The organism is Acidovorax sp. CCYZU-2555 (assembly GCF_018413525.1).
In the GTDB taxonomy this organism is placed as follows: Bacteria; Pseudomonadota; Gammaproteobacteria; order Burkholderiales; family Burkholderiaceae_C; genus Comamonas.
Genome location: NZ_JAHCDD010000028.1, coordinates 1 through 56,099 on the forward strand (window position 1 = coordinate 1; position 56,099 = coordinate 56,099).

The window sequence follows — 56,099 nt, forward strand, 5'->3', positions numbered from 1 at the left end:
GCCAGGGCCATGTCGCGCTGCAAGGCCGCTACGCGACCGCAACCCAGACCGTCGAAGGCCGCGCGGACGTCGCGCGCCTGAACCCCGCCGACCTCTACAGCACGCTGGACGCCGCGCCGCTGCAGGGCCGCGTCGAAGCGACGACACGCGAAGACCAGAGCGTGGCCTTCACCGCCGCGCTGCAGGCCGACAGCCAGCGCGCGCGCCGCACCGCGGGCAAGCGTGCGCCGCTGGCGCTCGAACGACTCAATGTGCAAGGCGAATGGCAGGCCCCGTGGCTGCGCCTGACCGATCTGCGCCTCGATGCGCTGCAGGCGCGCGTGCGCAGCAGCCGCGTCGAAGTCGAGACCCAGACCATGCAGGTCACGGCCCGCGCCCAGGCCGAAGTGCCGGGCGCCAAGCTCGACATCGACGGCCAGCTGGGCCGCGAAACCGGCAAGGGCCAGGCCGATCTGGCCATCGCTTCGGCACCCGCGCTGCTGCAATGGGTGCGCGGCCTGCCCGGCGTGGGCGATCCTCTGGCCGGCGCCAACCTCGAAGGCCAGGGCCAGCTCGCGCTGCAATGGCAAGGCGGCTGGGGCAAGCTGCTGCAGCGCCTGCAGGCGAGCGCGGGCCAGCTGCCGACCACCCCCACGGGCTTGCAATTGCAGGCCAACCTCGACGTTCCCAGCCTGCGCTATCTCAGCGCCGGGGCCGACCCACTGGCCGTGCAGGGACTCAAGCTCACCCTCAAGGGCACGCCCGAGCAGGCACAGCTCGATCTGCAGGGCAAGGCCCAGATGGGCGAACGCAAGCTGCAGTTGAACACCGCGCTGGCCGGCGGGCTTTCAAGCCTGCGCAGCGGCGCCGCCAACGACTGGCAGGCACGCATAGAACGCCTGCAAGCCAGCGCTGAACTCGGCAAGGAGTTTCCCGGAACCTGGGCCGTGCAGCTGCAATCGCCGCTGACGCTGCGCCAGACCAGCCCCGGCCAGACCGTGCGCAGCACCCAGTTCGATGCCGGCGCGAGCGCGCTGATCGTGACCCCGCCGTCGCTGTTCGAAGGCCAGTCGCGCATCGAATGGCAGGAAATCACCGCCCGCTCCCAACCCAAGGGCAGCTGGGCGATCAAGACCCAGGGCAAGCTGCTGGGCGTGCCCATGGCCTGGATCGACGCGCTGGGCGTGCAGGGCCAGGAAGGCCCGCTCACGCGCGCCGGCATCAGCGGCGATCTGAAGCTCAATGGCGACTGGAACATAGACACCACAGGTCCGCAGCTGCAGGCCAGCGCAACGCTGGAACGCGCCGCCGGCGATATCCGCATTGCGATCGATGAAGGCAACACCTCGACCATCGTGCGCAGCAGCGGCCCTTCGGCCAGCAGCAACAGCGGCGACACCAAATCCACGGCGCGCGCCGTGACCGTGCAGGGCGCGCGCATGCGGGCGCGCATCCAGCAGGCGCGATTGAACGTCAAGGCGCAGGGCGATGACGTCGTCGCGCAGCTCGACTGGGCCAGCGAACGCGCGGGCAACGTCAAGGCCCAACTCGGCACGCGCCTGGCACGCAGCGAAGACGGCTGGGCCTGGCCCGAAGACGCACCGCTGTCGGGCAAGGTCTCGGCGCAGATGCCCGATGTCGGTATCTGGTCGCTGTTCGCACCACCGGGCTGGCGCGCTTCGGGAACGTTCAGCGCCGACGCCACGCTTTCGGGCAGCCGGCTCGATCCGCGCTGGCAGGGCACGCTGCAGGCCAGCCGATTGGGCATCGCTTCGCTGCTCGACGGCGTCGACCTGAAGAACGGCAGCCTCAACGGCAGCTTCGCGGGCAACCAGCTCAACATCACCCAGTTGCGCTTCGAAGGCGGTCAAGGCAGCAGCGCGCGCATTCTGGGCTACAGCGGCAACCTGACGGCGGCGCCGGCCAGCGGCGGCGAGATCGTCGGCCAGGGCAGCATACGCTGGGACAAACAGGGCGAAGGCGACGGTTCGGGCCTGCGCATGCAGTTCAATGCCGAAGCGCGCAAGCTGCAGGTGCTGGTGCGCGCCGACCGCCAGCTGAGCGTCTCTGGCAACCTGCAGGCCCAGCTCGACCAGGGCCTGTGGACGCTGCGCGGCAAGCTCACGGCCGACCGCGCCGCCATCCTGCTGCCCGAAGACTCGGCGCCGTCGCTCGACTCCGACGTGGTCGTGCGTTCCGCGGCGTCGCGCAAGGCCCAGCATGAAGCCCAGGCGCGCCAGACCAGCGCCAAGGCCGAAACCGCGAAACCACCCGATATCGCCGTGACGCTGGACCTGGGCAATGACTTCGCGCTGCAAGGCTTCGGCATCACCACGCGCCTGATCGGCCAGCTCGATGTGCTGGGCCCGGTGCAAGCCGGCGGGCCGCCGCGCATCACCGGCGAAGTGCGCACCGAACAGGGCCGCTACCGCGCCTGGGGACAGTCGCTCGATGTGGAAACCGGCATCGTGCGCTTCAACGGCAGCTACGACAACCCGTCGCTGGACATCCTGGCGATACGCCCGAACATCACCGTGCGCGCCGGCGTGCAGGTCACGGGCTCGGCCACCGACCCGCGCGTGCGCCTGTACTCCGACCCGGAAATGCCCGATGCCGAAAAGCTGTCCTGGGTGGTGATGGGCCGCGACCCCTCCGAAGGCGGCGCCGAAGCCGCGCTGCTGCAACAGGCGGCGCTTGCGCTGCTCAGCGGCGGCGGCTCGGGCGAGAACTTCGCGGGCCGCGTGGGCCTGGACGAAATCGGCTTCAAGGGCCCGGGCAGCGGCGACTCGTCGGACGGTGCGGCGCTGACGCTGGGCAAGCGCCTGTCGACCAACCTGTACATCACTTACGAGCAAAGCCTGTCGGGCGCGATGGGCACGCTCTACGTGTTCTACGACCTCTCGCGCCGCCTCACGCTGCGCGGCCAGACCGGCGAGAAAAGCGCTGTCGACTTGATCTACACGGTGCGCAAGGATTGAAGCGCTGCGCCCTGTTGCCGGCTTGTGCCGGTTTCGGGGCGCTGCACACGCTTACAATAACGCCGCGTCTCCTCATAGTTCAATGGATAGAACGAGTGCCTCCTAAGCGCTAGATGCAGGTTCGATTCCTGCTGAGGGGACCATATTCAAGGCCGCAAGCGTTCACAAGCTTCCGGCCTTTTTCTTTGCCCCTGCGCACTGCGGGCGCGCAAGACAATGGATTTCCAGGAGCGAGCGATGAAGAAATTGACAGCGGCCATGGCCCTCGTGTTTCTGGGTGGTTGTGCCACCAGCTCCACGGGAGTCGCGCCTTTGGGCGATGGCCAATACATGCTCCACGGCACCGACTTGACGGGCTGGGGTGCATCCGCGGATGTCAGAGCGGCGCTGCTGAAGGAAGCGGGCCAACACTGCGCCAAGCAAGGCAAGGAATTGACCGGCGTTCAAATTGCCGGCGCCGAAGCCGGCTGGGTGAGCTTTGCCTCTGCTGAAGTGCGATTTCGCTGCAAGTAGCGTGCCGCGGTTGCATTCAGGCGATCTCTTTTGAACCCGGCAGCCAGCGGCCCGGCTGACGCATATCTCGGGAAAAATAGTCCGCCGACGGCTGCGCTCAGTACCTCCCACATTCGTACCGCACCTCTGACACAAAGTTACGTTACGATGGTTTTCCAGACGATTACTTTTCGTTGATCAACAAGGGGTAGGGAAAATGACGTTTCAGGAATCCATTCGGGTGTGCTTTTCCAAGTATGCGGATTTCAGCGGGCGCGCCACCCGCTCTGAATACTGGTGGTTCGTACTGTTCATCATTCTTGCCAGCCTGGGCATCTCGATGATCAGCGACGTTCTCGGCGCCATCTTTGGCTTGGCGACCTTGCTGCCCTCCATCGCTGCGGCGACGCGCAGACTGCATGACACCAATCGCAGTGGCTGGTGGCAGCTGATCTGCCTGGTGCCACTCATCGGATGGATTGTGCTGATCGTGTTTCTCGCCCAGGACAGCACAAGCGAAAACGCCTACGCTCAAGCCTGAGCATTGCATGCGGCGGACCCATCGCGGTCCGCGCATCGCCGCATCGAAACCTCAGGAGGCAGGCAGATCCGCCGCCAGCGCCGGCCGGCCATAAAACCAGCCCTGCCCTTTCGCCTGCGGATGCAGTTCTTTCAGAAAATGCTCCTGGGCTTCGGTTTCTATTCCTTCGACGATCAGCATCACTTTCAGTGCGCTGGCAATCGACATGATTCCTGGAATGACTTCACTCGCCAGCGACTCCGTGCCTATCGCATTCGTGAAGGCGCGGTCCATCTTGATCGCATCCAGGGGCAGCGCGGCGAGATAAGCGAAGTTCGAATAGCCCGTGCCGAAGTCATCGATCATCACCATATGGCCGGCGTCGCGCAGCGCCTGGAATGCCATGGCCAGATCCACATAATCAGCGGTCGAGCGTTCCGTGACTTCGAGCGCGACCCGGCTCGCGGGAATGCGGTGTTCGCGGCACAGTGTTTCCAGATAATTTCTGAAATGCCGGTTGGTGATTTCCTCCGAGGCCACGTTCACGCTGACGTAGAAAGGCGGGTCGGAACGCAGTCGGTCGCCGAGGTCGCGGAAGGTGCTTCTGAGCACTGAACCGGTCAGCGCATCGAGCCAGCCCATCTGTTCCGCCAGCGGAATGAACTGGTCCGGGGGAATATTCTTTCCGCTCGCATCCGACCAGCGTGCCAGGGCCTCGACGCCGACCAGGCGCCGGTCTTGCAGCGTGCGTATGGGCTGGTACATGACGCGAATGGCGTCCCTGTCGATCGCTCTTTTGAGCTGGGCCGCCATGGCGTTGCGTTTGGCGAAATAGCCGCTGACCGTAAGCCCTATGCCGGCGCCGGCGAAAATGCCCAGAAATACCAGCGCTGCCAACAGCCCCCACGACTCGACCCACAGCGGAGAATGCGGGCTCGATTGCACCACGCAAATGGATCGGACCGCGTGGCAATGCGCAATGGCGTATTTATTCAGCTCGCCCAATGCGCGTTCGCGAAAGGCTTTCAGCAATCGGGTGCCGTCCCCGAAACTCCTGAATACGTAGGAGCCGTCGCGCGAGAGCACCAAGGTCTTGATCGACGGGTCGGCAAAACCCACGCCATCGAAAGCGCCCGGCGCAGTCACCACGGCCATTGCGCCATGGGCCGTCATATCCGAGCGCACCTCGCCTATCGGTGTGGAAGTGATGTCGCGCCAGAAGCGAAATGGCGCAATCGCGTGGTGCGGCGCGGGCAGCGCAAAGGGCGTGGCCAGACTGCCCCATGCGGCGCTGCAGGCAATTGCGCCTTTTTCGAGCCTGGCGACATCGCGCACAAAGGGCGAATGAAAACTCAGCAGCCGCAGCTGATCGAGGTCCTCGGCGCTGCAGGGAACGGTATCGAGGCTGCGCGCCTTTTGCAAAATGAGATCGGTCTGGTCCGCGATATCGACGGCCCGCACCAGAATGCGCGTCGCGTGCTCATGAAGCGTGGCGATTTTTCCGCGGTCTATGAGTTTTTGCGCGACTACCAGCGTGGTCGCCAGCGTCACGACCATGGAAGCGATGAGGATGACCTGGGTGTGGCGTCCCGAGGAACCGAGAACTTTTCCGAAAATGGATAGCGGCATGGGCGATTTCTACGGGACCTTCTCCAGACATCATCGGCACAAAGTGCGTGAGATTCAGGTGGTGTTTGCGATTTTTGTCAGGTTCGTGAGGCAAAAACCGGATTCGCCCTGTTTATTGGCAAATGGCGGTGGTGCAAGCGGTGCTCTACTGGGGTGTCAACAAATGCGGGCCCGTCGGCCCGCTCACTACCCAAATGTCTTTCTCATCAAAAATCACGCTCAAAAGCAAACTGAGCGCGCTGATCATCTTCTTCATCGCCACGCTGGTATTGGTGGGCACGCTGGCAATGCAGCAGTTGTGGAGCATAAGCCACCAGCAACGCGCAATGTTCACCGATACCGTTGTTCCGGTACGTGTCGTGGTGGATGCGGCGCGCCAAGGAGCGACCCATTTCCGCCGCATGTATGTATACATCTGGAAAGAGGACCGCCAGGCGCGCGACGCGGAACTGCGGCTCAATGAGGAATCGGAAAAATCGGTACTCGCCGCCATGCAGTTGCTGCAGACGCAGTCGACGGACGCCGGCCTGAAAGCGCTGGGCGCGAAACTGCAGGAAACCTGGGCCAACTACAAGCAGGCGCTGGGCAAGGTGCAGGAGATGGCCGACCGCGCCGACCCTGGCGCGATGGAAGCGCTGCACCAGGCGCCGGCCCAGCTGCACGTCGCCGTGCGCACGATATTGCTGGACGCAAGCAAACGCCAGGAGGAATTGGCGCGACTGGATACCGAAAATGCGGCGCGCGAAGTCGAGAACACTTTCTGGCTGCTGACGTCATTGATCGTGGCCTGTGCCGCGATCAGCAGCATCCTGGGATTCTGGCTGGTGCGCGCCATCATGCGCCAGCTGGGTGGTGAACCCGCCTATGCCGCGGAAATAGCGCAGGAAGTCGCCAAAGGCAATCTGGCCATCCATGTGGCGCTCAACGCCGCGGACCGCACCAGCGTGCTGGCGAACATGGAGACCATGCGCGCGAACCTCGCCCAACTGGTGCAGCAGGTGCGCCACTCCAGCGAATCCATTGCCACCGGCTCCAGCCAGATTGCGATGGGCAATTCAGACCTGAGCCAGCGCACGGAAGAACAGGCCTCGAATCTCGCGGAAACGGCAGCATCGATGGAGCAGATGAATGCCACCGTGAAGCAGAACCTGGCCTCGGTGCAGACAGCGTCCACGCTCGCCATTTCCGCGCGCGATACCGCCACACGCGGCGGCGCGGTGATGGGCAGTGTCGTCAGCACCATGGAAGCCATCACGGTGAGTTCGCGCAAGGTGGGTGACATCGTCGGCGTGATCGACTCCATCGCTTTCCAGACCAATATCCTGGCCTTGAATGCGGCGGTCGAGGCGGCCCGCGCGGGCGAACAAGGACGCGGCTTTGCCGTCGTGGCCAGCGAAGTGCGCGCGCTGGCGCAGCGCAGCGCCGAGGCCGCCAAGGAAATCAAGCAACTGATAGCGGCCAGCGTGGGCGAAGTCGGCGCGGGCGCGCAACTGGTCAGCGAAGCCGGCACGACCATGGAACAGATCGTCGACCAGGTGCGCCAGGTGGCGGTGCTGATCGAGGAAATCGGCTCGGCCGCGCAGGAGCAGGTCCAGGGGATATCGCAGGTCAGCGATGCGGTGAACCAGCTCGATCAGGTCACCCAGCAAAACGCGGCGCTGGTGGAAGAATCGGCCGCCGCCGCCAACAGCCTCAATACGCAGGCCGCGAAACTGGTGGAACTGGTGGGCGTGTTCCGGTTGTCGCGGGGCTGAGCGGATACGCCCGCGTCAGACCCCTACCCCCAGCGCCAGCAACGCCAGCCCCGCGGGCAGCGCCTGTATCAGCAGGATCTTGCGGCTGGCCGTGAAGCCGCCGTAGAGGCCGGCGATCAGCACGCAGGCCAGGAAAAACAGCTGGAATTCCAGCCCTTGTGCGCCGCGCGCCAGGCCGTAGAACAGGCCTGCGGCCAGGAAGCCGTTGTACAGGCCCTGGTTCGCGGCCAGCGTGCGGGTCTGGGCCGCGAACTCCGGCGTCAGGCCGAAGGCGCGCCGGCCCGCCGGTTTTTCCCAGAGGAACATTTCCAGCACGACGATGTAGCAGTGGATGGCCACGACAAGGCCTATGAGAATGCTGGCGATCATGGAACTCCTTGCGGTTTCAAACAGGAATCAACGGCGCGGCGCGCGTCGCAGGTTTCAGGGGCGCAGCAGCACCTTGCCTTTGCGCCCGGGCTGCAGGCTGGCAGCCGCGGCCTGGGACACATCGGCCAGATCGTAAACGGCTTCGACCGGAAGTTTCAGCGTGCCGCTCGCGGCCAGGCCCAGCAGTTCGCCGATCAGGCGACGCTTGTCGTCGACGGAAAGCGCCGCGCTGACCTTGCTGCCCCAGAAGCCCTTGACCGTGGCCTGCTTGAAGATCAGGTCGCCCGAAGCGATCTGCATGGGCTCGCCGGCCATGGTGCCGAACGACACCAGCAGGCCGCCTTCGCCCAGCAGCGCCAGCAGTTCGCCGCTGGCCTTGCCCCCTATCGAATCGACCGCGGCGCGCAGCGGTGCGTCGCCCGCGATGGCGCGCACCTTGTCTTTCCAGCCGGGCTGGGCGGTGGACACCACGTTGGCAATGCCCAGCGCGGCGAGTTCGTCGACGCCGGCGTCGCGGCGCACCAGGTTGATGGTGTGCACGCCGCGCGCCGCGGCAAGCATCGCCAGCGTCTTGCCGACGGCGCCGTTGGCGGTGTTCTGCACGATCCAGTCGCCGCTTTGCACGCCCAGGAATTCGAGCAGCATCAGCGCGCTCAGCGGCATGGCGATCAGCTGCGCCGCGGCTTCGTCGGCGATCGCCGCGGGCAGCGGCACCAGCAGCGGCGCGGGCGCGATGAAGTATTCGGCCCAGCTGCCGTGCACGCCGGCCACAGTGATGCGCTGGCCCAGCGCCACGCCCTGCACGCCTTCGCCCAGCGCGTCGACCGTGCCCACTGCTTCGCTGCCGCCTATCGCGGGCAGCGTGGGCTTGTAGCCGTACTGGCCGCGCACGGTCCACAGGTCGTGGTTGTGGATGGGCGACAGCAGGGTCTTGATGCGGACTTCACCCGGGCCGGGCTGGGGCACGGGGCTTTCGCCAAGGGCGAGAACGTCGGCGGGTTCGCCGAACGTGGTGTGGATGGCACTGCGCATGGAGGCTCCTTGTGTATTCAATGGGACGGCTCAGGCCAGCTGTTGCAGCAGCGCCTTGGCGCATGCGGCGGAACTGCCGGGGTTCTGGCCGGTGACCAGACGGCCGTCGGTGACGACAAACGACTGCCAGTCGGGGCCTTTTTCGTAATGGCCGCCCAGGCGCTGGAATTCATCTTCGATCAGGAACGGCACCACCTTGGTCAGGCCCACGGCTTCTTCCTCGCTGTTGGAAAAGCCCGTGACGCGGCGCCCGGCGATCCAGGGCTTGCCGTCGGCGCCGCGCACCTTGATCAAGGCGCCGGGCGCATGGCACACCAGGGCCGCGGGCTTGTCAGCGCGCGCAAACGATTCGAGCAAGGCGATCGACTGGGCGTCGTTCGCCAGATCCCACAGCGGGCCGTGGCCGCCGGGATAGAACACCGCGTCGAAATCGGCGGCATTCACCTGGGCCAGCGGCACCGTGTTGGCCAGCAGTTGCTGCGCCGCCGGGTCCTGGCGAAAGCGTTCGGTCTCGGCGGTCTGGGCATCGGGCTCATCGCTTTTCGGATCGAGCGGCGGCTGGCCGCCCTTGGGCGACGCCAGCGTGATGTTCGCGCCCGCGTCCTTGAACACGTAATACGGCGCGGCGAACTCCTCGAGCCAGAAGCCGGTTTTCTTGCCGGTGTCACCGAGTTGGTCGTGCGAAGTCAGTACCAGAAGAATGTTCATTTTCAAGTCCTTTCAGGGAGAGGGAGACGCCGCGGCGGACGCGGAGTGGTTACAGGCCAGCAGATGCTGGGTGGCCGCGAGGGCCTGGTGCAGTGGCGCCTTGTCACGCCCGAGTTTCGTCAGCAGCGCTGCACCCAGCCACATCTGGTAGAGCACCTGGGCCAGCGCATGCGGATCGGCACCGGGCGGCAAGGAGCCGTCTTCGCGGCCTTCGCGCACCGCGGCGCCGATGCGCGCCACGAGCGCAGCCACGCCGTCGTTGAGGATGCGGCGCATGTCTTCGGACAGGTCGGCGACTTCGGCCGCCAGCTTCACGACCAGGCAGTCTTCGGCCCAGCCCCGGCTGTCGGCCGTGCCCAGCCAGGCCTGCCAGTAGCTCATCACGCGCTCACGGCCGTTGCTTTTCTCCGCCAGCAAGGCCTGCAGGCGTTGGCCGTAGTCGGCAACGTACTGCTCCAGCAGCGCGCAGCCAAACGCTTCCTTCGACGCGAAGTAATGATAGAACGAGCCCTTGGGCACGTTGCAGGCCGTGAGCAGCTCCTGCAGCCCCACGCCCACAAACCCCTTGCGCAACACCAGCGCATGGCCGGAATCGAGCAACTGCTGGCGCGTGGCTTCGGCTTTCTTGGTCAATTTCATGGCTTCATTCTACACAGAATAGACCAGTCGTCTAGTTACCAGGTATCACACCGGCGACAGCAGGGCCGCAGGGTAGAGCGCGCCCGCATGACCCCACCGCAGGCGAAAAAGGCGCGCCAAGGGCACAATCGCCCTCCCCATTACTGCTTCATGGTTTCCACATGCCCGCCACCGAAATCACCGTCACCTCCGCTGGCAAAGTCGCGGGCCAGGAGCTGCTGGTCCCCACGGGCCAGGAAGGCGAGCACTTCGCGCATATCCAGGACTGGCTCACGGCCCAGCTCAAGGCCAAGAAGTCGGTGCGCGATGTGAGCCAGAAAGTGCTGGTCAAGGGCATCAAGCAGTGGGCCGTCTACGAAGGCAAATCGGGCGGCAAGCCCGTGCGCTGGGTGTTCAAGATCACCTGAAGTCAGCGCGCGACCGCCGGCATGGCCGGCGCGAAATGCCTGGCGCCGACGACGCACAGAATGACCGCCAGCGTCACGCCGACCATGCCCAGGCTCACGGCTTCATGCAGCAGGCCCGCGGCCAGCGTCAGGCCGAAGAACGGCTGCAGCAACTGCAACTGGCCGACCGCGGCAATGCCGCCCTGCGCCAGCCCGCGGTACCAAAACACAAAGCCGATCAACATGCTGAACACCGAGACATAGGCCAGGCCCAGCCAGGCGCCGGCGCCGACTTCGGTGAGCTGCGCGGGCCAGCGCAGGCCGGCGAGCAGCAGCATGGCGGGCAGCGACAGCACCAGCGCCCAGGAAATCACCTGCCAGCCGCCCAGGGCGCGCGACAGCTTCGCGCCTTCGGCGTAGCCCAGGCCGCAGACCGCGATCGCCACCAGCATCAGCAGATCGCCGCGCCACGATGCACCCAGGCCTTGCGACAGCGCGAAGGCGATCACCAGCGCGCTGCCCAGCAGCGAGAAGAACCAGAACGAGGGCTGCGGGCGCTCGCCGCCGCGCAGCACGCCGAAGATCGCGGTCGACAGCGGCAGCAGGCCCATGAACACCATCGAGTGCGCCGATGTCACCTGCTGCAGCGCCAGCGCCGTGAGCAGCGGAAAGCCCAGCACCACGCCCAGCGCGACCAGCACCAACGAGCGCCACTGCGCCGCGTTCGGGCGCCGCTGGCGAAACAGCGCCAGCGCGGCCAGCGCCAGCAGGCCCGCGATGCTGGCGCGCGCGCCCGTAAGGAACAGCGGTTCGAATTCCATGACGGCCAGGCGTGTGGCGGGCAGCGAGCCGCTGAAGATCAGCATGCCGATGAAGCCATTGCCCCAGCCGCTGTGTGTTTTGCCCATGGTGTGCTTTCTTGTAAGGCGTTGCGAGAGCGTTGATCGTAGGCAGCTGCATCAATACAATCAAATAATTGTCATGGATACAGTGCTCTATGCCCCAAGCCCGCTACAAGCCTCTTGTTGACCGTCTCGCCGACGACATCCGCTCGGGGCGCCTGCCTCCGGGAACGCGGCTGCCGCCGCACCGCCAGCTCGCGGCGCGCGAAGGCCTGGCGCTGGTGACGGCCACGCGCGTCTATGCAGAGCTCGAGGCCATGGGCCTGGTCAGCGGCGAGCAGGGCCGGGGCACCTTCGTCAAGGAGGCCGCGCTGTACGCCGGCCAGGGCATAGACCTGCACAGCGCGGCGGCCGACATGGTCGACCTGAGCTTCAACTACCCTTCCCTGCCCAGCCAGACCGAATTGCTGCGCGGCGCGCTGCGCCAGCTCGCAACGTCAGGCGATCTCGAAGCCCTGCTGCGCTACCAGCCGCATGCGGGCCGCATGCACGACCGCGCCATGGTCGCGCAGCATTTACTGCGCCGCGGCCTGAGCGTGGCCGCCGAACAGGTGCTGCTGGTCGACGGCGCCCAGCACGGCCTGGCGACCACGCTGATGGCGCTGCTGCAGCCCGGCGATGTGGTGGCCGTCGACGCGCTGACCTATCCGGGCTTCCGGCTGGTCGCGCAGACGCTGCATCTGGAACTTGCGCCGATTCCCGCCGCGGGCGCGGGCACCGATCTCGACGCCTTCGAAAAGCTCTGCCGGCAGCGCAATGTGCGCGCCATCTACGCCATGCCCACGATCAACAATCCGCTGGGCTGGGTGATGGATCTGCCGCGCCGCCAGGCCCTCGTGGCGATCGCGCGCCAGCACGGCGTGCTCATCATCGAAGACGGCGCCTACGCCTTTCTCGCCGAGAACCCGCCGCCGCCGCTGGCCATGCTCGCGCCCGAGTGCACCGTCTACATCTCGGGCTTCTCGAAGAACGTGGCCGCGGGCCTGCGCGTGGGTTGCATCGCCGCGCCCCAGCCCTGGGTCGTCAAGATGGAACGCGTGATACGCGCCACCATCTGGAACACGCCCGGCGTGATGACCGCCCTGGTCAGCAACTGGATAGACGACGGCACGGTCGCGCGCCTGGAAGGCGAGAAGCGCCAGGATGCTCGCGCGCGCCAGCGGCTCGCGGCCGAAGTGCTGGGGCCGCTGGCGCGCGTGGGAGACCCCGGGTCGTATTTCGTCTGGCTGCCGCTGGCCGACGAATTGCGCGCCGACCGCGTGGCGATGGCGCTGGAGCGCGAACAGGTCTCGGTCTCCACGGCCGAGCCGTTCGCGACTTCGGCCCATGTGCCGCATGCGATACGGCTAGCGCTGGGCTCGGTCGCGCCCGATGCGCTGCGCCAGGCGCTGACCAAGGTGCGCCAGGCGATCGAGCTGCATACCGACTGCTGAGCGCACACAGGGCCATTGCGGGCGCGGCGCGCGCGCCGCAAGGTACAGACAGCACAATGCATGTTGTCGCTTGCAGCGCCCTGCCGTCTTTTTCCTTGCTCATCCATGCGCCTGTTTGCTTCTCTTCCGAACTTTTTCCGCGACAACTACCCGTCGGCCGAACGCCTGGGCGTGCCCGTGGCGCGCTGGCGCGAAAGCATTTATCACACGGTGTTCGAGACGAACACGCAGATGGGAAAGTCGTTCGAGCGCTATCTGACGCTGGCCATCGTGCTGAGCCTGGGCGTGGTGATCGCGCACAGCATTCCCGAGATCTCCAAGGGCTGGCGCGAGACCGCGCTGCGCGCGCTTGAATGGCTGTTCACGCTGGCGTTCACCGTGGAGTACGGGCTGCGGCTGATCTCGGTGCGCAAGCCCTGGCGCTATGCGCTGAGCTTCTACGGCATCGTCGATCTGCTGGCCATCATTCCGGCCTATCTCGCGATCTTCTTTCCCGATGCGCAATTCCTCGCCGTGGTGCGCGCGCTGCGGCTGGTGCGCACGTTCCACATCTTTCCCGTGCTGCGCGGCTTTCTCGACGAATACCTGATGCTGGGCCGGGCGCTGCAGGCCAGTGCGCGCAAGATCTTCGTGTTCCTGAGCGTCGTCGCGGTGCTGGTGTTCATCACGGGCACCTTGATGTTCGTGATCGAAGGCCCCGAGCATGGCTTCACCAGCGTGCCCATGGGCATCTATTGGGCGATCTCCACCGTCACCACCGTGGGCTATGGCGACGTCACGCCTGCCACGTCACTGGGACGCTTCTTCGCTTCGGTGATGATGTTGCTGGGCTGGGGCATCCTGGCCGTGCCCACGGGCATTGTCGGCGCGGAAATTTCGCGCGGCGCGCGCGACACCGGCACCCGGGCGCGCATGAAAGGCGTCGAGTGCCAGGCCTGCGGTGAAAACCGCCATGAGGAAGACGCGCGCTTTTGCCGCCGCTGCGGCACGCGGCTGCAGCCCGCGATGGCGCCTGCGCGGCCGGCGCCGACAGACTCGCCGGCGGCCAGCCAGCACGCGCCGACCGCCGAAGTCGACTAGCCGGCGCGCTCAGCGCACCTCTTCGGGCGGCGGCAGCACCGCTTGCAGGCCCAGGCCCTGCAGCGCGAGTTCGCGACACCAGCCCTTGCTGTGGAACAGGTGGTAGTCCTCGTCGCGCTCCACGCGCGCGTGCGCCTGCTGGAGCAGCCGCGCCTGCTCGCCGCTGGCGACCGCGGCCACCTTGCCCAGCAGCTCCCAGTTCGCGTGGTCCTTGGTTTCGGCATGCACCACGCATTCGCAGGCGATCAGCTCGGCGGCCTGCGGCGTGCCGTTGGTGCGCGCCAGCTCTATCGACTGGACCAGCGCATTGCCGATGTGCTTGACCACCTCCCGCGCCGCGGTGCGCGCGTCGGGTTCTATGCCCAGATCCTCGCACAGGGTCTGCAGCACGTTGCGGTGGCTCTGGGTCTGCGCAAGGTATTCCTGCCATTCCTTCTTCAGGTCGGGATTGCGCACCACGCCCAGCGCTTTTTGATAGACCTGTTCGCCGACGATCTCGGTTTCGAGCATCTGCAGCAACAGGTCCTTGAGTTGCGTTGCATCGTAGGAGGAGTGGGCCATGTTGTTTCCTTTTCACGACGGAAGTCAAAGAGTCCATTCATGGTGAATCCGGCGGGATGACCAGGGCTGTAGGCCCGGCGCTTGACGCCAAGCCGGCAGTCGGCGAGCAAGGCCGCATCGCAGGCCCGCGCCCGTTGACAAGGGCCAAGGGCGGCCCACTACAATCGCCTCACCGTGCGTATCCGCGCGTGCCACAATTTCATCAATGCAGAGGGAGTTTTGACATGTCCAGCAATTCCGACGATGACAGCCAGCAGCGCTTTGCGCTCGGCCTTGTATTTGCCCTGATCGCCCTGATCGTTTCGACCGTGGTCGGCACCGTGGTGTACCAGCGCGTTCTCAAGGCGCCCACCGCCGCGACCGGCGCTGTCGTTCCTGCCGTGCTGATCGTCGAAGAAGCGCTGGTGCGCGTCGAAAACGGCGTGGTCAAGTTCTACTTCGCAACGGGCAAGGCCGATGTCGCCATCGGTGGCAATGTGGCGCTGGCTGATGTGGTGCGTGGCGTGGCAAACGGCAAGCGCGCGCGCATTTCAGGCTTCCATGATGCGACCGGCGATGCCGCCGTGAACGCCGAGCTGGCCAAGCAGCGCGCCCTGGCTGTGCAGGCCACACTGCTGACGCTGGGCGTGGACCAGAACATGGTCGAGTTGAGCAAGCCCGAGCAGACCCTGGCCGGTGGCAGCAATGCCGAAGCGCGCCGCGTCGAAGTGATCTTGATCGACTGATCAGCGCGCCATCGACGCACACACCGGCAGCCCGCAAGGCCTGCCGGTTTTTTTTGCGCCTGCCACTTGGCCTGGCAATGCCGATGATGGAACTGCGCTCGGCTTGCGGTTACCCATACAAGCCAACGTTGGAACTCACACCGCGCAGCGTCTATCAGCAACCCAGGAGCAAGATTCATGAGCAGTGTTTCCGGTGGGCCGCCTCCCACTTTCGCCAGCGCATCCGGAACATCCGGAACATCCGGGACATCTTTCAATCCTTTTAAAGCACTGGCCAAAGTCGCAGAAAAGATCGCTGACGGCGTCAGCAGTATTTTCAAGCGCATGGGCTCGCAGCCGGCATCGCTCGGCACGCAGTACAGCGCCCACCTTTCCGACGTTACCGGTCCCGGCCCCGGCCCCGGCCCGGCCCCGGCCCCCAGCAGCAAGGACGTGGCGCCGGCGGCACCGTTCGGCCCGCAGTACGGTGTGCGCTTTCAAGCCAAGGCTGAGCAAGGCACTGTGCTCAACGGCTATCGAGTGCTCGGCGACAAGACCAAGGGCGTAGAGCCGGGATTCACCGCGCTCAAGGACTGGCACACCGAAGATGATGCGAACCTCAGGCAGCCGGGAAACACGCTCCATGGCGCGGCCAAGCAGTGGATCACGCAGCAGATGCTGACCGGCATCGGCCCCCATCGTCCGGCTCTGGAACAAACGGTCAAGGCAGCCGTCGACATGCTAGCGCTGCAGGGCGGTGGCGATACCGCCAGGGCCGACCTGCTCAAGGGCATGCAGGACCCGCAAAAAGGCATGCTCAATTTCAACATGTGCACCGACAAGCAGTTGGTGGACGACATCGCCGAACAGGCGCTCGCACTCCTCGTGGAGAACGAGAGCCCCGTCGAAACGGCGCATGTGCATGAGGCACTCAAGCAGCACCTGATGGAGACGCAGCCGAAGTTCACCGAAAAGCATTACATCAAGCTGGACTACTACGAGGCCAATAAATCGATTTCCGGCAACTACACCATCCCCTATGCCAAGACCAAGGCACTGGGCGGCATTCCCGTTCTGGGCAATCTACTGCACAAGCTGGGGAAATCCACTTCCCCGCGTGAGATCAATCAAGGCGCGGTCAACGAAAAGCTCGCGAACGACCTGATGGGTGTTCTGGGAATGAAAACCCAGACGCTGGACCTGGTGAAGAGCACTTACGCCGACGGCACGCCCAAGGTAATGCTCGACAGCACGCACATCCAGGGCTTCAACGACTTCGACGGAGAAAAAAACGCCGCCAAGGGCAGCGTCTACATCAAAGACGGCGTCCTGGTGAAGAACAGCCGCCTGCCCACCGACGCGCCGGGCGAGTTCAATGGGCCGCCGCAATTGCACACCGGCATAGACGACCTGGGCGGCAAGAAAGTAATGATGCTGCTGCTTGCCGACCGCGACGCCCTGGGCAGCAAGGGCGGCAACAAGGGGTTTGTGGAAAATCAGTTCTTCGCCATCGACCCCGGTCACGCGCTCGATGAAAAGCGGCTGAGCAAGCGCGGAGATGTGAAAAGCGATCTGTCCTTCGACCCGGCCTCTTCGCTGGCATCGCAGGATTACAAGAATTTCAGCATCTTCGACCAATCGACGTTCGCCGAGAAGATGGAAGGCGTGCGCCAGCTGCAGCAGCTTCAGGGGCGGGACAGTGCGTTGTTCGACGAGTACGCCAAGGAATACGGTCCCGAGCAAGGCAACGACGCGCTGAACTTCCGCAACCAGTTGCTCGACACCCAGGCGCAATACATAGGCCGCAGGGACGACATCCTGAAGACCTTTTCGAGTCGCCTGGCCGTCGACAACTACCAGTTTGGCGCGGAGGTCGACAGCGACCCGGCGCTCAAGCGCAACTACCGCGATCAGACCCTCAACCTGCTCGATGGCCTGGAAAAACTCACCTCCACCACGGTGGGCACGGCCAAAGGCAAGAAAGACGGCATACGCCTGAACATCCCGCATGTGCAGAAACCCGAGGATCGCAAGGCCTGGGATGTGCATCAGAACGGCGACAACGTCGTATTCACGTTCAACGGCAAGCCCGCCGAGGCCAGGAAAATGCTCGAGACGCTCAATGACTTCAGAGGCAAGACCACCGGTCAGTCATTGCCGGCCTTCACGACGGACGGCGCCGGCGCGATCACGCTGAGCGTGCCCACAAGCCAAATACTGCAGGCGCAGTCGGCACTGAGCTACAGCCAGATCATGCAGTACAAGCACGGCTGATCGCCGCCCTTCACTCTTTCACTGGAAGCCCTCATGAACGCCATCGCCCCGTCTCAACCCTACTCGCCTCAGGAGGTGCTGGCCCAGGCCTTCGGCCTGGACCAGGCGCTGCTTTTCGATGAAGCCGGCCAGGGCCGGATACAGCTCGACGGCGCATTGCTGCATCTGCAGCTCTACCAGGAAGATGCAAACGTGCTGCTGCTGATGGCCGACCTGGGGCAGCTGCCAGTCAATGACCGGCACGCCCTCCATCAGCAAATGCTGGTCGCCAACAGCGGCTGGAGCGCGCTGGCGGGCGGCGCGCTGTGCACCAACGAGAGCGGCGAGCGCGCTCTGCTGCGGCTACGGCTGGATCTCAATGCGCTGAACAGCGAAATTCTGACCCACTGGCTCACGGCTTTTGTGACTGCGGCGGAGCATTGGGCCGCCCTGCTGGCAGCCCCGGCGCAAGCCGCTCCGCCATCCGCGGACGAGCTCAAGGCACAGACACAGAATACGTCCTTCCTCCATCCAACCCATATGGCCTGAGCCGCGCAAAAACATGTCCACTCTCGACTTTGCCGGATTGGTACACAGCTACTGCCAGTCCGCCCGATTGCCTTCACCCCGGCTAGACAGCGGCATCACTTGCGTGATCGAGCCCGACGGCAGCCCCGCCGTGGTCCTGGCCTGGGACGAAGAACGCGACGACGTCGTGATCATCGTCCCCCTGGATACCGAGGCGGCAGAAATGGACCGGCAGGAAGCCCATGATGTTCTTTGTGCGGCTTTCGTCGGCCAGAACCTGCGCGGCGCGGCCGTGGGCATAGATCCGACCACGGGTGTGCTGTCGCTGTGGCGCCGGCTGGCCAGCGAAGCAGCGAGCCTGTCGCGCCTCACGCGCGACATCCGCAACACCATCGAAGTCGCGCAGGAACTGCAACGCTGAAATCCGGCGTTCTCAGAGCTGGAAGCCGACGGTACGCACCATGCCTTCGAAAATATCGCGCGGCCAGGACGGGCGACGCGGGACATAGGGGTCGGCGCCGGCCAGCAACGCCTCGTGCCACTCCTGCAGCCACTGCACTTCGGCCTGGCCGTAGAACGCGGTCATGGCTTCGTAGTTCAGGAACAGGCTGCGCGCGTCCAGGTTCAAGGAGCCGCTGAGTGCCCATTCGCCATCGATCAACACGCACTTGGCGTGCAGCATGCCCGGCAGCAGGTGGATTTCGGCGCCGGCCTGGGCCAGCTGGCGCAGCGCGCGCTCGCGCGCCCAGTCGGCCAGGCGGTGGTTGGAGCGCCGCGGCAGCAGCAGACGCAAACGCACGCCGCGCCTGCAGGCCAGGGTCCAGGCCGCGAGCAGCGCATCGTCGGGAACGAAATACGGCGTCACCGCAACAATGCTTTCGCGCGCCTGGAACGCGGCCGACAGCAGCAGTGCGTGCAGCGTGTCGTCGGCGTGATCCGGACCGCTGGGAATCCACTGCGTCCAGGTCTGGCCCGGCGCGGGCGGCAGCGCCGCAGGCCGCACGACGGCGGGCGCGCGGTGCTTCTTGCGGTGAATCCGGCCCGGCGCGGCGCGCCAGTCGGTGTCGAACTGCGCCAGCGCCTGCGCCGCCAGCGGGCCTTCGACGACAAAGCCCAGGTCGACCCAGGGCGGCGCGCCGTTCTTGCCGACGAAGTACTCATCGGCCAGATTGCGCCCGCCGCTCCACAGCAAATGGCCGTCGGCGACCACGAGTTTGCGGTGGTTGCGCAGATTGAGCCGGCCGTACAGCGGGTTGTGCAGCAGCGGCATGAAACGCCGCACCACGATGCCCATGCCGCGCCAGTCACGCAGCAGCGTGCGCGGTGTCTGCAGGCTGCCGATGGCGTCGATCAGCACGCGCACGCGCACGCCGCGCGCCACGCAGCGCTGCAGGGCCTGGGCCACCTGCTCGCCCGTGGCGTCGGCGGCCAGCACATAGGTGCTGAGCACCAGTTGATCGTGCGCACTGTCTATCGTCTTGAGCAGCGCCGTGAGCGCCTCTTCACCGCTCGACTGGAATTCGACCCGCGTGTTGCGCATGGCTTCGGGCAGATCGAGCGCGCGCAGCAGGCGCGCCACCCATTCGGGCGGCGCTGCGCCCGCGCCTTCGCTGCCGTCGCCGGGATAGCCCTGGTCGCCCCAGGCCTGCGGCGCCGGCAGCGCGGCGGGATGGCGCTGCACCGGTCGCAGGAACTTGCGGCTGCCGATCAGCAGGAACAGCGGCAACGCGCCATAGGGAAACGCGATCATGGCCACGACCCAGGCGAGCGCGGCAGACGGGTGGCGACGCTGCTGGCCTATGCGCGTGGCCACCATGTAGACAAGAAGACTGGCGATGACCACGATGCTGTGGCCCAGGCCCGAGAGCAGCGCCAGCGTGGTCATATGAAAGGTCAGCAGGTCCATGCCCCCAGCATAGCGGCTGTCGCTTTGCGCACGCCGGTCCCTGTCCCTACAGCACCCCGACCGCGGCGTGCGCCAGCGCGAACGGGCCCAGCCAGGGCCGCCGGGCATCGATGGTGGTGGCCGGCTGCGCGGCGCCGGCGATCAGCCACCAGCGGGTCTCGTTGTGCGGGCCCTGCTCTATGCCGTCCTGAAGCACCGCAAGCCCGTGCAGCGTGGCCGCGAGCGCCGGGCCCAGGCAGGCCAGCGCCTGATCGTCTGCCGCCGCGACGGCCTGGGCCGCGGCGCCGGCCGAGGTGCTCGGCTGCAATGCCAGTTGAGGCAAATGCTCGCGCAACCAGGGTCCGGCCTCCTGCAGCGCCACGGGGTGGGCACAGACCGCCTGCAACTGGGCCAGCGTGATGCCGCGCCTGGCCATCAGGCTGTAGCCCAACTGCAGCCGGCATTCGCCCACGACCTGCAGCACCTGGGCGCTGTCCGGACGCCAGGCGTTTTCCAGCGTCGCCAGCACTTGCGGCATATAAGGCGTGGCGCCGACGAGGCGCGTGCTCACGGGCAGGCAGACCGCATCGACCCGGCCCTGCACCAGCGCCTGCAAAGCTTCGTCCGCGGCCATGGCCAGCAGTTCGGGGCCGGGCCGCAGCTGTGCGGCGTCGCGCCACTGCAGGCAGGCCTGGTGGGTCCAGGTGCCGGGCGGGCCGAGATACGCCAGGCGCTGGCCGGCCGCGCGCAGCGCATCGGGCCAGCGCGAATAGACGCCGGGCGCGGTACCGGCGGTCATTCCGGCAGCAGCGCCAGCACTTTCTCGGGCGGGCGGCACAGCGCCGCGCCACGCGGCGTGACCACGATGGGCCGATTGAGCAGCACAGGATGGGCCGCGACGGCGGCGATCAGCTGGGCGTCGGTGACCGCGGGCGCATCGAGCTGCAGTTCGGCGTAGACCGCTTCCTTGCTGCGCAGCAGATCGCGCACCGGCAGCTGCAGTTTTTCGATCAGCGCCGTGAGCGCCGCGGCATCGAGCGGCTGCGCGATGTAATCGACGATGGTCGGCTCTATGCCGCGCTCGCGTATCAGCGCCAGCGCGCCGCGCGAATTGCTGCAGCGGCTGTTGTGATAGATCGTGACCGGGAAATCGCTGGTGGGGGAAGAAGGGTTCTGGCTCATGGCTCCAGTTTACCCAGCGCCCGTCACTTCGAGCGCAGCGTACGGCTGAGCATGATCACCGGCACCAGGCCCACGGCGACCAGGGCCAGCGAAGGCAAGGCGGCTTCGCCCAGGCGCTCGTCACGCGCCAATTGATAGGCGACCACGGCCAGCGTGTCGCTGTTGAACGGCCGCAGCACCATGGTTGCGGGCAGCTCCTTCATCACGTCGACGAACACCAGCAGCGCGGCCGCGGCCGTGGAGCGCTTGAGCAACGGCCAGTGCACGCGCGCCATCAGCCCCCAGCTGCCCGTGCCCAGCATGCGCGCCGAATCATCGAAGCTCACGGGAATGCGCGCGTAGCCGCTTTGCATGGACTGCAGCGCGACCGCGCAAAAGCGCACCAGATACGCCCAGACAATGCCCGTGGCCGTGGCCGTGATCACCGAGGCCAGGCCCCAGTCGGGCGCGGCCGCCTGCAGCCAGCCCACGGGCAGCAGCAGGCCGACGACGATCACTGCGCCGGGCACGGCATAGCCCAGGCTGGCGAGCTGCACCACGCCGCGCGTGAGCGCGTCGGGGCGGCGGCGCACGGCGAAGGCCAGCGCCAGCGCGATCGCCACCGCCAGCACGGCAGTGATGCCACCCAGGCGCACGCTGTTCCAGGCCCATTCGAGAAAGCGCGACCAGGGCAGGACCGACCAGTCGGCCGCGAGTGGGCGCAGCATGAACACCACGGGAGCGACAAAACCCATCAGCACCGGCAGCAGGCAGATCAGCCAGGCCGCGCCGGCATGCCAGCCGCGCAGACGCAGCGGCTGGGCTTCGGCCGAGCCCGCGCGACCCACGCCGCTGGTGACGAAACGCATGCGGCGCTGGGCGCGCACTTCGACCTGCAGCAGCACCACGACCAGCACCAGCAAAAAGGTCGCGAGCTGGGCCGCGGCAATGCGGTTGTCCATCGACAGCCAGGCCTTGTAGATGCCCGTGGTGAACGTCTGTATGCCGAAATAGCTGGCGACACCGAAGTCGGCCAGCGTTTCCATCAGCACCAGCGCCACGCCCGCGGCCACGGCCGGGCGGGCCAGCGGCAGCGCCACCGTGAGAATGCGCCGGCGCAGCGGCGCGCCCAGCAGGCGCGCGGCTTCCATCAGGTGCGCGGCGCGCTCGCCCAGCGCCGTGCGCGCGAGCAGGTAGACATAGGGATAGAGCGAGAAGATGAACACCCAGACCGCGCCGCCCAGGCTGCGCACTTCGGGCAGCAGCCGGCCTTCGAGGCCATAGGCCTCGCGCAGCCAGACCTGCAGCGGGCCGCTGAATTGCAGGAAGTCGGTATAGGCATAGGCCGTGACATAGGCCGGCATGGCCAGCGGCAGCAGCAGCAGCCATTCGAGCGTGCGTCGGCCCGCGAAGTCGAACAGAGTGACCGTGGCCGCGGCCACCGTGCCGACCACGGCCGCGCCCAGCGCCACCATCAGGCCCAGCCAGACCGTGGTCCAGACATAACCGGGCAGCACCGTAGAGGCCATCTCGCGCAATATGGGCCCGGCCTGGGCATCGGCGCCGCCCCAGGGCAGCCAGGCCGCGAACACCGCCAGCACCGGCAAGGTGAGCAGCAGCGCCAGCAGGATCAGGGGCAGGGAACGATAGGCAAGAGTGATGCGGCGCAAGATAAAGCTCGGCTGGGGGAGTGAGGCACAGGAGGTGCGGCGGCGGCCAGGGCCTTTCGCGCAAATGCGAATTCTAAGCATTTGCACCGACCTACAATCGAGGAATGTTTCTCAAGGTCTCCCAACTCGGGGTGCGCTATGCCGGCCGCCCGCAGGCCGCCGTCCAGGGCGTTTCATTGAATCTGAACGCCGGTGACATCGGCGTGCTGATCGGCCCCTCGGGCTGCGGCAAGACCACCTTGCTGCGCGCCGTGGCCGGGCTCGAGCCCGTGAGCAGCGGCGAAATCCGTTTGCAGGACCAGATCGTCAGCAGCGCCACGGTCTCGCTGCCGCCCGAGCAGCGGCGCATAGGCATGGTGTTCCAGGACTACGCGCTGTTCCCGCATCTGAGCGTGGGCGCGAACGTCGCGTTCGGCATTCACACGCTGCGCAAGAGCGAACAGGCGGCGCGCGTCGCCGAAGTGCTGACCCTGGTGGGCCTCGAAGGCAGCGCCGCGCGCTTTCCGCACGAGCTGTCGGGCGGCCAGCAGCAGCGCGTCGCGCTGGCGCGCGCGCTCGCGCCGCGCCCGCAGCTGATGCTGCTCGACGAACCGTTCTCCAACCTCGACGTCGACCTGCGCGAGCGCCTGGCGCACGAAGTGCGCTCCATTCTCAAGGCCGCGGGCGCCACCGCGCTGTTCGTGACCCACGACCAGCTCGAAGCGTTCGCCATCGGCGACGTGATCGGCGTGATGAACCACGGCGAGCTGCACCAATGGGACGACGCCTACACGCTCTACCACCGGCCCGCGACACGCTTTGTCGCCGACTTCATAGGCCACGGCGTCTTCCTGCCCGCGCGCCTGGTGATGCGCGAAAACGGCGTGGTCGCGCAGACTCCGCTGGGCGAACTCAGCGACCTGGCCGAATGCCCGCTGCCCGCGAGCTACCCCGACGGCGAATGCGACGTACTGCTGCGCGCCGACGACGTGGTGCATGTCGACGATTCGCCGGTCAAGGCGCAGATCGTGCGCAAGTCATTTCGCGGTTCGGAGTTCCTCTACACCATGCGCCTGACCAGCGGCCAGACCGTGATGGCCCATGTGCCCAGCCACCACAACCATGAGATTGGGGAGTGGGTGGGGATGGCGCTGGCGATGGAGCATGTGGTGGCGTTTCCTAGGGAAAAGTAGCGCCTGTCTGAGGGCAGGCCGTTCATGGTTCGACAAGCTCACCACGAACGGGGGACTATCCCGTTCGCCCTGAGCTTGTCGAAGGGCAAAACGGAGAACCCCATGGGCTTCTGGGTCTACATGCTGCGCTGCCATGACGGCAGTTATTACACCGGGCATACCGATGCGCTCGAGCAGCGGATCACGCAGCATCTGTCTGGCGCTTTTCCTAGTTGCTATACGTTTCTTCGGCGACCTGTCGAGCTGGTGTTTGCGCAGGAAGTTGCCACGCGGGAAGAAGCGCTTGCGGCTGAGCGGCGCATCAAAGGCTGGAGTCGCGCGAAAAAAGAAGCAATGATTCGCGGGGACTGGGACGAAGTCTCGAGGTTGGGACGTTCATCCTTCGATCCTTCGGCAGGCTCAGGACTCAGGACGAACGGGGACGGTTGAGCCCGCTCGCTTGACCTCGACCTCGCCACCCCGTTCGCCCTGAGCTTGTCGAAGGGCGTTTCAGGGCGCAGCCTGCGACTGGCAAACCCTAAACAAGACCTACTTCCGCCCCAGCAACTTATCCAAAAACTGCCGAGCCCGCTCACTCTGCGGATTGGAAAAGAACGCATCCGGCGCCGCCTGCTCGATGATCTGCCCCTGGTCCATGAACACCACGCGATCGGCAACCGAGCGCGCGAACTCCATTTCGTGGGTCACGCAGACCATGGTGATGCCCTGGCCCGCGAGCTCGACCATCACGTCGAGCACTTCGTGCACCATTTCCGGGTCCAGCGCCGATGTGGGCTCGTCGAACAGCAGGATCTGCGGCGACAGGCACAGCGCGCGCGCGATCGCCACGCGCTGCTGCTGGCCGCCCGAAAGCTGCTGCGGAAACTTGTGCGCCTGCTCGCCAATATGCACGCGCTCGAGCTGGGCCAGCGCCTGGGCTTCGGCCTCGGCGCGCGGCACCTTGCCGACGTTGCGCGGCGCGAGCGTCAAATTGTCGAGCACGCTCAGGTGCGGAAACAGATTGAACTGCTGGAACACCATGCCCACGCTGCGGCGCACCTGCTGCACCGCGCGCAGGTCTTCGCGGCCTTCGACGGCCAGCGCGATGCCGCCCACGGACAGCCCGCCTTCCTGGAAAGGTTCGAGCGCATTGATGCAGCGAATCAGCGTCGACTTGCCCGAGCCCGACGGGCCGCAGACCACGAGGCGTTCACCGCGCGCGATGTCAAGATCGATGTCGCGCAGCACATGGAAGTCGCGGCCGAACCATTTGTTCAGGCGCTCGAAGCGGACCATGGGAGTGTCTGGCATGCAGCTCTTCTTTCAACGGGCCAGGCCGCGCGCATGCCGCTGCTCGACCCAGAGGCTGTAGCGTGACATGGCCGCGCAGACCACAAAATAGATGGCGGTGATGAACAGATAGCCCTCCACCATGAACGGGCGCCACTCGGGATCGCCGCTGAGTGCCAGGCCCAGCGATCCGGTGAGCTCGTAGAGGCTCACGATGGTGATCAGCGAGCTGTCCTTGAAGATCGAGATGAAGCTGTTCATCAGCCCCGGCACCACGGCGCCCAGCGCCTGGGGCAGCACCACCAGGCGCTGCGTCTGCCACCACGAAAGACCTATGCTGTTCGCGGCTTCGAGCTGGCCCTGGGGAACCGACTGCAGGCCCGCGCGCACGGTCTCGGCCAGATACGCGGCGGCAAACAGCGAGATGCCCAGCAGCACGCGAATCAGCACGTCGGGCGTCGCGCCCACGGGCAGGAACAGCGGAAACAGAAAGCTCGCCATGAACAGCACCGAGATCAGCGGCACGCCGCGCACCAGCTCGATGAACAGCGCGCACAGGCCGCGTATCGCGGGCATGCGCGAGCGCCGGCCCAGCGCCAGTGCCACCGCGAGCGGGCAGGCCAGCACGATCGACAGCGTGGTCAGCATCAGCGTCAGCGGCAGCCCGCCCCAGCGCTCGGTGGGCACTTCGGCCAGGCCGGCAACGCCGCCCAGCATCAGCGCGAAGAACACGGCCCAGACCAGCACCCAGGCGAGCACCAGCCAGCGCGTCCAGAACTGGCGCACGCCGCTGGCGATCACCAGCACCAGCAGCAGCGCCGTGGCCAGCACCGGGCGCCATTGCTCTTCGAGCGGGTAGCGGCCCAGCAGGATCAGCCGGTGTTTTTCGGTGATCACGCCCCAGCAGGCGCCCACGCCGCGCGCGGCCTGGCAGGCGTCGGCGTCGGCCTGCCAGACGGCGCGCCACAACAACCAGTCGAGCGCACCGGGCAGCGCCCACAGCGCCCAGGCGAGCAGCGCCAGCGTGGTCAGCGTGCTGACCCAGCTGCCGAACAGTTCGCGCCGCACCCAGGCGCGCAGTCCGCCAACGCGCGGCGGCGCGGTGCGCGCCGCAATCATTTCTGAGGGCTGCATGCTCATGGCTCCTGCCGCGCGAGATCGCGCTGGTCGAGCCGGCTCATCAGCAGCGCCGTCGCCAGCGACAGCGTGAGATAGACCGCCATCACGATGGCGATGCACTCGAGCGCGCGGCCGGTCTGGTTGAGGCTGGTGTTGGCGATGGACACCAGATCGGGGTAGCCCACGGCCACGGCCAGCGAGGAATTCTTGGTCAGGTTCAGGTACTGATTGGTCAGCGGCGGCGCCATCACGCGCAGCGCCTGCGGCCCGGTGACCAGGCGCAGCGTCTGCCAGCGGCTCAGCGCAATGCTTTGCGCGGCTTCGATCTGGCCGCGCGGCACGGCGGCGATGCCGGCGCGCACGACTTCGGCGATAAAGGCCGCGGTGTAGAACGTCAGGCCCGCGAGCACCGCGAGAAATTCGGGCGACAGCGCGGCGCCGCCGTCGATGGCAAAGCCGTCGATGGCCGGAACGCTCCAGTGCCAGCCTTCGGTGCCATGCTGCGGAAACGGCAGCACCAGCCCCGACTTGCTGAGAAACACCGATTGCCCCCAGGTCCAGGCTTCGGTGGTGTCGGGCAGGTATTCGACCAGCAGCAGATACCAGACCAGCAGTTGCACCAGCAGCGGCACATTGCGGAACACTTCGACATAGCCGCGGCACAGCGCGCGCACCGGCAGGTTGCGCGAGAAGCGCCCCACTCCGACCAGCGCGCCCAGCAATGTGCTGAGCACGATGCCGGCCAAGGCCACGCGCAGCGTGTTGAGCAGGCCGACGAGAAACGCGCGCCAGTAGGTGTCGGTGGACTCGAACGCGATCGGCTGTTCGCCGATGTCGAAGCCCGCGGTCTGGCCCAGAAAGTCCCAGCCGCTGCGTATGCCGCGCGCGGCCATGTTGGCCTGGGTGTTGTAGACCAGCCAGCCCAGCAAAGCCACCACGCCCAGCAGCGCCAGCAACTGCCAGACGCGCGCGCGCGTCGCGGGGTGGTGCCACGACCAGCCCGCGCGCGGGCGCGCCGGCGCAGGCCGCGCGGGAATCAACGCTGCCGCACGCTTTTCGCTCATCGCACCGGCAGGGCGTACATCAGGCCGCCGTCGGTCCAGAGCTTGTTCTTGCCCCGGGCCAGGCCGACCGGCGTCTTTTCGCCGACGTTGCGCTCGTAGATTTCGCCGTAGTTGCCCACGGCCTTGATCGCGCGCACCAGCCATTCCTTGTCCAGGCCCAGCAGCTTGCCTGTGTCTTCGGTCTTGCCCAGCAGGCGGCCTATGGTCGGGTCGGTGGTCTCGGTCTTGAGCTTGTCGACGTTCGCCTGGGTGATGCCGTTCTCTTCGGCTTCGACCAGACCGTGCACGACCCAGCGCACCACGGCCAGCCATTCGTCATCGCCACGGCGCACCAACGGGCCCAGCGGCTCCTTGGAAATCAGGTCCGTGAGAATGACGTGTTCCTTCGAATCCTTGGCTTCCTTGGCGCGCACCGAGGCCAGGCCCGACGCGTCGGTCGTGTAGGCCTGGCAGCGGCCCGCGAAGTAGGCGGCGTTGGCGGCGTCGAACTTGTCGAACACCACGGGCTTGAGGTTGAGCTTGTGGATGCGCGAGAAGTCGGTCATGTTCTTCTCGGAGGTCGTTCCGGCCTGCACGCAGACGGTCGCGCCCTTGAGCTGCTTGGCGCTTGTGACCTTGGTCTTGGCCGGCACCATGAAGCCCTGGCCGTCATAGAACACCACGGCGGTGAACGCCAGGCCCATGGACGCATCGCGCGTCAGCGTGACCGAGGTATTGCGCGACAGCACATCGACTTCGCCCGACTGCAGCGCGGTGAAGCGCTGTTGCGAAACCAGCGGCACCCACTTCACTTTGTTGGCATCGCCCAGCAGCGCCGCGGCGATCGCCTTGCCCACGTCCACATCCAGACCGCTCCACTGGCCCTTGCTGTCGGCGGCCGAGAAACCGGGCACGCCGCTGCTGATGCCTATGCTGATCTGGTCGCGTTGCTTGATGGTGTCTAGCGTCTTGCCCGCATGGGCCGTAGTCACCGCGGCCAGCGCCAGGGCCAGCAGGGATAAACGGGAAATTTTCATGGATGCACCTGTAGCTGTGATGTGAAAAAGACCAGCGCGCAGGGTAACGCAAGTGCTGCGCGCTGCGCCGGGTCTTCAAGCCTCTAGGTTATCGCGGTTTTCCGCGACCCCTATGCGCGAAAAACGACTAAGCGCGCCGCAGACGGTCGACTTCGGCTTGCAAGTCGCGTGCCCAGGTGCGGCGGTCGCGGCCGTCTGCCGTCTGCGCCTGGCCGTAGCCCACCCGCGCAATGATCGCCGGCGCGCTGAGCGTGCGCCACAGCGAAACCCATAGCGGCGTATCGCCCGCGTAGATCGGGGCTTCGCTGTCTTCGCCCGTCGCCGGGTCGATGAAGCGCAGGCCCAGCGGCTGCACGGGCGCGCCCGACTGCAGCGCGGCTTCGATCAGGTTGGCGCGAAACGGCAGCAATTCGCGGCCTTCGCCGGTCGTGCCTTCGGGGAACACGGCCAGCACATCGCGCTGTTCCAGCGCCTGGACCATGACGTTCACCATGCGCAGCGTGTCGCGGCGCGAGTTGCGATCGATGTAGAGCGTGCCCGCGGCGCGTGCCAGCGTGCCCAGCACGGGCCAGGACGCGACATCGGCCTTGGAGATGAAGCGGCAGTGGCGCGCCGCATGCAGCACCGGAATGTCGAGCCACGACAGATGATTGGCGACCAGCAGCACCGGGCCGTTGGCCGGCGGCGTGCCGTGCACCTGTAATTCGACGCCCACGCGCGGCAGCAGGCCGCGCGCCCAGGCCTGGACATGGGCGTTGCGCTGCTCCACCGACAGGCGCGCAAAGCGCGTGGAGATGATCCACAGCCCATGCAGCAGATGGCCTGCGAGGCGCAGCAGGCGTGCGCCGGCGCGGCCGCGCCGCACCCAGCCAGACTCAGCCACGCTCGAACGCAATGCGCCCGGCGACCAGCGTGCAGCGCACACGGGCCGGCAGCTCGTAGCCGCCGAACGGCGTGCACTTGCCCTGGCTCACCAGCGCGGCGGGCGAGACTTCCCAATGGGTTTCGGGATCGACGATGCACAGGTCGGCGGCGCCGCCCACCTGCAGCTGGCCGATCTGCGACTGCAACTCGCCCAGCGCCGTGCCCAGCACGCGCGCGGGCGCGGCCGTGACGACTTCGATGGCGCGCGCCAGCGGCACTTCCTGCGCCTGCGACCATTTGACGGCCAGCGACAGCAGCAGCTCGACGCCGGTCGCGCCGGGTTCGGCTTCGGCGAACGGCAGCACCTTGGCGTCGTCATCGACGGGCGTGTGATCGGACACCAGCGCATCGATCGTGCCGTCGGCCAGCGCAGCCGACAGCGCATCGCGGTCGCGCTGCTGGCGCAGCGGCGGGTTCAGCCGCGCGCTGCTGTCGAAGTAGCCGATGTCGGTGTCGGTCAGGTGCAGCGAATTGATGCTCACGTCGGCCGTGACGCTCAGGCCTTCGGCCTTGGCGCGGCGCACCAGCTCGACACCGGCGGCGCTCGACAGGCGGCACAGGTGAACGCGCGCGGCCGTGCCGCGAATCAGCTCGAAGATCGTGTGCAGCGCAATCGTCTCGGCCGACACGGGCACGCCCGACAGACCCATGCGCGTGGCCAGCGGGCCGCTTGCGGCAACGCCCTTGCCCAGGTGCATTTCCTGCGGGCGCAGCCAGACCGTGTAGCCGTAGGTCGCGGCGTATTGCAGCGCGCGCTGCAGCGTCTGCGTGCTGGCCAGCGGCACATCGGCCTGGCCGAAGCCCACGCAGCCCGACTCGGTCAGCTCGTTCATTTCGGTCAGCACTTCGCCGGCCAGGCCGCGCGTGAGCGCGCCCAGCGGGAACAAACGCGACTGGTGCAGCTTCTCGGCGCGGAACTTGAGCATCTCGACCAGGCCTTGCTCGTCGAGCACGGGGTCGGTGTCGGGCGGGCAGACCAGGCTGGTCACGCCGCCGGCGACGCTGGCCGCCATTTCGCTCTCCAGCATGCCTTCATGCTCGTGGCCGGGCTCGCGCAGGCGCACGGCCAGGTCGACCAGACCGGGCAGCACCCAGCTGCCCTTGGCGTCGATCACGCGATCGGGCGTGAAGCCTTCGGGCGAGGTGCCGATGGCGGCGATGCTGCCGGCGTCGATGGCGATGTCGCAGACCTGGTCAAAACCGCGGGCCGGGTCGATGACGCGGCCGTTCTGGATCAAGAGTTTCATGGTGTCTTCAGGCTTCATTGCCGGCAACGATGGACATGACGGCCATGCGCACGGCGATGCCGAACGAGACCTGCGACAGGATCACGGCCTGCGGGCCATCGACCACTTCGGAATCGATCTCGACGCCGCGGTTGATGGGCCCGGGGTGCATCACGATGGCGTCGGGCTTGGCCAGGCGCAGCTTCTCGGCGGTGAGACCGAAGGCCTTGAAATATTCCTGGCTCGACGGCAGCAGCGCGCCGGTCATGCGTTCGTTCTGCAGGCGCAGCATGATGATCACGTCGGCGTCGCGAATGCCTTCTTCGAGCGTGTGGAACACACGCACGCCCATCTGCGCCAGTTCGGCCGGCACCAGCGTGCGCGGGCCGACGACGCGCACTTCGGCCGCGCCCAGCGTGGTCAGGGCGTGGATGTCGGAGCGCGCCACACGCGAGTGCAGCACATCGCCGACGATGGCCACGCGCAGGTTGGAGAAGTCCTTCTTGTAGTGGCGTATCGTGTACATGTCCAGCAGCCCCTGCGTGGGGTGGGCATGGCGGCCGTCACCGGCGTTGACCACATGCACGTGCGGCGCGACATGCTGGGCCACGAGGTAAGGCGCACCCGACTCGCTGTGGCGCACGACGAAGATGTCGGCGGCCATGGCCGACAGGTTGGCGATGGTGTCGAGCAGCGACTCACCCTTGCTCGCCGAGCTGCGCGCGATGTCGAGATTGAACACGTCGGCCGACAGCCGCTTGGCGGCGATCTCGAACGTGGTGCGCGTGCGCGTGCTGTTCTCGAAGAACAGGTTGAACACGCTCTTGCCGCGCAGCAACGGCACCTTCTTGACTTCGCGGTCGTTGACGCTCACAAAGTTGGCGGCGGTGTCGAGAATGTGCGTCAGGATGTCCTTGGACAGGCCTTCGGTCGACAGCAGGTGAATCAACTCACCGTTCTTGTTGAGCTGGGGATTGCGCTTGTACAACACGGTCAGGCCTCTTGGATGCGGAAATGGAAGCGTCCCTGGTCGTCGCGCGCCAGCGCCAATGCCTGGGCGGCCGGCAGCGCGATGCGCGCCGCGGCGAAGTCGGCCTGGATGGGCAGCTCGCGGCCGCCGCGATCGACCAGCACGGCCAGGCGCACGCAGTCGGGCCGGCCGTAGTCGTAGAGTTCGTTGAGCACGGCGCGGATGGTGCGGCCCGTGTAGAGCACGTCGTCGAGCACCAGGATGTCGGCGCCGTTGACGTCGAAGTCGATCTGCGTCTGGGCGCTGGTGGCCATGCCGCGCTGCGCGAAGTCGTCGCGGTGCAGCGCCGAAGACAGCACGCTGGGCGTGCCGGGAAGATTCAGGTCCTTGTGCAGGCGTTCGACCAGCCAGGCGCCGCCCGAAGTGATGCCCGCCAGGCGCGTCGACGCTCCCATGAGGCTGCGCACGCCGCGCAGCAGTTCACGGTACAGCGCCTCGGCGTCTAGCACCAGGCTGCCGCTGCCGGCGCCGCCGGCGATGGGATCGTTCATGGAAGACTCCTCAGAAACTGTTCAAGAATGATGCAGGCCGACGCGGCATCGGCGTCGCGCGCGCCGCCCGACAAGGCTTCGGTCGTGCTGTAGCGCTCGTCGACTTCGAACACCTGCAGGCCGAAGCGCCCGCGCAGCTGGCGGCCGAACTTGAGCGCGCGCGCGGTGTTCTCGTGGGCCGCGCCGTCGGGGTGGTAAGGCACACCGATCACCAGCGCATCGGGCTGGAATTCCTTGATGCGCGCCGCCACCTGCAGCATGCGCGCATCGGCGCCTTCGGCCTTGATCGTCGCCTGCGGAGTCGTCAGACCCATCATGCGGCTGCCCGTGGCCACGCCCGTGCGCTTGGTGCCGAAGTCGAAGGCCAGGAAACTCTGGAAATGCGCGGGCACGACCACGGCGGCGCGCAGCGGCGCATCCGTGGAGGCGCGCGCGGGCGACGGTGCCGCTGGCACCGTATCGGGAGAATCGCTCATGCGTGCCCCACTTCCGGGGACAGCGACCAGGCCTGCAGGCCCAGCAGCGCCAGCGCGCGGTCATAGCGCTCGGCCACAGGGGCTTCGAAAATCAGCCCCACGTCGGCGCCCACCGTGAGCCAGGTGTTTTCGGACAGCTCGGATTCGAGCTGGCCTTCGCCCCACGAGGCATAGCCCAGCGAGACAAACACGCGGCGCGGGCCGGCGCCATTGGACAGCGCCTCGAGCACATCCTTGGAGGTCGTCATTTCGAGGCCTCCGGGGATGGTCATGGTCGAGGCATAAATGGATTCTTCGGCGACGATGCCTTCGGCAAGGAAAGCGTCGTGCAGCACGAAGCCCCGGTCGGTCTGCACCGGGCCTCCCCGGTACACCATGTCGGTGCGCAGGTCTTCACGTCCGAGGGAAAGGTCGATCTTGTCGAGCAGGCCTTCAAGGCTCAATGGCATGGGCTTGTTGATGATCAAGCCCAGAGCGCCACGCTCACTGTGCTCGCACAGGTACACCACGCTGCGCGAAAAAGACTCATCTTCGACGCCGGGCATGGCGATCAGAAAATGGTGCGTCAAGTTGATAGGCGCAGAATCAGCGGGCATTCTTTGATTTTAACGGTGAACCATGGCACTTTCGGGACCTGTGGGCTTGGTCTGGTTGCGACGCGACCTGCGCACGCGCGACCACGCCGCCCTTTTTCATGCCTTGCGCGGCTGCGCGCAGGTGCATTGCGTCTTTCTTTTCGACGACGCCATCCTTTCGCCGCTGCCGCGCGCCGACCGGCGCGTCGAGTTCATCCAGGGCAGTCTGGAGTCGGTCGATGCACAGTTGCGCGCGCTGTGCGGCCATGAAGACGCCGGCCTGATCGTGCGCCAGGGCCTGGCCGAAGAGGAGATTCCGCGGCTGGCCCAGCAACTGGGCGCGACGGCAGTCTTCGCCAACCACGATGACGAGCCCCAGTCGCTGGCGCGCGATGCGCGCGTGCGCGGCCTGCTGCAGGCGCAGGGCGCGGCGCTGCACACCTACAAGGACCATGTGATCTTCGAGCGCGACGAAGTGCTGACGCTCGCCGGTGCGCCGTTCAGCGTGTTCACGCCCTACAAGAATGCCTGGCTGCGCAAGCTCAATGCGTTCTATCTGTCGTCTTACCCCGTCGAGCGCTACGCGGCCCACCTCGCGCCCCGGCCCACGGGCGAGCGCCTGCCCACGCTCGCCGAAATCGGCTTCGAGCCGACCAATCTGCCGCAGCTGGCACTGCCCACGGGCAGCGAAGGCGCGGCCCAGCTGCTCGCCGACTTCCTGCCGCGGCTGGCGCAATACGGCGACACGCGCGACTTTCCCGCCATCAAGGGCCCCAGCTATCTGGGCGTGCACCTGCGCTTCGGCACGGTCTCGATACGCGAACTCGCGCGCCTGGCCTGGACCGAATCGTCACAGAACCAGAGTCCTGGCGCGGCCGTGTGGCTCAGCGAGCTGGTGTGGCGCGATTTCTACCACCAGATCCTGGCCCACCACCCGCGCGTGGTGACCCAGGCCTTCAAGCCCGCCTACGACGCCATCGTCTGGGAAAGCGGTGCCGAGGCAAAGCGCCTGTTCGCCGCCTGGTGCGAAGGCCGCACGGGCTATCCGCTGGTCGACGCGGCCATGGCGCAGATCAACCAGACCGGCTACATGCACAACCGGCTGCGCATGGTGGTGGCGAGCTTTCTGGTGAAAGACCTGGGCCTCGACTGGCGCTGGGGCGAGCAGTATTTCGCCGAACACCTCAACGATTTCGATCTGGCCGCGAACAACGGCGGCTGGCAATGGGCAGCGTCCACAGGCTGCGATGCCCAGCCCTACTTCCGCATCTTCAACCCCATCAGCCAGAGCGAAAAGTTCGATGGCGTGGGCCGCTTTATCCGCCGCTATGTGCCGCAGCTGGCCGCCCTGCCCGACAAGCTGATCCACGCGCCGTGGAAGGCCGGGCCGCTGGAACTGGCGGCGGCGGGTGTGTCGCTGGTCGATGCGGGCCAAGCCCTGGGCGCTTCAAGCTACCCGCGCCCGCTGGTGGACCATGCCGAGGCAAGGGACAGGACGTTGCGACGCTTCAGCGTGGTCAAAGGGGCCGTGGACTCTCAATAAACAGCAGAGAATCCGAGCCCCGCTCGTCCTGAGCGGGGTAAGCGAGTCGAGGTCTCGCAAGGCATCAAAAAGAAACAGCGGGCCTCGACCCCCGTTCGTCCTGAGCCCGTCGAAGGATGAACGGCCTGCGCTCAAGGCAGAGGACGGGCCGTTCATGGTTCGACAGGCTCACCACGAACGGTTCTCCGTTCGTGGTGAGCAGGCCGCGTCGAATGATGAACGGTCCGCCCTCAAGCCGCAGGCACCGCCATCGCCAACGCCGCGTAATGCTGCACCAGGCTCAGCAATTCCTCATCGGAATACGGCTTGCCCAGATAGTGGTTCACGCCGATCTGCTGCGCATGCTCACGGTGCTTTTGCGCGATGCGTGAGGTGATCATGATGATGGGCAGATCGTGCAGCCGTGCGTCGGCGCGGATGTTGCGCGCGAGATCGAAGCCGTCCATGCGCGGCATCTCGATGTCGGACAGCACCACGGCCGGGCGCGCGCCCTGCAGCTTCTCCAGCGCCTGCAGACCGTCGGACGCGACTTCGACACGGTAGCCTTCGCGCTGCAGCAGGCGCTGGGTCACGCGGCGCACGGTGATGGAGTCATCGACCACCAGCACCAGCGGCACTTCGCCCGCGCCCGCGGCCTGGGGCTGTACGGTGGCGACGCCGTCGCCGCCGGCCAGTTGCTGCGGCGTCACCGCAGGCTGGCGCCGCAGCTGCTCGCGCACCTGCTCGCCATACACCGTGGCCAGCGCCACCGGGTTGTAGATCAGCACCACCGCGCCCGAGGCCAGCACCGACATGCCGGTCAGGCCCGGCAGGCGCGCGAGCTGCGGGCCCAGCGGCTTGACGACCAGTTCCTGGTTGCCCAGCACTTCGTCGACATGCAATGCGAGACGCTGGGCCGCGCTGCGGAAAATCACCACGGCGCGGGTCTTGCCCACGCCTTCGAGGCTTTGCGGCGACGACTGCCACAGCGCACCGCCCCAGAAGAACGGCAGGCTTTCGTCGCCGCCCGCATCCGCGAGCTGGCCGCTGGCATAGGCCTGCTCCAGATTCGCCAGCGGCACGCGGCGCACGATTTCCACCAGATTGGCGGGAACGCCCACGGCGAACTGGCCCACGCGCAACATCACCACCTGCGTCACCGCCGTGGTCAGCGGCAGCACCAGGCCGAACGACGAGCCTGTGCCCGGCGTGCTGTGGGTTTCGATGCGGCCGCCAAGTGCGTTGACTTCGGAGCGCACCACGTCCATGCCGATGCCGCGCCCTGACACGCCCGTGACTTCGGTGGCCGTCGTGAAGCCCGGCTGGAAAATCAGCTGCCCGGCTTGTTCGGCCGTGATGGCCGCGTCTTCGGCCACGAGGCCGCGCGCCACGGCCACGGCCTGGATGCGCTTCAAGTCCAGGCCCGCGCCGTCATCGTCGAAACGCACGCGCACGTCGTTGCCTTCGTGCTGCAGCGTCACGGCGATGGTGCCGGTTGCATCCTTGCCCTGGACTTCGCGCTGCGCGGGCAGTTCGATGCCATGCGCCACGCAATTGCGCAGCAGATGTTCGAACGCCGGCACCATGCGGTCGAGCACGCCGCGGTCCATTTCAATGGTACCGCCGACGATGTTCAGCCGCACCTGCTTGCCCATCTCCTTGGAGGTCTGGCGCACCACGGCGTACAGGCGCTCGGAAATGGCGTCGAATTCGACCATGCGCGTGCGCAGCAGATCGCGCTGCAGATCGCGCGCCTGGCGGCCCTGGGCGACCAGATCGTCTTCGGCCGCGGCAAGATCGCGCTGCAGATTGCGCTGCACCGTGGCCACGTCGTTGACCGACTCGGCCATCATGCGCGTGAGTTCCTGCACGCGCGTGAAGCGGTCGAACTCCAGCGGATCGAAGCCCGCGGCGGAATCCTTGGAAAGCGCCAGCCGCGACTGCATCTGCGTCTCGGCCTGGACTTCGATGTCGCGCAGCTGCTGGCGCAGGCGCTCGAGGTTGCCGTTGAGGTCGTAGAGCGAAGCGCGCGCCTGCACCAGGCGCGCATCGATGCGCGAACGCGCAATCAGCACTTCGCCCGACTGGTTGATCAGCCGGTCGAGCAGTTGGCCGCGCACGCGCACCGACTGCTGCGAGGCCGAGCGTCCGCCCGTGAGCGGAGCAATCGGCGTGAACGTGGGCGCGCGCCGGCCCTCGATGCGTTCGCGCACCGGCTCGGCCGCCTGCGGCGCGGACGCAGCGGCAGGTGCCGTGGCGAGGTCGTCGCCCAGCGCGCGCAATGCCGTGAAATGGTCATTCAGAATGTCGAAACTGCCCAGCAGCGGTTCGATCTGCGCGGCCTGGGCTTCGTGCGCGTCTATGTGCTCGATCGCCGATTCAAGCCGGTGGGTGATTTCGCCCAGGCGCATCGCGCCGGCCAAACGGGCACTGCCCTTGAGCGTGTGCAGCGCGCGCAGGCTGGCATTGCGCGCGTCCAGCCGTTGTGGATGCCCTGCCCAGTCGCGCAGCGCCGTGCCCAGCACCGGCAGCAGCTCGGCCGCTTCTTCCTCGAAAATCGGGAACAGGTCGGGATCGAGCGCATCGAGCACTTCGATGTCGTCATCGATGGCGCTGTCCATGCCCGCGGCGATCGCGTCGTGCCGCGGCGCCAGCACTTCCGGCTCGAACGCCGCGATCGCGGGCGCAGGTTCGGGTTCGGCCTCGAGCACCGCCTCAAGTTCAGATGCGGGCTCGATCACCGGCTCGGGCTCAGCCTCGATCACCGGCTCGGGTTCGGGCTCGATCACCAGTTCGGGCTCAGGCGCAGATTCGGGCGCCTCAGCCTCTGGCGCCGCCACCTCGGCGACCGGTTCATTTGCATCGGCGCCCAGCTCCTGGGCCCAGATTGCATCCTCGGCATCGAGGCCCAGCGCAGCGCTGCTCTCGCCCGCGAGGCTGTCGACTTCGCTGTCGAGCACCTGCTGCAACGCCTCTTCCACGGACGCCAGCGGCGTCTTGAGAAAGCCCGCGGCGAACTGGTGCAGCAGGCGGCGGATCTCATTGGCCGCGGCCTGGAACACGACCAGCTGCTGCGCATCGCCCGCGCCCTGGGGCCGGACATGCATCAGCGCGTGCTCCAGCGCGCGCGACAGGCGCGACAAGTCCTTGAAGCCCACGGTCGCGGAACTGCCGGCGAGCGAATGCGCCCAGCCCACGGCTTCCTCGGGCTGCGGACGGTGGGCTTCGAGCGCCCACTCCTGCAGCGCCACTTCGAGGCGACGCGACCATTCGTCGGCTTCGTTCAAATAGACGTTGTAAAGCGGCAGATGGATGCGCAGGCCATCGATCACCTTGACGTTGTCGTCAACGGCTTCAGTTGCCAATTCGGACTCTGCAGCGGTTGCCGTCTCTGGCTCCACGACCGCTGCGACCTCGGGCTCGGGCTCCGCTTGCGGCCAGGATTCAGGCGCGGGCTCCTCGACACCCACGGCTTCGGCAACCGGCGCGGCCGGCTCCCATTTCCAGTTCTCGTCGAGCGGCTCGGCCACAGGCGCGGGCGCGGGCGGCAATTCAGGCTGCGGCTCGGGCTGCGCCACGTCGTCCTCGATCTGGGTATCGTCCCAGCCGGGCGTATCGTCCAGCCACTCGTTGCCTGTTTCGACGGGCGCGGGCACCACGGGCTCGGTTTCCTGCGCGGGCACTTCGGTCACGTCCTGCGGAGCATCCTGCGGCTCGGTCGCGGCAGAGGCCTCGGGCAGTTGTTCGCTGGCTTGCAGCGCGGATTCAAAGGCGGCGAAGTCGATTTCCTCGACCACACCCGGCAAATCGGGCAGCGGCGTGGTGTCGACAGCGGCCTCGGTGTCCTCCACCCCCGCCAGGCTGGCTGCGGGCAAGGCTTCTTCGGCGGCCGGCGTTTCCACGCGCTGGCCGCGGCGCAGCGACGGCTGCAGCGCCACGGGCGCGCGCTGGCCGTCGAGGCGCATGGCATCTGCGGCCGCGCGAAATGGCGTGGCCGACCAGTCCTGGTCCCGGCCGTCGGCGATGGCCTGGGCCCAGACGGCAAACGCCTGCAAGGCCTCACGCGCCAGCGCCTGCCAGGCGGCGGGCATGGGCTTTTGTTCACCCAGCCAGGCGTTGAGCATCTGCTCCATGGCCCAGCCGGCTTCGCCGAACTCGTCGAGTCCGACCATGCGCGCGCTGCCCTTGAGCGTGTGAAACACGCGGCGCAAGCTGGTCTGCGCATTCCATTGCGCAGCATCGCTCTTGAGCGCGTCGAGGTCTTCAAGGCCTTGGCGCACGACATCGCGCGCTTCCTCGAGGAAAATTCCGCGCAGTTCTTCGTCGGTGTCTTCCTCGGCCAAACTGAGCGGCGCGGGCGCGGGCGCGGCAACGGCGGCCGGCTCGGGCTCGACCACCACCGGTGCTTCGACGGGCGGTGGCTGCACAGCCACCGGCGCCGGCGGCGCGGCGACCGGAATGACCGGCGGCAAGGGTTGGGGCGCGCGCGCTTCGACACGCTGGCTGCGCTCTTCGGGCGCGTCGTTGGCACGCACGCGGTTGCGACCCATGATGATGCGCAACTCGCCCGACGCTTCGTCATAGACGAACAGCTTGCGCGCCAGATTGCGCTGGTAGCTGAGCATGTCGATCAGAAAGCCCAGCGCGCCGAGGTTGTTGCCCAGGCGCGCAAAGACCTGCGGCTGCTCGGCAGCGGGAATCTCGTCGCGCATCAGCTGCTCGACGGTATCGCGCATGCGCACCACGGCCAGGCAGGCCTGCTCCAGGCCCAGCACCGACAGCACGCCGCGCATCTGCGCCAGATGCTGGGCCGCCTTGGCCAGCACCTCGACCTGGGCCGGCTGGCGGAAGAATTGGTCGAGCAGGTGCTCGGCCTCGGCCAGGGTCGTGCGCAGTTCGCCGACCACGCTGCCCATGGTCTGGCCGTCGCTCACATGCCGGTAGAGGTCTTCCATCCAGGGCTCTAGCGGCTGCGACTCCATGCCTTGGCGCACTTCGTCCAGGCGCTGGGCAAGCCGGCCGGAATGCGCGGCCATGGACTCGTCGGCGAGTTCGGGAGAGGTGAGCGCTGCCTGCAAATAGAGGATGGCGGTCGCGACTTCGAGCGCCAGCGCGGGCGCCGGCGGCTCGCCGCTGCGCGCCATCCATTCGATCACGCGCTGCAGCGCGCGTGCCAGCCCGGTGCTGTCGGGGTAGAGTTTGTTGAGCGAGTCGCAGACCTGGCTGAACTGTTCGACCACGGGCTTGATCTTGCTGCGGTCGCCGCCGGCGAGTGCCGACCAGCATTCGGTCGCCGCGGCCACGCGCTTGCGCGCCTGCGCCAGCAGCGCGGGATCGAAACGGCCAAAGCGCGCGCGCTCGTAATCGACCAGCGGATGGCGCGCCAGGCCGAAGGATTCGCGCACCGCGCGCAGCACCGGCGCCTGGGCGCTGGCGTCGGCCGGCTCGACGGCCTGGGCGCAGAAGAACAGCAGGTCCTGGGTCAGGCGCTCGGGCAGGCGGTTGTCGCCCTTGGCCATGGCCGCGTACTGCATCAGCACGCGCGAGGCCGCGCGCTTGGCGTAGAGATCGGGCTTGACCAAGCCCTGCGCGAAGGCATCGAAGAAGCCGGCGGCAATCTTCCAGAACGTGCGTGCGCCGGAGTCGGTCTGTGCGGCGACAAAGCCCAGGCAGGTCGCGCGCAGCTGGGCCGCGGCCGCGACATTGCCGGTCTTGACCAGCGTCAGCACGCCCGCGTCGAGCAGCGCGCGCGCCTGCGGGCCATAGGCCAGCGCCGGCGTGCTTTCGGGCAGCGCGGGTTCGCGCATGCGGCGTTCGGCGGGCCACAGATCGGCCGGATGCACCTTGTCGTTGCCGGCCAGCGCCTGCACCGCGCGGTATTGGGGAAACAGCGCGACCGCGGGCACGGACCTGCCGGCCAGCAGCGTATCGAGATATTCGAGCAGGGCGAAACTGGCGTTTTCCAGTGTGCTTGCGGCTTCAGGAGTGCAGCGCTGGGGATCTTGCTCCAGGCGCAGCACCGCAGCTTCCATCGCATGCACGAGGCGCGCAGCGGCGCGCAGGTCGACCATTTCGAGCGCGCCACCGACCTGGTGCAGCGCCTGCTGCACGGCCACGGTATCGAGCACGGCCTGGCCACCGTCCGGCGTCAGTTCCGCCTCGCGCGCGAAACGCGCCAGCGACTTGGCCGCGCCTTCGAGCGATTTGCGCAGTTCATCGATGACCCATGCCAGGGGCCCGAGGTCCTGCTCGCCCTGCGCCGCGTCGGCCGATGCAGAGGGAAAAAAGGCGTCAGTGGAAGACATTCGGAACTCCCCGGCGCTCAGGCGCCGGTCTAGGAAAGGGGGAAGAAGCCTCAGGCAATCTTGAAGCGGGCGACCGACTGGCGCAGCTCCTCGGCCATGTGCGACAGCTCGCGCACCTGCTGTGCCGTGCTGCGCGTGCCTTCACCGGTCTGCTCGGTCACGGCAAAAATATGCTGGATATTGTCCGCCACGCCGTTGGCCAGATCGGCTTCGCGCGAGGTGGACTGCGAAATCTGCTCAATCAGTTCGGCCAGGCGGCGCGAAACGCTGTCAATCTCGGTCAGCGCCGTACCCGCGGTATCGGACAGCTGCGCGCCCTGCACCACGCCCTGGGTCGAACGCTCCATGGCCGCGACCGCATCCTGGGTGTCGGTCTGAATCGCTTTCACCAGCACCGAAATCTGCCGCGTCGCGTCGGCCGAGCGTTCGGCCAGCCGCTGCACTTCCTCGGCCACGACCGAGAAGCCCCGGCCCGCTTCACCGGCCGATGCGGCCTGGATGGCGGCGTTCAGCGCCAGCACGTTGGTCTGTTCGGTAATGTCGGAAATCAGTTCGGTGATTTCACCAATCTCCTGCGACGACTCGCCCAGGCGCTTGATGCGCTTGGAGGTGTCCTGGATCTGGTCACGAATCGAGTTCATGCCGCCGATGGTGTTCTGCACCGCCTTCAGACCTTCGTCCGCGGCCTGCAGCGACTGGCGCGCCACCGCGGCGGATTCCTGGGCCTGGGCCGAGACCTGGTTGATTCGGGTCGCCATGTCGAGCACCGAGCGGCCGGTTTCGCGAATCTCGCGCAGCTGTTCTGTCGATGCTGCAAGCAGCTCGGTCGAAGTGCTGTCGACCTGGGCCGTGGTCTGCGCCACGCGCGTCGCGGTGTTCTGCACGCTGCCCACCAGCAGGCGCAGCTCTTCCACCGTGTAGTTCACCGAGTCGGCGATCGCGCCCGTGATGTCTTCGGTCACCGTGGCTTCCTGCGTCAAGTCGCCTTCGGCGACCGATTGCAGTTCGTTCATCAGCCGCAAAATGGCCGCCTGGTTGGCGTCGTTGACGCGCTTGGCTTCGTGCTCCTGGACGCGCGCATCGCGCTGCTGCAGCTCGGCCGCGCCCTGGCGGCTGCGGCTGTCGAGCAGCTGAACGCGCGAAATGCCCACGCCGCACAGCAGCACGAACAGACCCACCAGACCCAGCAGCGCGAACTGACCCGCGCCCAGACCGGCCGTCGAGCGCAGCTGCACTTGCAGTGTTTCGAGGCCGCGGCGCAGTGCTTCGCTGTCGTTGTTGATCGACGTCTGGCCTTCGCGTGCGGACACCAGGCCCTGCAGGTTGCCCAGAATGGCGCTGGCGCCGGTACGCGTCTGTTCGTAGAGCACGATCAGCGCCTGCAGCTGTTCACGCGTCTGCGCATCGCGCGTCGCGGGCAGGCGCAGTTCGCTGCTGCCGTTGAGCAGGCTCTCGGCGATTTCGCGGAACGAGGCCAAGTCCTTGCCGAGCAGGAACACCGCTTCGGGGCTCACGCCTTCGGTGGTCTGGAATTCGTTGGCCGACTTGCCGATGCGCTGGGTCAGCATCACCAGCTGGCCCGCGGCTGAAATTTCGGCGGGCGAAGCGCCCTGCTGCAGCTTGAGCGACGCAATGGTTTCAGCGATTTCGAGCAGTTCGGACGACTGGCGGTTCACCGCGCGCAGCGCATCACCGACCTGCATCAGCACCTGGCGCTGGGCCATCACCTGCTGGGCGCTGTTTTCCGCACGCTCCATCAGCGGCACGATGTCCTTGAGCGAATCGGCGTATTCGGAGCCCAGCGGCTGCACGCCCAGCGCGTCGTCGCCACTGGCCAGCGCCCGTACGCTGCGCGCCAGCACGTCGGCGCTTTCCTGCAGCGCGTCGAACGCCTGGCTGTTGCCGGTCATCGCCTGCGAGGCCGATTTGGCCAGGCGTTGCGACTGCATCAGCGCCTGGCCGTTGGCGGCCAGCTGCTGCGCCGAACGCTCGGCCTGCTGCAGCACCCAGCCGGCCATCAGCGCCAGCACGGTCACACCGACCGCGAGCATGATCAGCAGACGGCGCTGCTGCTGCGCCGCGGGCGCGCGGCCCAGCAGCGGCAGCGGCACCAGCTCCTCATTGAGCGGCTGCTCCTCGTCGCTGAACGACGACAGGCTGCTGTCAGCGTAGAGGCTCGCCGGTGCGTCGCGCACGGGTTCCTGCGGCGGCAGGGCTGCGTCAGGCAGATCGCTCAGCCCTTCGCCGCTGCCGGCGGAACGGCGCTGAAACATTTTTCCAATTTTCTGGGCAAAAGACATGACACAGCCTCACAGGGGACAACTCAGGCACGGATATGGAGAAATTCAGGGTCTTGCGCGAGGCTCTGCAAATCGATTTCCTGCCAGGAATCGCCTGCCTCGTCGAAGTAGGTCGCACCCCAGTAGCCTGGAGCGTCGAGCGGGGCATCCTGCATGCCCGTGAAATTCTGCGCGCCGCGCAAGCCCAGCAGACGGTCCACCAGCAGCGCCGCATGCACCTCGAGCGCGGGATTGAACGCCAGCAGACTTGCGTCGGCCAGCGTCATGTCGTTGCGCGCCACGGTTTTACCCTGCAGGCCGGGGAAATCGACCACTGCCACCAACGTGCCGCGCAGGTTGGCCACGCCCATCAGCCAGGGCTGGGTGTAGGGCACGCGCAGCACGCCCGACCAGGGAAAGATCTCGCCCGCATGCGCGAGCGGCATCAGATAGCGGCTGCCGCCGGCCTCGACGGCCAGCCAACTGGCCGCGGCCACGCCTTCGCTGCGAGCGGCTTGTAGTCGCGCGGCCAGCCGCGCATGCAATTGTCTCAGTGCTTCACGATTGGCCATGGATCAGCGCCGCTCAGCCCAGCGCGTCGATCTTGGCCTGCAGCTCCGCCGGATCCACGGGTTTCGTGATGTAGGCGCGCGCACCCTGGCGCAGGCCCCAGACGCGGTCGGTTTCCTGGCTCTTGCTGGTGCACATGATGATGGGCACGTCGGCATACTGGGGATCGCGCGTGATCGCCCGCGTGAGCTGGAAGCCGTTCTGGCCGGGCATGACCACATCCATGAGGATCAGGTCGGGCTTCTCTTCCGCGAGGCTGCGAAAAGCCTCTTCGGCGTTTTCCGCGCAGCGCACCTGCATGCCTTTTTTCTGCAGCAAATCCGTCAGAAACATCAGCTCGGTCTTCGAGTCATCAACGACCAGCACCTTCTGAACAGCCATCACATCGCTCCTTGGGGAATCTTGCCAAATTGCCGCACGGCTTGCAGCAACTGGTCTTTGGTAAAAGGTTTGGTCAGGTATTCCTGACAGCCGACCATGCGGCCCCGGGCCTTGTCGAACACCCCGTCCTTGGACGAAAGCATGACCACGGGCGTATCGGCATAGCGCGCATTGCGCTTGATGATCGCGCAGGTCTGGTAACCGTCGAGCTTGGGCATCAGGATGTCGCAGAAGATCAGCTGCGGCTGGTGGTCGTTGACCTTGGCCAACGCGTCATAGCCGTCGTCGGCGAGCAGCACTTCATAGCCGCCCTGACGCAAAAAGATTTCGGCACTGCGCCGTATGGTGTTGCTGTCGTCCACCACCAGCACCTTCAAAGGTGCGTCCGCTGTCGTTGTCACTTGAGATCCTCCCAGTCAAACCACGGCACAGGTGCACCCTGCGCTCAAATTTCAACCATCTCGAAGTCTTCCTTGCGGGCAGCGCATTCCGGACAGGTCCAGTTCATGGGAACGTCCTCCCAGCGGGTTTGCGCGGGAATGCCATGTTCCGGACAGCCGAGTTCCTCTTGGTACAGCCAGCCGCAGATCAAACACATCCAAGTCTTAGGGTTCGTCACAGCTTAAAGGGCCTTCACATAGAATGCAACGATTGTATCCAGTCATCACCCTGACATTCCCAGGCATTGGCGCAGGGGCAAACTAAGGCCCATCATGGCAACAACTCCCACCCCACCCACCGTCCTGGGCGCACCCGCGCCCGAAGACTTCGATGTCGCGCAACCGGTGTGCGTGCTGGTATTCAACGCCAGCGACCCCAGCGGCGCGGGCGGCCTGACCGCCGACATCACCACCATCGCCTCGGTCGGCGGACACCCGCTGGGCGTGGTCAGCGGCACCTATGTACGCGACACCAGCCGCATTTTCGAGCATTACGCCTTTGCCGACGACTGCGTCGACGAACAGGCGCGGACCGTGCTCGAAGACCTGCCGGTGCGCGCCATCAAGGTCGGCTTCGCGGGCAGCCCCGAGAACCTGGCCGTGATCGCCGAAATCTCTTCCGACTACCCCGATCTGCCCATCATCAGCTACATGCCCGAGCTGTCCTGGTGGAGCGACGACCTGCTCGATCAGTACCTCGATGCGTTCCGCGAATTGGTGCTGCCGCAGACCTCGGTGTTGGTCGGAAACCACAGCACGCTGTGGCGCTGGCTGCTGCCCGACTGGGACGCGAGCCGCAGCCCGAGCGCGCGCGACATCGCCATGGCCGCCGACGCGCTGGGCGTACCCTATGTGCTGGTGACAGGCATTCCGCTGCCCGAGCAGTTCATCGACAACGTGCTGTCGACCCAGCATGCCGTGCTGGCCAGCCACCGTTTCGAGATGTTCGACGGAACCTTCAGCGGCGCGGGCGACACCCTGTCGGCGGCGCTCACGGCGCTGGTAGCCAGCGGCAACGACCTGATCAGCGCGACCCAAGAAGCGCTTGAATACCTGGACCACAGCCTGGACAACGGTTTCCGCCCGGGCATGGGCCATTTCCTGCCGGATCGCATGTTCTGGGCCCAGCCCGAGGACGACGAACTCGATGCCGATGCCGAAGCCGAGGAAGCGCAGCCCCTGGCTGCCACCCTGGCCAGCCGCTCGGTGAATGAACCACTGCCCCTCGAGGGCTTTGTGATGCCTCCCCATGACACCAAACACTGATCTGAATCTCCCTCTGTTCGAACGCGCCAAGGCCGTGATCCCCGGCGGCGTCAACTCGCCCGTGCGCGCCTTCAACGCCGTCGGCGGCACGCCGCGCTTCGTGCAGCGCGCCCAGGGCGCCTATTTCTGGGACGCCAACGACCAGCAGTTCGTCGACTACATCGGCTCCTGGGGCCCGATGATCCTGGGCCACGGCCACCCCGAAGTGCTGTCTGCCGTGCAGGAAGCCGCGCTCGACGGCTTCAGCTTCGGCGCGCCCACCGAACGCGAAGTCACGCTCGCCGAGAAGCTCATCGCGCTGCTGCCATCGATGGAAATGGTGCGCCTGGTCAGCTCGGGCACCGAAGCCACGATGAGCGCCATTCGCCTGGCGCGCGGCTTCACGGGCCGCAAGAAGATCATCAAGTTCAACGGCTGCTACCACGGCCACTCCGACGCCCTGCTGGTCAAGGCCGGCTCGGGCCTGGCGACGTTCGGCAATGCGACCAGCGCCGGCGTCACGCCCGAAGCCGTGCAGGACACGCTGGTGCTCGAGTACAACGACATCGCCCAGCTCGAAGAAGCTTTCCAGCTCTACGGCGAGCAGCTCGCCTGCGTGATGATCGAGCCGATTGCCGGCAACATGAACTTCGTGCGCGCCAGCGTCGAATTCACGCGCCGCATCCGCGAGCTGTGCACGCAGCACGGCGCGCTGTTTGTCTACGATGAAGTGATGACCGGTTTCCGCGTGGCCCTGGGCTGCGCGCAAAGCGTCTACGCCAGAGACATCCCGGGCTTTGCACCCGACATCACGGTGCTGGGCAAGGTGATAGGCGGCGGCATGCCGATGGCGGCCTTCGGCGCGCGCCGCGAAATCATGGAAAAGCTCTCGCCGCTGGGCCCGGTCTACCAGGCCGGCACGCTGTCGGGCAACCCCATCGCCACGGCCTGCGGCCTCAAGACGCTCGAGCTGATCAGCCAGCCGGGCTTCCACGAGCAGTTGCACCTGCGTACCGGCCGTCTGATCGCGGGCTTGACCCAAGCCGCGCACGAAGCCGGCCTGCCGTTCTGCGGCGACCACGAAGGCGGGCTGTTCGGCTTTTTCTTCCTGCCCGAACTGCCGACCACCTATGCGCAAGTGATGCGCACCGACGGTCAGCGCTTCAACAAGTTCTACCACGGCATGCTGGACCGCGGCCACTACTTCGCGCCCGCGCTCTACGAAGCCGGCTTCGTGAGCGCAGCCCATACCGACGCCGACATCGACAGCACCATAGAAGCCGCGCGCGCGGTGTTCAAGACGCTGTAAGCGCGACGCCCCGCAAAAAAGCCCCGCAGGTTTTGGCCTGCGGGGCTTTTTTTGTTCAGGGCGGCGGATCCGGCTGCTCCAGCACCCAGACCGCCATGGCCTGGGCCTGCTCGGCGCTGATGCCCGGCTGGCGCGGCATCAGCTTGCGGCCCCAGACGCCGGCGCTGCCTTCGCGTATCTTGCGCGCCAGATATTCGTGGGCGTCAGGCGCATCGCGGTAGCGCCGGGCGATCTGCGCAAAGCCCGGGCCCACATGGGTCTGCTCCATGCCATGGCAGCGCAGGCAGAACTGGGCCTGCACCTGCGCCCAGCCTTCGCTGGCCGCGGGCAGCGGGGCCGCACGCACGGTTTCAGCGACAGGCGCAGGCGGCGGCCGGCGGCTGTTGATGCTTTTCCAGGCCAGCCAGGCGAACAGGGCCGGCACCATGGCAAGTGCCACGACCAGCCCCACCCGGCGCCAGCGCCTGGATGGAGTGGGCGGCTGCACCATCGCGCGTCAGATCAATGACGGAAGTGGCGCACGCCCGTGAAGACCATGGCCACGCCGCGCTCGTTGGCGGCGTCGATCACTTCCTGGTCGCGCATCGAACCGCCGGGCTGGGCCACGCAGGTTGCACCTGCGTCCACCACCACGTCGAGGCCGTCGCGGAACGGGAAGAACGCATCGCTGGCGACCACGGTGTGCTGCAGCGACAGCTTGGCGGCTTCGGCCTTGATCGAAGCGATGCGCGCCGAGTCGAGGCGGCTCATCTGGCCCGCGCCCACGCCCATGGTCATGCCGTTCTTGCAGAACACGATGGCATTGCTCTTGACGTACTTCGCGACCTTCCAGGCGAACAGCAGGTCTTGCAGTTCTTCCTGGGTAGGCTGCTTGACGGTCACGATCTTGAGATCGGCCAGTTGCAGCTCATGGTTGTCGGCGGTCTGCAGCAGCATGCCCGAGCCCACGCGCTTGGTCTCGATCACGTTGCGCACCTGGTTGTAGTCGGCGGGCAGCGCGATCTTCATCAGGCGCACATTGGCCTTGGACTTGAACACTTCAAGCGCTTCGGGCGTGAAGTCGGGCGCCATCAGCACTTCGGTAAACTGCTTGGCGACGGCCTGGGCCGCGGCCAGATCGACCGTGCGGTTGAAGGCGATGATGCCGCCGAAGGCGCTGGTGGGGTCGGTCTGGAACGCCTTGGCGTAGGCGTCATGCGCATTGCCGGCCACGGCCACGCCGCAGGGGTTGGCATGCTTGACGATCACGCAAGCCGGCGCTTCGAAGCTCTTGACGCATTCCCAGGCAGCGTCGGCGTCGGCGATGTTGTTGTACGACAGTTCCTTGCCCTGCAGCTGCACGCCGGTGGCCAGCGAGCCGGCAGCGGGCGCCAGATCGCGGTACCAGGCGGCTTGCTGGTGGCTGTTTTCACCGTAGCGCAGGTCTTGCACCTTGATGAACTGGCTGTTGGCCTGGCCGGGGAAGGCCGCGCGCTCGGGCACGTATTCTTCCGACAGCTTTTCTTCTTCGAAGGTCACGCTCGACAGGTAGTCGCTGATCGCGCCGTCGTACTGGGCGATGCGGTTGAACGCGGCCACCGACAGTTCGAAGCGCAGCTTGTGCGACAGCTTGCCGCCGGCTTGCAGCTCAGCCAGCACGGCCGGGTATTGCGAAGCATCGGTCAGCACGCCGACATCGGCCCAGTTCTTCGCGGCGGAACGCACCATGGCGGGGCCGCCGATGTCGATGTTCTCGATGGCGTCGGCCAGCGTGCAGCCGGGCTTGGCGACGGTGGATTCGAACGGGTAGAGGTTCACGACCAGCAGGTCGATGGTGTCGATGCCGTGCTCCTTGAGCGCCGCCATGTGGGCGGGCACATCGCGGCGCGCGAGCAGGCCGCCGTGGACCTTGGGGTGCAGGGTCTTGACGCGGCCGTCGAGCATTTCCGGAAACGCGGTGACTTCGGCCACTTCGGTCACGGGCAGGCCCTTGTCGGCGAGCAGCTTGGCGGTGCCGCCGGTCGACAGCAGGCGCACACCCATGGCGTGCAGGGCCTGGGCGAATTCAACGATGCCGGTCTTGTCGGAGACGGAAAGAAGTGCGGTGAGGGACATGGTGGGAGATTTTCAAAAGGAAAAGGGGTAGCGCGAAGCGAGCGGCGGGCGGCAAGCGGCTCAGAGCAGTTGGTGCTCGACGAGCTTCTTGCGCAAGGTATTGCGGTTCAGGCCCAGCCATTCGGCGGCGCGCGACTGGTTGTGGTCGGCCTGGCTCATCACCACTTCGAGCAGCGGTTTCTCGACGACGCGCAGCAGCATGTCATACATGCCGTTCGGCGCTTCGCCATCCAGGTCGCGGAAATAGCTCTCTAGGCTGTCGCGCACGGTTTGTTCGATATTCTGGTTGCTCATGCAGTCTGTCCTGCGGGTTCTTCGTGAAGCTGGGCCGGGTCGGACGCAGCCGCCACCGGCAGCCGGTCCATCTGCGTGGCCAGCTGCTCCAGGTAGTCGGCCACGGCCTGCCATTGCACGCCGCAGTCTTCGATGGTGTTGATATGTTGGCGCAAGGCCTCCCCCCCGGGCAGGCTGCGCAGGTACCAGGCGATGTGCTTGCGCGCGCTGCGCACGCCCGTGCCTTCGCCGTAGAGGCTGTAGTGGTCCTGCAGATGGTCGAGCAGCAGGCGGCGCAGCTCGGCCACCAGCGGCGGCGCCATGTGCTCGCCGGTCGCCAGGAAGTGACCGATCTCGCGGAAGATCCAGGGCCGGCCCTGGGCCGCGCGGCCGACCATGATCGCGTCGGCGCCGGTATAGGCCAGCACATCGCGCGCCTTTTCGGGCGAGGTGATGTCGCCGTTGGCGACCACGGGCACGCGCACCGCGGCTTTCACCGCGGCAATCGTGTCGTATTCGGCAAAGCCCTTGTAGCCCTGCTCGCGCGTGCGTCCGTGCACCGTGAGCATCTGTATGCCCACGCCTTCGAACGCGCGTGCCAGCACTTCGGCATTCTTGTGGTCGTCGCTCCAGCCGGTGCGCATTTTCAGCGTCACCGGCACGTTGGCCGAAGCGCAGGCCTCGACCACGGCCTGGGCGATTTCCACGGCCAGCTTCTCGTTCTGCATCAGCGCCGAACCGGCCCACTTGTTGCAGACCTTCTTGGCCGGGCAGCCCATGTTGATGTCGATGATCTGCGCGCCGCGATCGACGTTGTAGCGCGCCGCGTCGGCCATCATTTCGGCATCGGTGCCCGCGATCTGCACCGCGATGGGACCGGGCTCGCCTTCATGGTTCGCGCGGCGCGAAGTCTTGAGGCTGTTCCACAGGTCCTTGCGCGACGTGACCATCTCGCTGACCGCATAGCCCGCGCCCAGCGCCTTGCACAGCTGGCGGAAAGGCCGGTCCGTCACCCCGGCCATGGGGGCGACAAACAAGCGGTTTTCCAGCGGAATATGACCAATGCGCAGCGCAGCCATTGAAGGGATCAGGTAGAGAAAGGGAGGAGGGAAAAAGAGGCGAGATTGTATCTGCTTAATTTTTCAGCACAAAGAATGCGTTTGAAAGCCACCAAAGACGCATCAACTACCCGGCGCAGGCCATCGCTGCAGCGCGTTCATGTCATACGTGGGCATCGCGCGGCCCACGGCGCGGGTGGGCCTATGCAATCATTGGCTGTAGGCCGAGGCGCCGACTTCCGCGCGCGCGGGAAACTGGCAAGGGGCAGATCGGACACTTGCCTCATAATCCGGCAGAGTAAACAGAAGTAACTTGAAAGAGGCTGCCGTGAGTACAAGCTATAACAATTTGGCGCTGTTGTTGCAGGCCGATCCTGCGGCAGTTTTGGATGGCTGGATAGCCGCCACGGGCGGTGCCAGCGCCTCGCCCAAGGCACGCACCGAGGCAGCAACGATCCTGGCCACGCTGCTGCCGGCAATCGCATCGAATCAAGCCCATGGCTCGGGCACGGGCGCCTGGCAACCCGTCAAGGCGGCCCTGGAAGAGTTGTCCTCTTCGCGCGCCGCCCAGGGCACCACGGCCGGCAACACCAGCGCTTTCGTTCTGGCGTTGAAACAGCCGGTTTTTGACGCGTTGCAAAAACAACTGCCCTCCGACACGCTGGCCTTGATTCAGGCGGTCTCCGAAGTGTCGGCCCTGGTCGACACCATGGCGCAATGGACCATTGATGCCTACCAGCGCACGCGTGAACAGCTGATCGCGCGCCAGCAGGAAGAATTGCTCGAACTGTCCACGCCCGTCATCAAACTGTGGGACGGCGTGCTTGCCGTGCCGATGATTGGCACGCTGGACTCGAACCGCACCCAGCTGGTGATGGAAGCGCTGCTGCAGCGCATCGTCGACACCGAATCGACGCTGGCCATCATCGACATCACCGGAGTGCCCACCGTCGACACCCTGGTCGCCCAGCATCTGCTCAAGACCGTCACGGCGATTCGCCTCATGGGCGCGGACTGCATCATCAGCGGCATACGCCCGCAGATTGCCCAGACGATTGTCCACCTGGGCATCGATCTGCAGTCGGTCACTTCGAAGGCCACGCTGGCCGACGCACTGGCGCTGGCGCTCAAACGCAACGGCTATACCTTCACCAAGACAAAGTAGGCGCGCGAACATGTACCGCATCCCAATCTTGCGCATGGGGCGATCATTGCTCGTGACCATCCAGGTCGACATGGAAGACCAGACAGCCATGGCGCTGCAGGACGACCTGGCCGAGCAGATTTCCAAAACCGGCGCCCGCGGCGTGCTGATCGATATTTCCGCTTTGGAGATTGTGGATTCGTTCGTCGGACGCATGCTGGCCGGCATTTCCGGCATCGGGCGCATTCTCGATGCCACGACGGTAGTGGTAGGCATGCAGCCGGCCGTGGCGATCACCCTGGTGGAACTCGGCCTGTCGTTGGACGGCGTGAAGACCGCGCTCAACGTGAGCCGCGGAATGGCGCTGCTTGAGGCGGCGGCCGAGGGAGATTTCCTTGTCGAATGACACCCAGGGATCAGAGCCGCTGCGCAACGAAGCCGACATCGTGACATGTCGTCAAGCGGTCAGAAAGCTGGTCGTTCAGCTCAAATTCTCCTTGGTCGATCAGACCAAGATGATCACGGCTGCGAGCGAGCTGTCGCGCAACACCGTGGTGTATGGCGGCGGCGGCGTGATGGAGTGGGAACTCCTGACCGATATGCTCAAGCAGGGACTGCGCCTGCGCTTCAAGGACCAAGGTCCCGGCATTCCCGACCTGGGCCTGGCGCTCAAGGATGGCTGGACCTCAGGCAAGGGCATGGGCCTGGGACTGTCCGGCAGCAAGAGGCTGGTGCATGAATTTGAACTCGAATCGACCGTCGGTGTAGGCACCTGCGTCAGTGTGACCCGGTGGAAATAGTTCGGGGCGCGAGTCATGTCTCGTTTCCCATGGACGATCCGAGTTGCGTGGGCGCGGCGCGGCGCCACGTTGCGGCGCTCTGCCGTGATTTGGACTTCGACGAAGTGGCCAGCGGCCAGGCCGCGATCATCGTCAACGAACTGGGCAGCAATCTCTGCAAGCATGTGCGCAACGGACAGCTGTGGATCGCGGCGCGCCAAGGCGATACCCCCGAGATCGAGATGCTGTCGGTCGACAGCGGGCCAGGCATCAGCGATGTGGCGCTGGCCATGCGCGACGGCTTTTCCACCGCCGGCTCTCCCGGCACCGGCCTGGGCGCGGTGCAGCGGCTGGCGACCGATTTCGACCTGCATTCGGACGTCGACAAGGGCACGGTCATCCTGGCGCGATTGCGGCCAGGAGCGCACAGGAAACAGGGCTTCAAATGGGGCGTGGTGGCCCTGCCCGCCCCCGGTGAAACGGTGTGCGGCGACAGCTGGGGCGTGGCGTTCGAAGGAAAGCGTGCGGCCATGCTGGTGGCGGACGGGCTGGGCCATGGCGAACACGCGGCGCATGCGTCGTTGGCCGCGGTCGAGCTGTTTGCACAGCAGCCGTTTGCCGAGTTGAAATCTGCGCTCGAGCAAGCCCATGTCATGTTGCGAATGACGCGTGGCGCGGCCGTGACGCGCGCGCAGCTCGATGCCGAGGAAAATGTACTGCGGGCCGTGGGTGCGGGCAATGTCGCGATACGCGTCGTCAGCGGCGTGTTCAATCGCTCCGTGCTGGCCCAGCATGGGACCGTGGGCGTGCAGATGCGGCGCGTGGAGGAAACGGGCATGAATTGGCCGGCGCATGCGCTGGTGGTCTGTCACAGCGACGGCCTGCAGTCACGCTGGCCGCCCGAAGCCATCACGGCGCTGATAGGACGGGACCCGGCATTGGCCGCGGCGGTATTGGTCCGCGATTACGGTCGCGGGCGAGATGATGTGACGGTTCTGGTAATGCGTCGAGACGACTAGGAGATTTTCATGAATGACGTGACCGGACTTGATGCCCAAAGCGCCGACGGCGACAAACTGGAGCGGGCGCTTGCCGCCGCTCAATCCGAACTGGTGGCCTTGCGCTCCGAACTGGAAGAGACCAACCGCGGCGTGCTGGCGCTGTACGCCGAACTTGATTCCCAAGCCGACCACCTGCGCCAGGCGACCGAACTCAAAAGCCGTTTTCTGGCCTATATGAGCCATGAATTCAGAACGCCCATAGGCGCGATCCAGAGCATTGCGCGCATTCTCCAGGACCGCGTCGACGGGCCGCTGACAGAAGAACAGGCCAAGCAGGTGGGCTTCATCCAGAGCACTTCGGCGGAGTTCGCGGAAATGGTCAACGATCTGTTGGACCTGGCCAAGCTGGAGGCCGGGCGCATCGAAGTGTCGCCCGCCTGGTTCGAGATGGTGGACTTGTTTTCCGCGCTGCGCGGCATGTTCAAGCCGATCGCGGTCAACCCGGACGTCACCTTGATTTTCGAAGAGCCGATTGATGTGCCCAAGCTGTTTTCGGATGATCGCAAGGTGGCCCAGATCCTGCGCAACTTCATCAGCAACGCCTTGAAATTCACGCTGCGCGGCGAAATTCGCGTCAGCGCCAAGCGGGTTTCTGAAGAGTCCGTGCAATTCGCGGTCTGCGATACCGGCATAGGCATCGCGCCCGAATTTCACCACGCGATTTTCCAGGACTACACGCAGATCGATTCGCCCATCCAGAAGCGCCTGCGCGGCACCGGCCTGGGCTTGTCGCTGAGCAAGCGCCTGGCCCAGCTGCTGGGCGGCGATGTCTCCGTCGAAAGCGAGTCACAGAAGGGATCGACGTTTTACGTCACCATTCCCATCACTCTGGCATTGAACACCGCCGCGCCCACGGGTCAGCGCACTTCATCCTAAGCAATATGCCTCCAACCTCCGCCAGGCTCAATGTCAGCATAGACCGGTCCCAGCATACGGTGCTGGTCGTGGATGACAACCCCGTCACCTGCTATGCGACTTCGCGATCCCTGCGCGCGGCCGGATTTCGCACGCTGGAAGCCGACACGGGACAGAGTGCGCTGGATCTCTCGCTCGGAGACATTTCCGCCGTCGTTCTTGACGTGCATCTTCCCGACATCGGCGGCTTCGATGTCTGTCGCATGATGCGCGAACGCGAAGTCACGAGTTCGCTGCCCATCGTGCATCTTTCGGCGGCATTCATCGCCGACACCGACAAGGTCGCGGGACTGGATGCGGGCGCGGACGCCTATCTGACCCACCCTGCCGAGCCAGCCATGCTGGTGGCGACCATACAGGCGCTGGTGCGCGCCCGGCTGGCCGAGCAACGAGTGCACCAGAGCGAAGCGAAGTTCCGCTCCATCTACGAGCAGGCACAAAGCGGCATTGCCTTGATCGACGACCAGGGCCTTTTCGTCGACGCCAATCCCGCGATGCTCGAGATGATGGGGCGCAGCGCCGAAGACGTGCTCGGCCGCCCGGTGGCGGATTTTTCCGCGCCCGGCCATGAAGCGCATATCCAGCACATCAGCACGGCACGCAACGCGCAATCCCTGTGGCGCGAGGAGGTGGTTTTTCTGGACGCCTGCGGCAAGCTTTTGCATCTCGAATGGAGCATGGCGGCCAGCGCGGGAAGCGAACTGCGCGTCGCCGCCGTGTCGAACGTCTCCAACCGCATTGCACTCGAACAGGAGCGCAAGCTGCTGCTCGAAAGAGAACAGGCCGCGCGCGCCGCGGCCGAACGCTACAGCCGCTCCAAGGACGATTTCGTCGCCGTGCTGTCGCATGAGCTCAGAAACCCGCTGAGCGCGATCATGATGAACGTGCACCAGTTGCTGCGCCGGTCGCCGCCGGTGGAATTCGCCAAGAGCCTGGACGCGATCAAGCGCAACGCCAGCACCCAGGCGCGCATCATCAGCGACATTCTCGATGTCTCGCGCATCAATTCCGGCAAGCTGGCGCTGGAGCGGGAATGGATAGATCCGGGCGCGCTCATCTCGTCGTCGCTCGATTCGCTCAAGGCCTTCATGGAGGCCAAGCAGTTGACGCTGACCCTCGACATCGAGGACAGCAGCGCCAAGGCATTCCTCGATCCGGCGCGGTTTCAGCAGATCTTCTGGAACATCCTCAACAACGCGATCAAATTTTCCAACGATGGCGGCGCGCTGGAAGTCAGTCTGTCGACGCGCGACAACCAGTTGCTGTTGACGGTGCGCGATCATGGCAAAGGCATAGAACCGGTTTTCCTGGACCGCATTTTCGAGAAATTCACCCAGGTGGCGACGCCCGGAAGCCGTACCGCGGGAGGCTTGGGCCTGGGGCTGTCCATCGTCAAGCACCTGGTCGATCTGCACGCCGGCGAGATCACGATCACCAGCCCGGGCCTGGGACTGGGCACCAGCGCCAGCGTCAGCTTGCCGCAGGGCATTGCCGCAGAGGGCCAGCCGCCCCATCCCGATTTCGGCACCGCCATGACGCCGGATGGCATGGACGAACTCAAGGGCACGCGCATTCTGGTGGTCGAAGACGACAAGGAAGCCGCAGACCTGCTGGTGCTGATTCTTCAGGAACGCGGCGCTACGGTGTCGATGGCCGGCGACTACGAGGCGGGCGTCGCCGCGCTCGCGGCGCAAGCCAC

Annotated in this window: 53 protein-coding genes and 1 tRNA gene (1 of these 54 running past the window's edge); 23 read left to right on the top strand and 31 right to left on the bottom strand. The window is 66.2% G+C overall.

Annotated features, from left to right (window positions below; translation table 11 throughout):
* From KHY18_RS11655 to KHY18_RS11670, 4 genes are all read left to right on the top strand, one after another.
* Positions 1-2,957, top strand: a 2,957-nt coding sequence (locus KHY18_RS11655; protein WP_213299672.1) for a translocation/assembly module TamB domain-containing protein, incomplete at its 5' end; no start/stop codon positions are given.
* 68 nt (positions 2,958-3,025) lie between these two features.
* Positions 3,026-3,100 (top strand) — tRNA-Arg (locus KHY18_RS11660).
* 94 nt (positions 3,101-3,194) lie between these two features.
* On the top strand, positions 3,195-3,470 hold the full coding sequence (locus KHY18_RS11665; protein WP_213299675.1) for a hypothetical protein: 276 nt from the start codon (positions 3,195-3,197) through the stop codon (positions 3,468-3,470).
* A 196-nt stretch (positions 3,471-3,666) separates the two neighbouring features.
* A complete protein-coding gene (locus KHY18_RS11670; protein ID WP_213299679.1) occupies positions 3,667-3,990 on the top strand; it encodes a DUF805 domain-containing protein in 324 nt (107 codons plus the stop codon).
* A 51-nt stretch (positions 3,991-4,041) separates the two neighbouring features.
* On the opposite strand, the gene KHY18_RS11675 is transcribed toward KHY18_RS11670, so the two are convergent.
* The gene (locus tag KHY18_RS11675) at positions 4,042-5,598 is read right to left on the bottom strand and encodes an EAL domain-containing protein (protein ID WP_213299682.1); all 1,557 of its coding nucleotides are present in this window, start codon (positions 5,596-5,598) and stop codon (positions 4,042-4,044) included.
* A 194-nt stretch (positions 5,599-5,792) separates the two neighbouring features.
* Here KHY18_RS11675 and KHY18_RS11680 point away from each other — a divergent pair, with 194 nt between their 5' ends.
* Complete coding sequence (locus KHY18_RS11680; RefSeq protein WP_213299685.1) at positions 5,793-7,352, top strand: methyl-accepting chemotaxis protein; 1,560 nt, start codon at positions 5,793-5,795, stop codon at positions 7,350-7,352.
* A 15-nt stretch (positions 7,353-7,367) separates the two neighbouring features.
* Here the strand turns inward: KHY18_RS11680 and KHY18_RS11685 are convergent, their stop codons facing one another.
* Genes KHY18_RS11685 through KHY18_RS11700 form a run of 4 tightly spaced genes read right to left on the bottom strand, consistent with a single transcriptional unit; the run spans position 7,368 to position 10,100 of the window.
* Positions 7,368-7,721: a DUF1304 domain-containing protein gene (locus KHY18_RS11685; protein WP_213299688.1), complete on the bottom strand. Its 354-nt coding sequence runs from the start codon at positions 7,719-7,721 to the stop codon at positions 7,368-7,370.
* 54 nt (positions 7,722-7,775) lie between these two features.
* Positions 7,776-8,753, bottom strand: a complete 978-nt coding sequence (locus KHY18_RS11690; protein WP_213299691.1) for a zinc-binding dehydrogenase — start codon at positions 8,751-8,753, stop codon at positions 7,776-7,778.
* A 30-nt stretch (positions 8,754-8,783) separates the two neighbouring features.
* The gene (locus tag KHY18_RS11695; RefSeq protein WP_213299693.1) at positions 8,784-9,461 is read right to left on the bottom strand and encodes a type 1 glutamine amidotransferase domain-containing protein; all 678 of its coding nucleotides are present in this window, start codon (positions 9,459-9,461) and stop codon (positions 8,784-8,786) included.
* Positions 9,462-9,473: 12 nt separating this feature from the next.
* Complete coding sequence (locus KHY18_RS11700) at positions 9,474-10,100, bottom strand: TetR/AcrR family transcriptional regulator (protein ID WP_213299697.1); 627 nt, start codon at positions 10,098-10,100, stop codon at positions 9,474-9,476.
* A 161-nt stretch (positions 10,101-10,261) separates the two neighbouring features.
* On the opposite strand from KHY18_RS11700, the gene KHY18_RS11705 reads away from it, so the two are divergent.
* Positions 10,262-10,507, top strand: a complete 246-nt coding sequence (locus tag KHY18_RS11705) for a hypothetical protein (protein ID WP_213299700.1) — start codon at positions 10,262-10,264, stop codon at positions 10,505-10,507.
* 2 nt (positions 10,508-10,509) lie between these two features.
* Here KHY18_RS11705 and KHY18_RS11710 read toward each other — a convergent pair whose 3' ends face one another.
* Entirely contained in the window at positions 10,510-11,394 is an 885-nt protein-coding gene (locus tag KHY18_RS11710) for a DMT family transporter (protein WP_213299703.1), read from the bottom strand.
* Positions 11,395-11,483: 89 nt separating this feature from the next.
* Between KHY18_RS11710 and KHY18_RS11715 the strand changes: the two genes are divergently transcribed.
* Together KHY18_RS11715 and KHY18_RS11720 are read left to right on the top strand one after the other, a co-directional pair.
* Entirely contained in the window at positions 11,484-12,821 is a 1,338-nt protein-coding gene (locus KHY18_RS11715) for an aminotransferase-like domain-containing protein (protein WP_213299706.1), read from the top strand.
* A 105-nt stretch (positions 12,822-12,926) separates the two neighbouring features.
* Positions 12,927-13,901 carry an ion transporter gene (locus tag KHY18_RS11720; RefSeq protein WP_213299709.1) on the top strand — a complete coding sequence of 325 codons (975 nt, stop codon included), beginning with the start codon at positions 12,927-12,929 and terminating at the stop codon, positions 13,899-13,901.
* A gap of 9 nt (positions 13,902-13,910) precedes the next feature.
* On the opposite strand, the gene KHY18_RS11725 is transcribed toward KHY18_RS11720, so the two are convergent.
* Positions 13,911-14,462, bottom strand: coding sequence for a hypothetical protein (locus tag KHY18_RS11725; protein WP_213299712.1), 552 nt, complete (start codon positions 14,460-14,462; stop codon positions 13,911-13,913).
* Between the two features lie 224 nt (positions 14,463-14,686).
* On the opposite strand from KHY18_RS11725, the gene KHY18_RS11730 reads away from it, so the two are divergent.
* The 4 genes from KHY18_RS11730 to KHY18_RS11745 all read left to right on the top strand — a co-directional run bounded on the left by KHY18_RS11730 (position 14,687) and on the right by KHY18_RS11745 (position 18,368).
* Positions 14,687-15,187, top strand: a complete 501-nt coding sequence (locus tag KHY18_RS11730; RefSeq protein ID WP_213299715.1) for an OmpA family protein — start codon at positions 14,687-14,689, stop codon at positions 15,185-15,187.
* A gap of 177 nt (positions 15,188-15,364) precedes the next feature.
* On the top strand, positions 15,365-17,440 hold the full coding sequence (locus tag KHY18_RS11735) for a hypothetical protein (RefSeq protein ID WP_213299719.1): 2,076 nt from the start codon (positions 15,365-15,367) through the stop codon (positions 17,438-17,440).
* A gap of 33 nt (positions 17,441-17,473) precedes the next feature.
* Positions 17,474-17,968 carry a type III secretion system chaperone gene (locus KHY18_RS11740; protein WP_213299722.1) on the top strand — a complete coding sequence of 165 codons (495 nt, stop codon included), beginning with the start codon at positions 17,474-17,476 and terminating at the stop codon, positions 17,966-17,968.
* Between the two features lie 13 nt (positions 17,969-17,981).
* The gene (locus tag KHY18_RS11745; protein ID WP_213299725.1) at positions 17,982-18,368 is read left to right on the top strand and encodes a type III secretion system chaperone; all 387 of its coding nucleotides are present in this window, start codon (positions 17,982-17,984) and stop codon (positions 18,366-18,368) included.
* Positions 18,369-18,380: 12 nt separating this feature from the next.
* Here the strand turns inward: KHY18_RS11745 and KHY18_RS11750 are convergent, their stop codons facing one another.
* From KHY18_RS11750 to KHY18_RS11765, 4 genes are read right to left on the bottom strand one after another with little or no spacing between them, the layout of a single operon-like run.
* Complete coding sequence (locus KHY18_RS11750) at positions 18,381-19,853, bottom strand: phospholipase D-like domain-containing protein (RefSeq protein ID WP_249729073.1); 1,473 nt, start codon at positions 19,851-19,853, stop codon at positions 18,381-18,383.
* Between the two features lie 46 nt (positions 19,854-19,899).
* Complete coding sequence (locus tag KHY18_RS11755; RefSeq protein WP_213299728.1) at positions 19,900-20,631, bottom strand: prephenate dehydratase domain-containing protein; 732 nt, start codon at positions 20,629-20,631, stop codon at positions 19,900-19,902.
* Positions 20,628-21,014: an arsenate reductase (glutaredoxin) gene (gene arsC / locus KHY18_RS11760; RefSeq protein ID WP_213299731.1), complete on the bottom strand. Its 387-nt coding sequence runs from the start codon at positions 21,012-21,014 to the stop codon at positions 20,628-20,630. Before arsC ends, KHY18_RS11755 begins: the two co-directional genes overlap by 4 nt.
* A gap of 23 nt (positions 21,015-21,037) precedes the next feature.
* Positions 21,038-22,666 (bottom strand): ABC transporter permease, encoded by a 1,629-nt coding sequence (locus KHY18_RS11765; protein ID WP_502768769.1) that lies wholly within the window; start codon positions 22,664-22,666, stop codon positions 21,038-21,040.
* Positions 22,667-22,767: 101 nt separating this feature from the next.
* Between KHY18_RS11765 and KHY18_RS11770 the strand changes: the two genes are divergently transcribed.
* Together KHY18_RS11770 and KHY18_RS11775 are read left to right on the top strand one after the other, a co-directional pair.
* Positions 22,768-23,835: an ABC transporter ATP-binding protein gene (locus KHY18_RS11770; protein ID WP_213299736.1), complete on the top strand. Its 1,068-nt coding sequence runs from the start codon at positions 22,768-22,770 to the stop codon at positions 23,833-23,835.
* Between the two features lie 24 nt (positions 23,836-23,859).
* Entirely contained in the window at positions 23,860-24,264 is a 405-nt protein-coding gene (locus tag KHY18_RS11775) for a GIY-YIG nuclease family protein (protein WP_249729075.1), read from the top strand.
* A gap of 99 nt (positions 24,265-24,363) precedes the next feature.
* Here the strand turns inward: KHY18_RS11775 and KHY18_RS11780 are convergent, their stop codons facing one another.
* From KHY18_RS11780 to KHY18_RS11825, 10 genes are all read right to left on the bottom strand, one after another.
* Positions 24,364-25,125: an amino acid ABC transporter ATP-binding protein gene (locus KHY18_RS11780; RefSeq protein ID WP_283771321.1), complete on the bottom strand. Its 762-nt coding sequence runs from the start codon at positions 25,123-25,125 to the stop codon at positions 24,364-24,366.
* Between the two features lie 12 nt (positions 25,126-25,137).
* Positions 25,138-26,238, bottom strand: a complete 1,101-nt coding sequence (locus tag KHY18_RS11785; protein WP_502768758.1) for an amino acid ABC transporter permease — start codon at positions 26,236-26,238, stop codon at positions 25,138-25,140.
* Positions 26,239-26,240: 2 nt separating this feature from the next.
* Positions 26,241-27,287 carry an amino acid ABC transporter permease gene (locus KHY18_RS11790; protein WP_213299742.1) on the bottom strand — a complete coding sequence of 349 codons (1,047 nt, stop codon included), beginning with the start codon at positions 27,285-27,287 and terminating at the stop codon, positions 26,241-26,243.
* Complete coding sequence (locus KHY18_RS11795; protein ID WP_213299745.1) at positions 27,284-28,303, bottom strand: amino acid ABC transporter substrate-binding protein; 1,020 nt, start codon at positions 28,301-28,303, stop codon at positions 27,284-27,286. Before KHY18_RS11795 ends, KHY18_RS11790 begins: the two co-directional genes overlap by 4 nt.
* A gap of 127 nt (positions 28,304-28,430) precedes the next feature.
* Entirely contained in the window at positions 28,431-29,168 is a 738-nt protein-coding gene (locus tag KHY18_RS11800; RefSeq protein WP_213299829.1) for a lysophospholipid acyltransferase family protein, read from the bottom strand.
* 10 nt (positions 29,169-29,178) lie between these two features.
* Positions 29,179-30,474 (bottom strand): dihydroorotase, encoded by a 1,296-nt coding sequence (locus KHY18_RS11805; protein ID WP_213299748.1) that lies wholly within the window; start codon positions 30,472-30,474, stop codon positions 29,179-29,181.
* A 7-nt stretch (positions 30,475-30,481) separates the two neighbouring features.
* Complete coding sequence (locus KHY18_RS11810; RefSeq protein ID WP_213299751.1) at positions 30,482-31,444, bottom strand: aspartate carbamoyltransferase catalytic subunit; 963 nt, start codon at positions 31,442-31,444, stop codon at positions 30,482-30,484.
* Between the two features lie 2 nt (positions 31,445-31,446).
* The gene (gene pyrR / locus KHY18_RS11815) at positions 31,447-31,974 is read right to left on the bottom strand and encodes a bifunctional pyr operon transcriptional regulator/uracil phosphoribosyltransferase PyrR (RefSeq protein WP_213299754.1); all 528 of its coding nucleotides are present in this window, start codon (positions 31,972-31,974) and stop codon (positions 31,447-31,449) included.
* Complete coding sequence (gene ruvX, locus KHY18_RS11820; protein ID WP_213299757.1) at positions 31,971-32,450, bottom strand: Holliday junction resolvase RuvX; 480 nt, start codon at positions 32,448-32,450, stop codon at positions 31,971-31,973. The genes pyrR and ruvX overlap by 4 nt, the downstream gene beginning before the upstream one ends.
* The gene (locus tag KHY18_RS11825) at positions 32,447-33,046 is read right to left on the bottom strand and encodes a YqgE/AlgH family protein (protein WP_213299760.1); all 600 of its coding nucleotides are present in this window, start codon (positions 33,044-33,046) and stop codon (positions 32,447-32,449) included. Before KHY18_RS11825 ends, ruvX begins: the two co-directional genes overlap by 4 nt.
* A 22-nt stretch (positions 33,047-33,068) precedes the next feature.
* On the opposite strand from KHY18_RS11825, the gene KHY18_RS11830 reads away from it, so the two are divergent.
* On the top strand, positions 33,069-34,568 hold the full coding sequence (locus KHY18_RS11830) for a cryptochrome/photolyase family protein (protein ID WP_213299763.1): 1,500 nt from the start codon (positions 33,069-33,071) through the stop codon (positions 34,566-34,568).
* Between the two features lie 230 nt (positions 34,569-34,798).
* On the opposite strand, the gene KHY18_RS11835 is transcribed toward KHY18_RS11830, so the two are convergent.
* The 6 genes from KHY18_RS11835 to KHY18_RS11860 are packed head-to-tail and all read right to left on the bottom strand — an operon-like array spanning position 34,799 to position 44,680.
* On the bottom strand, positions 34,799-40,852 hold the full coding sequence (locus tag KHY18_RS11835; RefSeq protein WP_213299766.1) for an Hpt domain-containing protein: 6,054 nt from the start codon (positions 40,850-40,852) through the stop codon (positions 34,799-34,801).
* 50 nt (positions 40,853-40,902) lie between these two features.
* Entirely contained in the window at positions 40,903-43,125 is a 2,223-nt protein-coding gene (locus KHY18_RS11840) for a methyl-accepting chemotaxis protein (protein WP_502768762.1), read from the bottom strand.
* Between the two features lie 50 nt (positions 43,126-43,175).
* Positions 43,176-43,703, bottom strand: a complete 528-nt coding sequence (locus KHY18_RS11845) for a chemotaxis protein CheW (protein ID WP_213299772.1) — start codon at positions 43,701-43,703, stop codon at positions 43,176-43,178.
* A gap of 13 nt (positions 43,704-43,716) precedes the next feature.
* Positions 43,717-44,082 carry a response regulator gene (locus KHY18_RS11850; RefSeq protein WP_213299775.1) on the bottom strand — a complete coding sequence of 122 codons (366 nt, stop codon included), beginning with the start codon at positions 44,080-44,082 and terminating at the stop codon, positions 43,717-43,719.
* Positions 44,082-44,483, bottom strand: a complete 402-nt coding sequence (locus KHY18_RS11855) for a response regulator (RefSeq protein WP_159911298.1) — start codon at positions 44,481-44,483, stop codon at positions 44,082-44,084. Before KHY18_RS11855 ends, KHY18_RS11850 begins: the two co-directional genes overlap by 1 nt.
* A 44-nt stretch (positions 44,484-44,527) precedes the next feature.
* On the bottom strand, positions 44,528-44,680 hold the full coding sequence (locus tag KHY18_RS11860; RefSeq protein WP_213299778.1) for a rubredoxin: 153 nt from the start codon (positions 44,678-44,680) through the stop codon (positions 44,528-44,530).
* 115 nt (positions 44,681-44,795) lie between these two features.
* Between KHY18_RS11860 and thiD the strand changes: the two genes are divergently transcribed.
* Both thiD and hemL read left to right on the top strand, forming a co-directional pair.
* Positions 44,796-45,788, top strand: a complete 993-nt coding sequence (gene thiD / locus KHY18_RS11865; protein WP_213299780.1) for a bifunctional hydroxymethylpyrimidine kinase/phosphomethylpyrimidine kinase — start codon at positions 44,796-44,798, stop codon at positions 45,786-45,788.
* Positions 45,772-47,076, top strand: coding sequence for a glutamate-1-semialdehyde 2,1-aminomutase (hemL, locus tag KHY18_RS11870; protein WP_213299782.1), 1,305 nt, complete (start codon positions 45,772-45,774; stop codon positions 47,074-47,076). Before thiD ends, hemL begins: the two co-directional genes overlap by 17 nt.
* Before the next feature lie 55 nt (positions 47,077-47,131).
* On the opposite strand, the gene KHY18_RS11875 is transcribed toward hemL, so the two are convergent.
* The 4 genes from KHY18_RS11875 to dusB form a co-directional block, all read right to left on the bottom strand.
* Complete coding sequence (locus tag KHY18_RS11875) at positions 47,132-47,515, bottom strand: c-type cytochrome (RefSeq protein ID WP_349630283.1); 384 nt, start codon at positions 47,513-47,515, stop codon at positions 47,132-47,134.
* A gap of 62 nt (positions 47,516-47,577) precedes the next feature.
* Complete coding sequence (gene purH, locus KHY18_RS11880; protein ID WP_213299786.1) at positions 47,578-49,170, bottom strand: bifunctional phosphoribosylaminoimidazolecarboxamide formyltransferase/IMP cyclohydrolase; 1,593 nt, start codon at positions 49,168-49,170, stop codon at positions 47,578-47,580.
* Between the two features lie 60 nt (positions 49,171-49,230).
* Positions 49,231-49,464, bottom strand: a complete 234-nt coding sequence (locus tag KHY18_RS11885; protein ID WP_175502886.1) for a Fis family transcriptional regulator — start codon at positions 49,462-49,464, stop codon at positions 49,231-49,233.
* A complete protein-coding gene (gene dusB, locus KHY18_RS11890) occupies positions 49,461-50,522 on the bottom strand; it encodes a tRNA dihydrouridine synthase DusB (RefSeq protein WP_213299788.1) in 1,062 nt (353 codons plus the stop codon). Before dusB ends, KHY18_RS11885 begins: the two co-directional genes overlap by 4 nt.
* 307 nt (positions 50,523-50,829) lie before the next feature.
* On the opposite strand from dusB, the gene KHY18_RS11895 reads away from it, so the two are divergent.
* The 6 genes in view from KHY18_RS11895 to KHY18_RS11920 are tightly spaced (at most 29 nt apart) and all read left to right on the top strand, a layout consistent with a single transcriptional unit that may run on beyond the window.
* On the top strand, positions 50,830-51,666 hold the full coding sequence (locus KHY18_RS11895) for an STAS domain-containing protein (protein WP_349630284.1): 837 nt from the start codon (positions 50,830-50,832) through the stop codon (positions 51,664-51,666).
* A 10-nt stretch (positions 51,667-51,676) separates the two neighbouring features.
* Entirely contained in the window at positions 51,677-52,051 is a 375-nt protein-coding gene (locus tag KHY18_RS11900) for an STAS domain-containing protein (RefSeq protein WP_213299794.1), read from the top strand.
* Positions 52,041-52,445 carry an anti-sigma regulatory factor gene (locus tag KHY18_RS11905; protein ID WP_213299797.1) on the top strand — a complete coding sequence of 135 codons (405 nt, stop codon included), beginning with the start codon at positions 52,041-52,043 and terminating at the stop codon, positions 52,443-52,445. Before KHY18_RS11900 ends, KHY18_RS11905 begins: the two co-directional genes overlap by 11 nt.
* Positions 52,446-52,474: 29 nt before the next feature.
* The gene (locus KHY18_RS11910; RefSeq protein ID WP_213299800.1) at positions 52,475-53,443 is read left to right on the top strand and encodes an ATP-binding SpoIIE family protein phosphatase; all 969 of its coding nucleotides are present in this window, start codon (positions 52,475-52,477) and stop codon (positions 53,441-53,443) included.
* Positions 53,444-53,452: 9 nt separating this feature from the next.
* Positions 53,453-54,361 (top strand): sensor histidine kinase, encoded by a 909-nt coding sequence (locus tag KHY18_RS11915; RefSeq protein WP_213299803.1) that lies wholly within the window; start codon positions 53,453-53,455, stop codon positions 54,359-54,361.
* Positions 54,362-54,366: 5 nt separating this feature from the next.
* Positions 54,367-56,099, top strand: the 5' portion of a protein-coding gene (locus KHY18_RS11920) for a response regulator (protein WP_213299805.1). The gene runs 247 nt beyond the window's last position; 1,733 of the gene's 1,980 nt are visible here — the first part of the coding sequence; the start codon lies at positions 54,367-54,369; its stop codon lies off the right edge, out of view.

What these genes read in the sequence shown, in the direction of transcription:
- KHY18_RS11735 (WP_213299719.1), top strand. Translation starts at nt 15,365, where the DNA reads ATGAGCAGTGTTTCCGGTGGGCCGCCTCCCACTTTCGCCAGCGCATCC.
- KHY18_RS11695 (WP_213299693.1), bottom strand. Translation starts at nt 9,461, where the DNA reads ATGAACATTCTTCTGGTACTGACTTCGCACGACCAACTCGGTGACACC.
- KHY18_RS11835 (WP_213299766.1), bottom strand. Translation starts at nt 40,852, where the DNA reads ATGTCTTCCACTGACGCCTTTTTTCCCTCTGCATCGGCCGACGCGGCG.
- KHY18_RS11745 (WP_213299725.1), top strand. Translation starts at nt 17,982, where the DNA reads ATGTCCACTCTCGACTTTGCCGGATTGGTACACAGCTACTGCCAGTCC.
- KHY18_RS11915 (WP_213299803.1), top strand. Translation starts at nt 53,453, where the DNA reads ATGAATGACGTGACCGGACTTGATGCCCAAAGCGCCGACGGCGACAAA.
- KHY18_RS11720 (WP_213299709.1), top strand. Translation starts at nt 12,927, where the DNA reads ATGCGCCTGTTTGCTTCTCTTCCGAACTTTTTCCGCGACAACTACCCG.
- KHY18_RS11700 (WP_213299697.1), bottom strand. Translation starts at nt 10,100, where the DNA reads ATGAAATTGACCAAGAAAGCCGAAGCCACGCGCCAGCAGTTGCTCGAT.
- KHY18_RS11705 (WP_213299700.1), top strand. Translation starts at nt 10,262, where the DNA reads ATGCCCGCCACCGAAATCACCGTCACCTCCGCTGGCAAAGTCGCGGGC.
- KHY18_RS11845 (WP_213299772.1), bottom strand. Translation starts at nt 43,703, where the DNA reads ATGGCCAATCGTGAAGCACTGAGACAATTGCATGCGCGGCTGGCCGCG.
- KHY18_RS11850 (WP_213299775.1), bottom strand. Translation starts at nt 44,082, where the DNA reads ATGGCTGTTCAGAAGGTGCTGGTCGTTGATGACTCGAAGACCGAGCTG.
- KHY18_RS11900 (WP_213299794.1), top strand. Translation starts at nt 51,677, where the DNA reads ATGTACCGCATCCCAATCTTGCGCATGGGGCGATCATTGCTCGTGACC.
- KHY18_RS11825 (WP_213299760.1), bottom strand. Translation starts at nt 33,046, where the DNA reads ATGCCCGCTGATTCTGCGCCTATCAACTTGACGCACCATTTTCTGATC.
- dusB (WP_213299788.1), bottom strand. Translation starts at nt 50,522, where the DNA reads ATGGCTGCGCTGCGCATTGGTCATATTCCGCTGGAAAACCGCTTGTTT.
- purH (WP_213299786.1), bottom strand. Translation starts at nt 49,170, where the DNA reads ATGTCCCTCACCGCACTTCTTTCCGTCTCCGACAAGACCGGCATCGTT.
- thiD (WP_213299780.1), top strand. Translation starts at nt 44,796, where the DNA reads ATGGCAACAACTCCCACCCCACCCACCGTCCTGGGCGCACCCGCGCCC.
- KHY18_RS11840 (WP_502768762.1), bottom strand. Translation starts at nt 43,125, where the DNA reads ATGTTTCAGCGCCGTTCCGCCGGCAGCGGCGAAGGGCTGAGCGATCTG.
- KHY18_RS11775 (WP_249729075.1), top strand. Translation starts at nt 23,860, where the DNA reads ATGGTTCGACAAGCTCACCACGAACGGGGGACTATCCCGTTCGCCCTG.
- KHY18_RS11690 (WP_213299691.1), bottom strand. Translation starts at nt 8,753, where the DNA reads ATGCGCAGTGCCATCCACACCACGTTCGGCGAACCCGCCGACGTTCTC.
- hemL (WP_213299782.1), top strand. Translation starts at nt 45,772, where the DNA reads ATGACACCAAACACTGATCTGAATCTCCCTCTGTTCGAACGCGCCAAG.
- KHY18_RS11725 (WP_213299712.1), bottom strand. Translation starts at nt 14,462, where the DNA reads ATGGCCCACTCCTCCTACGATGCAACGCAACTCAAGGACCTGTTGCTG.
- KHY18_RS11770 (WP_213299736.1), top strand. Translation starts at nt 22,768, where the DNA reads ATGTTTCTCAAGGTCTCCCAACTCGGGGTGCGCTATGCCGGCCGCCCG.
- KHY18_RS11785 (WP_502768758.1), bottom strand. Translation starts at nt 26,238, where the DNA reads ATGCAGCCCTCAGAAATGATTGCGGCGCGCACCGCGCCGCCGCGCGTT.
- arsC (WP_213299731.1), bottom strand. Translation starts at nt 21,014, where the DNA reads ATGAGCCAGAACCCTTCTTCCCCCACCAGCGATTTCCCGGTCACGATC.
- KHY18_RS11685 (WP_213299688.1), bottom strand. Translation starts at nt 7,721, where the DNA reads ATGATCGCCAGCATTCTCATAGGCCTTGTCGTGGCCATCCACTGCTAC.
- KHY18_RS11680 (WP_213299685.1), top strand. Translation starts at nt 5,793, where the DNA reads ATGTCTTTCTCATCAAAAATCACGCTCAAAAGCAAACTGAGCGCGCTG.
- KHY18_RS11830 (WP_213299763.1), top strand. Translation starts at nt 33,069, where the DNA reads ATGGCACTTTCGGGACCTGTGGGCTTGGTCTGGTTGCGACGCGACCTG.
- KHY18_RS11795 (WP_213299745.1), bottom strand. Translation starts at nt 28,303, where the DNA reads ATGAAAATTTCCCGTTTATCCCTGCTGGCCCTGGCGCTGGCCGCGGTG.
- KHY18_RS11670 (WP_213299679.1), top strand. Translation starts at nt 3,667, where the DNA reads ATGACGTTTCAGGAATCCATTCGGGTGTGCTTTTCCAAGTATGCGGAT.
- KHY18_RS11755 (WP_213299728.1), bottom strand. Translation starts at nt 20,631, where the DNA reads ATGACCGCCGGTACCGCGCCCGGCGTCTATTCGCGCTGGCCCGATGCG.
- ruvX (WP_213299757.1), bottom strand. Translation starts at nt 32,450, where the DNA reads ATGAGCGATTCTCCCGATACGGTGCCAGCGGCACCGTCGCCCGCGCGC.
- pyrR (WP_213299754.1), bottom strand. Translation starts at nt 31,974, where the DNA reads ATGAACGATCCCATCGCCGGCGGCGCCGGCAGCGGCAGCCTGGTGCTA.
- KHY18_RS11740 (WP_213299722.1), top strand. Translation starts at nt 17,474, where the DNA reads ATGAACGCCATCGCCCCGTCTCAACCCTACTCGCCTCAGGAGGTGCTG.
- KHY18_RS11750 (WP_249729073.1), bottom strand. Translation starts at nt 19,853, where the DNA reads ATGGACCTGCTGACCTTTCATATGACCACGCTGGCGCTGCTCTCGGGC.
- KHY18_RS11805 (WP_213299748.1), bottom strand. Translation starts at nt 30,474, where the DNA reads ATGAAACTCTTGATCCAGAACGGCCGCGTCATCGACCCGGCCCGCGGT.
- KHY18_RS11885 (WP_175502886.1), bottom strand. Translation starts at nt 49,464, where the DNA reads ATGAGCAACCAGAATATCGAACAAACCGTGCGCGACAGCCTAGAGAGC.
- KHY18_RS11665 (WP_213299675.1), top strand. Translation starts at nt 3,195, where the DNA reads ATGAAGAAATTGACAGCGGCCATGGCCCTCGTGTTTCTGGGTGGTTGT.
- KHY18_RS11790 (WP_213299742.1), bottom strand. Translation starts at nt 27,287, where the DNA reads ATGAGCGAAAAGCGTGCGGCAGCGTTGATTCCCGCGCGGCCTGCGCCG.
- KHY18_RS11780 (WP_283771321.1), bottom strand. Translation starts at nt 25,125, where the DNA reads ATGCCAGACACTCCCATGGTCCGCTTCGAGCGCCTGAACAAATGGTTC.
- KHY18_RS11710 (WP_213299703.1), bottom strand. Translation starts at nt 11,394, where the DNA reads ATGGGCAAAACACACAGCGGCTGGGGCAATGGCTTCATCGGCATGCTG.
- KHY18_RS11730 (WP_213299715.1), top strand. Translation starts at nt 14,687, where the DNA reads ATGTCCAGCAATTCCGACGATGACAGCCAGCAGCGCTTTGCGCTCGGC.
- KHY18_RS11675 (WP_213299682.1), bottom strand. Translation starts at nt 5,598, where the DNA reads ATGCCGCTATCCATTTTCGGAAAAGTTCTCGGTTCCTCGGGACGCCAC.
- KHY18_RS11715 (WP_213299706.1), top strand. Translation starts at nt 11,484, where the DNA reads ATGCCCCAAGCCCGCTACAAGCCTCTTGTTGACCGTCTCGCCGACGAC.
- KHY18_RS11910 (WP_213299800.1), top strand. Translation starts at nt 52,475, where the DNA reads ATGGACGATCCGAGTTGCGTGGGCGCGGCGCGGCGCCACGTTGCGGCG.
- KHY18_RS11860 (WP_213299778.1), bottom strand. Translation starts at nt 44,680, where the DNA reads ATGTGTTTGATCTGCGGCTGGCTGTACCAAGAGGAACTCGGCTGTCCG.